We start from the raw sequence: 55550 nt of genomic DNA on the forward strand, positions 1-55550 counted from the left end.
ATAATTTCACCAACATTAAATACCAGCGGCGAAAATGCCATGCTTAACTTATAACGAAGCAAGGTAAAACCAAATGAACGGACATCGAGCACAAATTGGCGGGGTGGTTCGTTGATGAGCATTTTGTTTTTTGGAAGATTGGTATAACGCACCGGAAAGGAAAGTTCAACGTTGTACTCCTTTTCCAAGGCATTCAAAAGCCAAAAAACCGAAGCAATGCCGACACAAATCAAGAAGATGGCCAGCTTTCGCTCATTCTTGATTTGAAACTTCTTTAAAAAGTACTTTGCCTTATTGGTCCATTTATTTTTCACGAAATCAAAGATAAAAAAAAAGGGTTGACTTGTGGTCGACCCTTTTCGTCATTTGATCAATCTAATATTATTTTTGCGGAGTTACATCTGACATGTCCTTAACCACGGCGCTTTTGTCAACACGCAGTTTTACATTGTCGTCCACCTGGAGCAACAGGTAAGTTTCTTTTATTTCAACAACTTTACCGTAGATTCCGCCGGTTGTTACCACTTTGTCGCCTTTTGCAAGACTTTCACGAAATTTTTTCAATTCCTTCTGACGTTTTACCTGTGGTCTGATCATGAAAAAATAGAATACCACAATGATCAGAATCAAAGGTAAAAATGTAGTAATCGGATTTTGCTCGGCACCGGGTTGCGGGGCCATCAATAAGTAGTTCATCTTTTTATTCTTTAGTTTTTACTATATAAATTTATTAGCTCATTATTTACAGTCGCTACAATGGCAAGCTTGGCTGTTGGCGCTTGTGTATTGGCATAAACCATGATTTCCTTGTAAATCCGTCCGGTTTCTCCGGCACTGTTAAAAACCACTTCAATAAAATCCGATTCTCCCGGAGCAATCGGCTCTTCTGGGAAATGAATGGTTATACAACCACAGTCGGCTTCAACTTTTTCGATAATTAGAGTTCCATCGCCGGAGTTCGAAAATCCGAAGCTAAAGGAAACAACTTCGCCTGCCTGCAAGCTCCCAAAATTATAGAATTCTTCCTGAAACTCAAACTTTGGCGTACCTGTGTTTGTCGTTGTTTTGCTGTCCTTGTTTTGACAGCCCAAAAGGACAAGTAGCATGACAATGGCGGCCGTGTTTTTCATGACGGAGAGTTGTCGTCTTCGCCAATTAATCCGCGCCCGGCTTTCAGGATTTTATTTTCCGTTTTCAGCGCTTTCAATGCTTTGTCCAAAATTCCGTTGATAAAGTTCCGGCTTTTCTTGGTGCTGTAATATTTCGACAACTCGATGTATTCGTTTAGTGTCACCTTCGTCGGAATGGATGGGAAATACAGAAATTCGGCAATGGCCATTTCCAGAATCAACTCGTCAATAAAGGCAATTCGCTCGACATCCCAGTTGACGGTGTACTTGGTCACGATTCCTTTCAGCTCGTCGTGGTTAAGTACCACTTTGCGATAGAGGTCCTTGGAAAACTGACGATCTTCCTCATCTTTAAACATGGGCAGCAGTGTCTGGTTTTCGCGGGTATATTCCTTAAATTTCTTCAACGTTTTAAGAATCATGCTCACCACAAAATCCAAATCATCATTCCAATAAATACTCTGTTCTTCCAAAATGATTGCCAGGTCTTCCGACTGAAGAATGACTTCGGCCATCAGTTGCTCAACGAATTTCCGGTCATCCTGGTAGGTGTGTTGGGCCGCTTCCATGTAGCTTTTATAAAAATCGCTGGCTAGCACTTCGGTGTATAATTTCCGAATCAGCTCCGGTTCATTCACCCAGCTTAACTTCGATTGAGCCAGGTATTTAGTCAAACTTTCATTGGTTTGTAACTGGGCAATCAATTGGTTCCGAATAAATCGGGTGTTTGGATTCAGATCTTCTTCGGTTGGAAAATGTTTTTTCTTCCGGAGTTCGATGACTGATTCAGCATGTTTGCTAATTTCAATTACCAAATCCAACAAATAATGGTAGAGGTCGTATGTTTTCTGGATACTGAAGAAGAGTTCTTTCTCGGTATTGTTAATTGATTTGTCAGGAGTGGAATAAAAGGCGTACAAAACCTGCAAAACTTTAATGCGGATAATTCTTCTGCTAATCATTGTCTTAGAACTAGTTTTCTTTTGAGGGTGGCAAAGTTACACAAATTCTTTTCTGCTCTACAACATCTATTCGTTTTTTTCATCCTTTCTTTCGTAAGCTTCGGCGGTGTGCGTGCTTGTAAAAAATGTGGCATCTGCTTCATTGTCCTCATCCGGTTCATCTTCCCATTCAAAGTGTGGTCGTTTTGGTCCTTGATGGCGATAATAGATGCTGAGGAGTAGTCCGCTTGCGGCGCCCCACAAATGGCTTTCCCACGACACGTCGGGTTTGAGTGGGAAAATTCCCCAGAACATGCCGCCATAGAGAAAAACGACAATAATCGCGATGGTAAGCAGTTTTACATCGTTTCGAAAAATTCCGCTGAAAAACAGGAAAGAGGCCAATCCATAAACGACACCGCTTGCTCCAATATGCCAGGCTTCGCGCCCTCCAAGCCAAACACACAGGCCCGACAGAAAATACACCAGGATGAAGATTCGGTAGGCCAGTTTCCGGTAGAAATAGAAAAGAGCCAGCGAAAGCACAAAAAATGGGATGGAGTTGGCTGCCAGATGTTTGTATCCGCTGTGGATGAACGGTGAGAAAAGAATGCCTTTTAGTCCTTTCAGCTCAAGCGGATAAATGCCATAAACGGCGAAATTAACATTCAATGTAGATTCAACTAAAAATACCAGCCAAAAAGCCAGCAGGAAAAGGCTGGGAAATACCAAGCTGTGCCTGAAAATTTTCTTTTCAAGCTCCGGGTCGGTCAGTTCGTGTTTTGGTGGGTAGTAGTTGAATATGGGCATTTAAATTAGTTTGTCGATTAAGCGTACAAATCCGTAGATATCTTCTTCGGTCGTATCAAAAGAGGTCATCCAGCGTACTTCAGACGTGGACTCGTTCCATACATAGAAAAAGTACTTTTCCTGAAGTTTAGGAATCACTTCTTTCGGAAGTAGGGCAAACACGCCATTGGCTTCGGTTTTTTGCGTGAGTTTTACTTTGCCGGTTTTCAGCACTTCTTTTTCAAGTAGTTTGGCCATTTTGTTGGCATGCGATGCATTGGTTTTCCACAAGTCGTTTTTGAAATAAGCCAGAAACTGAGCTCCCACGAAGCGCATTTTCGAAAAAAGCTGCATACTTTGCTTGCGAATATATTTGGTATTGGCGGTGAGCCCGGGATTGAAAAATACAACAGCTTCGCCCATGAGCATGCCATTTTTTGTGCCGCCAAACGAAAGCAGATCCACGCCGGCATCTTTTGTGAAAGCCTTAAATGGAAGCCCCAGAGCCACCGCGGCATTGGCAATTCGAGCGCCGTCCATGTGCAGCAGCATGTTGTGGCGGTGGGCGAGCGCCGCGATTGCTTTAATTTCTTCAACCGAATAAACGGTGCCCAACTCCGTCACTTGCGAAATGGAAATAACCTTGGGTTGCGAGTGATGTTCAAAATCGAAACCGTGCAAGTATTTTTGAATACCAGCGGGTGTAATTTTGCCTTTTTCGCTGGGAACAGGCAACAGCTTGCAGCCGGTGAATTTTTCAGGGGCGCCACACTCGTCCACTTCAATGTGGGCGGTATCGGCACAAATGATGGAATGAAACGAGTGGGTGACCGTTGAAAGGGCCAGCACATTGGCGCCTGTTCCGTTAAAAACAAAATACACATCGGTTTCTGTTCCAAATTCTTTTTTAAACAGTCCAATCGCTTCCCGGGTCACCGGGTCGTCACCATAGCCAACCACATGCCCTGTGTTGGCTTGTTCTATTGATTTTAGAATCTCCGGATGTACTCCGGCATTATTATCGCTGGCAAAGCCTCTGCTCATGATCTGATTTTTTAATTGAGGGTTTAACAATTTAAAGGTACTCGTGTTTTAACTTTACAACAGCCAGCTCATTGGTTTTTTATTTGGAATACTTTTTCGCACTGGAGTTGTAAGGCAGCATAAAAGAAAAGAAAAATTTGAACCCAGCAAATTCGAATGAAAGAAAAAATTAACCTGTTTTGGTTTCGTCGCGACCTGAGAATTGCAGACAATCATGGCTTGTACAGCGCACTTACTTCGGGAAAACCGGTGTTGCCGGTGTTTATTTACGACACCAACATCTTGAATGATCTGAATGACGATGACAGTAGGGTGGAGTTTATTGCTGGGCAGGTAAACAGGTTGAAGGTGGAGTTTGAACGGCACAACAGCACGCTGTGGATTTTTCACGGAAAACCCTTGGCGGCCTTTAAACGTTTGTGGGTGGAATATGAAATTGACACAGTTTATACGAATGAGGATTACGAACCCTACGCCCGTGAGCGCGACGAACGGGTGCAATCGTTCTTGAGCTCTGGCGGCGTAAGCTTTCAGTCTTTGAAAGATCAGCTGATTTTTCACAAAGATGAAATTGTGAAACCCGATGGGAAGCCCTACACCGTTTTTACGCCGTACAGCAAAAAGTGGCTTCAAAAGCTAAACAATCGTCTGCCAGAAAGTTATCCTTCAGAAAAGCACCTGCGAAATTTATTGAAAACCGAACCCATGGATGAGGTGAGCTTACGCGACCTGGGTTTTCGAAAGGGGAAACTTGAGTTTCCGGAGAAGAAGATTGATGCAGGCTTACTGAATGAATATGCCGCCCGCCGCGACTTCCCGGCACAGGATGGTACTTCGCATTTGGGTATTCACCTGCGTTTCGGAACAATCAGTATCCGGCAGTTGACCCGAAAGGCGATGCAACATTCGGCTGTATTTTTAAATGAGCTGATTTGGCGAAACTTCTACATGGATATTCTTTGGCACTTTCCACATGTTGAAAAGCACGCTTTTAAACCGGCCTATGATTTTATTCCCTGGCTAAATTCAGAAAAGAATTTTGCGCGATGGAGCGAAGGAACAACTGGCTATCCGCTGGTCGATGCCGGCATGCGAGAATTAAACGAAACGGGCTACATGCATAACCGCATTCGCATGGTAACTGCCAGCTTTTTGTGCAAGCACCTGCTGATTGACTGGCGGTGGGGCGAAGCTTACTTTGCAGAAAAGCTGCTGGATTATGAGCTGGCTTCGAACAATGGCGGCTGGCAATGGGCCGCCGGAACAGGTTGCGATGCGGCGCCGTATTTCCGGGTGTTTAACCCCAGTTTGCAAGCTCAAAAGTTCGATCCCGACTTGAAATACATTCGTCGTTGGGTTCCTGAGTTTGAAAGTCCGAATTATCCGCGGCCAATCGTCGATCATGCCACGGCCCGGCAACGCGCCATTGATATCTACAAAAAAGCGCTGGCAGATGGACGAACCTAGTGACGCTTTCACAGCTTTTTCCGGTTCGTTCTTTTCATAGGCGAAAAGTCACGTGTGGTTTTCCTTAAAGTCACGTGTGACTTTAACCGGAATCACGTGTGATTTCATCCAAAGTCACGTGTGACTTTTAAAAGAGGCCTTTTGTTTCTGTGTTTTCTATGAATGATTTCTTTTTCGGCTTGTGCAGTTTAATGAAATTGGCCGGGCCCCACACTCCAGCAAAACATCATCGTTCCAGATAGTTTTAGGAGAGAATTGAAAATTTGACTAAGTTTGTGAAAAGGAAAATCAAATGATTGAATACAAAGCCATAATAAAGAGAAATCCTAACAAAAGATTTGGAAAACCTTGCGTTAGAGACACGAGGATTACCGTGTTTGATGTGCTGGGATGGTTGGCATCTGGAATGACTATTGATGAAATTATTGATGATTTTCCTGAATTGACCGTGGATGATATTAAAGCATGCTTGGCCTATGCTGCAGATCGGGAGCATAAAATTCAGCACGCATCATGAGACTGCTTTTTGATCAAAACATCTCCTTTCGGATTACAAAAAAGCTGACTGTTTTATTTCCTGAGTGTAGGCATGTTTCGGATTGCGGGTTAATGAACTGTGAAGACCATGAAATCTGGGAGTACGCACAAAAAAATGACTACTCAATTGTAACATTTGATTCCGATTTTTATGACATAAGTGTCATAGATGGCCATCCTCCAAAGATCATTTGGATCAGGATAGGTAATCTGACAACAAAGGACATTGTTCAGCTTTTGACAAAAAATAAAGCGGTGATTGATAAGTTTATTGATAGCGACGATTTTAAAGATATTTCTTGTCTAGAAATTGATTAAAATCACATGCCCTGGCGAGTTTCAAACGGTGCCTAACAAATCGTCTCAAATCTCGACAGATACCTAATCGCATAGCCTTTTATGAATCCCCTTTTACCCAATTCACGATTTTTGGGTCGTCGGGTTTGGTTCGTGGTTCCGCGTAGTCAACCAAGTGGCCTTCTGCGTCAATCATATATTTTTGAAAGTTCCAGCCCACTTCCGAATCCGAAACGCCGTTCTTTTCTTTCTGGGTCAGCCACTGGTATAGCGGGTGCATGTCATCGCCTTTCACCGAAATCTTTGACATCATGGGAAAAGTAACCCCGTAGTTGCGTTCGCAAAACTCAGCAATCTCGTCATTTGATCCGGGTTCCTGCTCGTTGAAATTGTTGGCCGGAAAACCGATAATGGTGAATTCATCTCCTCCATATTCGTCGTAAAGCTTCTGCAGTAGTTCATACTGTGGGGTGAGGCCACACTTTGAGGCGGTATTGACCACCAGTACTTTTTTCCCTTTTAACTGACTTAGGTCAAACTCGGCTCCTTCAATGTCCTGAACTTTGAAATCGTGGAAACTTGTTTGGCTAAATCCGATGGCGGATAAAAAAAGAAATGTGAATAAAAATGTCAATCGTTTCATGATCGAATGTTGTTTGGTTTAACTTCATCTAAAACAGTAAGAACCCGAAAAAGTTTGGTTTGCGCATAGGCTGGTCTTCTTAATTCTTGTTAATAAATTCCCCCTGAATTTCCTCTCAAAATGTTTATCTTTGGGCTTCATCAAATGAAATTATGGAGAATTTTATTGTTTCTGCCCGAAAATACAGGCCCGATACTTTTCAAACGGTTGTAGGCCAACTATCGATTACTTCGACCCTGAAAAATGCCATCAAAAACAACCAGCTGGCACATGCCTACTTGTTTTGTGGCCCGCGTGGTGTCGGAAAAACAACTTGCGCCCGTATTTTTGCTAAAACAATCAATTGTCAGAACCTTACGGCTGATACTGAACCCTGTAATCAGTGCGAATCGTGCCAGGCGTTTAATGGCAGCCGTTCATACAATATTCATGAGCTCGATGCGGCATCGAATAACTCGGTGGATGATATCCGGAATTTGACGGATCAGGTTCGCATTCCGCCCCAAATTGGCAAGTACAGCATCTACATTATCGATGAGGTTCACATGCTGTCGCAGGCCGCTTTCAATGCCTTTTTGAAAACATTGGAAGAGCCGCCCAAACATGCGATTTTTATTTTGGCAACCACCGAAAAGCACAAGATCATTCCAACCATTCTGTCGCGTTGTCAGATCTTCGATTTCAATCGCATTAAAATTGCTGATATTTCTGATCATTTGGGGTTTGTGTCCAAAAGTGAGCAGGTGGCCATTGAAGCTGAAGCCCTGAATGTGATTGCACACAAAGCCGATGGCGCCATGCGCGACGCGCTGTCAATCTTCGACCAGATTGTGAGTTTCTCGGGACGCGAAATCACTTATAAAGATGTGATTTCGAACCTGAACGTGCTGGATTACGATTATTATTTTCGCCTGATTGATTTACTCCTGAAAAACGACGTGCCCAATGCGCTCTTGCTTTTTAACGAGGTGCTGGATCACGGTTTCGACGGACATCATTTTATAAACGGGCTGAGCAGCCACATCCGCGACTTGATGGTTTGCAAAGACCCGGTAACGGTTCAACTGCTTGAAGTTGGCGGCGAAATCAGGGAGAAATACAAAGCCCAGGCAGGCATTTGCGATGCGGGGTTTTTGCTGGAGGCTCTGAAAATCAGTAACGAGTGCGACATGCAGTACAAGACCAGTCAGAACAAACGCTTGCTGGTTGAACTGAGCTTGATTAGAATGGCACAGCTCACCTTAAAAAAAAAATAGCTGACGATACCGATCAGCCCCAATTGGAACCCATTTTCTCCGGCGTTCAGGAGCCAGCCGTAACAAAGGCGAACCCGGCCGTGTCGAAAACCCAGCCCACCCAGCAAAAGGCCTCCAGCGAAGATGAAGTTTCTGCTAAGGTTCCTGTGAAAAGGATGATCAAAAAGCGGGGGAGCGGTTACACGCCCTCCATAAAAGACGCGCTTTCGGGTAAGCTTGCTGAAAAAGGCGAGGAAGACGCGCAGGAAAAGATGAAGTATTATGCCGGCGAACAGCTTACCGAAACTTTTACACAAGAACAGTTTGCTGAAAAATGGGCCGAATACCTGCAACGCTTGGAGGATCGGCCTAATTTAAAGGCTACTCTGGCGAGGACTCCACAATTGGCCGATAATTTCAAGCTGAATCTATCCATTGATAATTCGGTTCAGATGGAAGAAATCAGTAAAATTAAGCCCGATTTGGTGTCCTGGTTGCGGAAAGAATTGCGAAACACAAGCATCGAACTAATCGCAGATATTGTTGTTCAGGAATCTGAGTACAAGCCATATTCCGAAACCGAAAAACTGGCCGAGATGGTCAAGAAAAATCCGAATCTGGCTATGCTGAAACAGCGATTTAATCTGGATTTTGGCGAATAAACCCAGAAGCTCGGTTTTAAACCATTGTTAACCGTTTGTGAAATGAGTTCACAACATGAGCCAGTCAATTATTTTTTAGTATTTTTGAGTAAAACATAAAAAGGAGGTCACTATGCTTAAAGAAAAAGTTTTAAAAGCCCTGAACAATCAGATTAATGCAGAAATGCACTCAGCTTATCTTTATTTGTCTATGTCAGCTTATTTCGAAGATAAAGGATTGGCTGGTTTTGCGAATTGGATGAAAGTACAGTACAAAGAAGAGCTTTCGCACGCTTTGAAAATATTTGATTACGTGAACGAACGTAATGGCCGGGTCGTATTGGAACCGATTGCCGGAGTGCCCATTGATTTTGATGGAATTATTGATGTTTTTGAGAAAACATTGGAACATGAGCAAAAAGTAACGCAGATGATTGATGAGCTCATGGACGTGGCTGTTGGTGCCAGCGATCATGCAACGCAGAGTTTCTTGCAGTGGTTTGTTGATGAGCAGGTTGAAGAAGAAGCCAATGTCAATGAGTTACTCGATAATTTACGTTTGATCGACGGACAAGGAAATGGGGTTTTCATGCTTAACCGCGAATTGCAGGCCCGTACCTTTGTTGATGAAACGCAGGCAGAATAAGAACTTTATTGTTGAAGATTTTTGAAAGGCTGCCTGTTTTGGGTAGCCTTTTTTGTTTAAGCTAATGGTACGATTGATTCAGAAAATTCGGGTGCAATGAATAAACTGATTGAAAACGCTTGGTTGAATTTGAGGGAAACTTGCCAAAATTCCTCGTCCGTAGATGAATTGGATGAAATAGAAAAAGCTTTTGATTTTGCCTGGCAGTCGCTTGGCGAAAATACCTGGCCCAATGGCGATCTTATTTTGGTGCATTCGCTCGAAGTGGCCCAAGTGGTCGCTCAGGAAGTGGGACTTGGAGTGAGTTCCATTATAGCCGGAATGTTGCACAATGTGACCGACGAAAAACTCAGCGACCGGCCCGATTTTCAGACCATTGAAAAGCAGTTTGGCCCGGTGGTTTCCGGTATTCTGGAAGGCATGGCGAAGATCAACGCCCTGGGAACCGACACCGTTGATCTCCACTCGGAAAACTACCGCAAACTGATGCTGGCCTTGGCAGGCGATGTCCGGGTTATCTTGGTGAAGATCTCGGACCGGCTGCATGTGATGCGTCATTTGGACGACTATGCTGCCTCGGCTCAGCAGAAAATAGCCATGGAAACGGCCCACCTTTATGCGCCGCTGGCTCATCGCCTGGGCTTGTATTATATCAATTCCGAGATGCTGGATTTATGCCTAAAATATACCAATCCGGATGCCTATCAATATGTTGCCGACAGGCTAAAAGAAAGCAAGGAAGAACGCAAAAACTTTGTTGCGGCTTTCGTCAAACCAATTGAAGAAAAGTTAAAAGCCCGCGGCTTTCAGTTCGATATGAAAGCCCGCACGAAAGCCATCAATTCCATCTGGAAAAAAATGCAGAACAGTAAAGTGAGCTTCGATGAAGTTTATGATTTGTTTGCCATCCGGGTGATTTTGGACTCGGAACCGGGGCTCGAAAAATCGGATTGCTGGCAGGTTTATTCGATTGTTACCGACGAGTACCAATCAAACCCTGAGCGTATGCGTGATTGGATTACTGTACCGAAATCGAATGGTTACGAAAGCTTGCATGCCACGGTGTTGGGGCCACAAAAGAAATGGGTCGAAATTCAGATTCGGACCAAGCGAATGGACGAAATTGCGGAGAAGGGCCTCGCTGCACACTGGAAATACAAAGGCGGATCGGCCAGTGCCGAAATGGAAAGCTGGCTGGCCAATGTTCGCGAAATCCTGGAAAATCCGGATTTGAACATTGTCGATTTTATCGATGATTTTAATACAAATATTTACAATGACGAAATTTTTGTGTTTACACCCAAGGGCGATTTGAAGCGCTTGCCGGCCGGAGCCACCTTGCTCGACTTTGCTTATGAAATTCATTCTGAAGTGGGCGATCATTGTGTTGGCGGCATGTTGGATGGCCGAAAAGTGACCCTGCGCTATAAGCTTAAGAATGGTGATCAGGTGTCGGTTGATACGTCATCAAAGCAGCAGCCCAAACTCGACTGGCTTGACTTTGTGATTACCACCAAGGCCAAATCGCGGATCAAGGCTAGTGTGAACGAAGAGCGTAAAAATGAAGCAGAGAACGGAAAAGAGATTTTACTTCGGAAGTTGAAAAACTGGAAAATTGACTACAATGATGAGCTGATCCGCATGCTTTTAAAGCATTACAATCTGAAATTGGCGCAGGATTTATATTATAATATTTCGGTCGGAAAGATAGAGCCATTGGCAATTAAAGAGTTGGTTGGTGAAAAGGAAAGCGAAGCAACAGCCAGGCAAAAAGCCGAAGAGATACTTTCGCTGGACCAGTTGAAAGATCTGGATTTTTCCAGTGGGAACGACTATTTGGTGATTGACAACAACATTAAAAACGTCAATCATAAGTTGGCACCCTGTTGTAACCCAATTTTTGGTGACCCGATTTTTGGTTTCGTCACCATCAGCGATGGGATCAAAATTCACCGCCGTACCTGTCCAAACGCCAAGCAACTGTTTGAGCGGTATCCTTACCGGGTGATTCCGGCGCGGTGGCGCGACTCAAAAAAGCGGAGTTCGTTTCAGGCAACCATTCGCTTGTCGGGTACCGACGAAACAGGCATTGTGGCCAATATTTCGCATGTTATTGCCAAAGATATTGGAGTGCAAATGCGTTCGATCAATATTGATTCGGTAAATGGTGAGTTTGAAGGTACCTTGCGTGTTTTTGTCAATAATCTGGAGCACCTGGACTTTTTAATTCACAAACTGCAAAATATCAAAGGCGTGCTTAATGTATCGAGAGCGGATACTTAGCTGAATTGGGTTTGTGCTGGGGTGCGGCGGATTCCGATCCGCCGGCAGTGCCTTTTGAAAGACACTTTGAGATATTCAACGATAAATTGTGGATCGGAATCCGCAACACCCTTTGCTGGGTAGAGATGTAAAGAAATAAACAGCTCGGATGAGGCTAAGCCATCCGAGCTGTTTTTAATGTACTTGTTTTAAGTTGGATTCAAGCCAGGAGAACCACTCGAGTTCTCACGGTTGTTTCCCATCAGCGTAGGAATTAAACGATATACTCAGGTATTTTCTAACCTATCTTTTTACCGGCCATAGGGCCTGGTTTCAGGCTATGAATTTCATCAATATGTACCAAAATAACCGCTTTGGGCTTTGGCATGCCCGCTTTTACTGACATGGCGGCTGATTGGTCATAAATGTCACCATCCGTTAGTACTTCCGGTGTACCAATAAATCGGAAACCATCAACTTTCTCGCGGTCAACCACGGCTACAACGACTTTTGAACCATCAAGTATGTTCTGGTAGGTTTTGCCTCCTGTTCCTTCTGAGAAAATCAAGGTCTCATCGTTGAATACTCTCGTCGAGCGTTTTGGGGCATTATTGGGTAATCCTTCCTTGCTAACTGTGGCGTGGAAACATTGTTGAGACCCAATCATTTCTTTCATTTCTTTTGTGAGTTTCGACATCGCTTTAAGTTTTTAAGTTATTCTAAATCAAGTAATATATTGTTCTCTATTTTGATAAGTATATCCGTTAATTGCTTTTGTTCTGATTGCGTTACTCCTTTAAGTGCTACATCCGATGCTTCTTTCCAGCAATTTTGAATGTCGTTTTTAATGGCCTCTACTTTAGGTTGAAGGAATACATTACACACCCGGCTATCCTTTTCACTCTTCTTTTTGGTTACATAATCCATTTTGACCAACTTCTCAACGATTCGGGTTACGTTTGCAAAATCCTTTTTCGCTCTTTTGGCCAGCTCCCCAATCGACAAGCCATTTTCCTGCCATAAAAAATACAATACTACCCATTGGTCTGGGGTGATTTTCAGTTCTTTTCTTGCAATTATATTAAATACCTGTCGCTTCATTAAAACGGCAAGGGTTGAGATTCGGTGATTAACTATATTTTCCAGGTTATGATCCATCGGATATTTATTTAATGTTGAAGCAAATCTACAAACATTATTTGTCACGACAAATAAAAAATATATATTTGTCATGACAAGCGATTGATGTTGATTTTAAAAATTGATACTTATGAAATGTTTTGTAACAGGAGGTTCCGGATTTGTCGGAAGCAATTTGATCACCATGCTCCTTGATGAGGGAATGGAAGTTTTGGCGATGGCACGGTCTGAAAAATCAGCCCAAACAATAAGAAATCTCGGAGCAAAACCAGTCTCGGTCGATATGGCAGAGCCGGAGCATTTGGCAAAAGAACTTGAAGGTTGTTCGGTGATTTTTCATTTGGCTTCAGCAACTGACTTTACGAAAGGCTATGATTATGCTTATGAAATCAATGTTGCAGGCACTGAGAAATTGGTTGAAGCCGCTAAAAAAGCAAAAGTTCCGAGGTTTGTCTATATCAGTACTGCAGCAATTATTCTGCGGGGAAAACCTGTGTACAATGCCGATGAAAACCTGACCTATTCGGAATTACCCAAAGGTAATTACTGTAAAACCAAATCGTTGGCAGAAGAGATTGTTTTGAGGAATAACTCACCGGAATTTGAAGTGATCATTGTTCGACCTCCTTTGGTTTGGGGCAATGGCAGTGCGGTGAAGTATATGGTGGAGGCTTGTAAAGAGAATAAACTGTCGTGGTTTAATCAGGGAAATTATAAAGTTCCTGTCAGTCACGTTAAAAACCTTTGTCATGGTATTCTCTTAGCATTTAAGAATGGAAAAGCCGGTGAAATGTACTACATCGCTGACAAGGAACATGTTGTTTTTAGAGATTTCCTAACCGATGTACTCGCTACGCAGGATCTTGAACCACCTAAGAAAAACATGAACAGAGGTTTGGCTTTGCTGATTGCGCATTCAATTTCAGCATTTTGGAAATTGTCGGGCAAAAAAGGAGCTCCGGCATTTAGTGCCGAAATTATTCATATGCAAGGAACCGAGTACACAATCTCCGATCGAAAGGCTCGGAAGGAATTGGGATACGAAGATATTCTGTCTTATCAGGAGGGCTTGGAAGAGCTAAAAGTCGGCATCTAAAGATTCAAAAGACAAGGCCCTGGTAAAGAAAATACAGAACTGCTGTTCTGGTATTACACCTTTAATTTAAGTTTAGAGAATGACAGACCGGATGACTCAAAGTTGTCCGGTCTGTATTATTGTACAGGGTTGTAAATCCGATATCGTCTGGATGGATAGCGAACGCCAGAAGAACAATTTGGCGACTTAGCTGTCTGGAAAAACGAAGATAAAAGGATGAAACAGCAATAACAGTAATAGATGACAGCTCATTTTTATGGTTTTAAAGCGCGGTCGCTGCAAGGCGGGGAGATCGATTTTTCGGCTTACCAAGGGCAGGTGGTGGTGGTTGTGAACACCGCTAGCAAGTGTGGTTTCACTCCACAATACGAAGGACTTGAAAAATTGTATGCACAATACAAGGAACGTGGACTGGTGATTTTGGGTTTTCCGTGTAATCAGTTTGGCAATCAGGAACCGGGTTCGGAAGGAGAAATTCAGGAAGGTTGTCTGGTGAATTATGGGGTTACCTTCCCGATGTTTGGAAAGGTTGACGTGAATGGAAGCGATGCGCATCCTGTGTTTCAATTTCTGAAAAAGAAACTACCTGGCCTGTTGGGTGGTAAAATCAAATGGAACTTCACCAAGTTTTTGATTGACAGGGATGGGAATCCGGTCAAGCGTTTTGCGCCGGTGACCAAGCCTGCGAAAATGGAAAAGGAGATTCTGAAATGGCTTTGAGTCGGTGGCTGAACAGCATTTCGCCGGTTACTGGACAGAAATTACACTTAATAAGTGACGGTCCTAAACGTAATACAATTGGTCACTCCCGGATCCACTCCGTTTTGTCGCTGGCCGCAATCCTGGTTCGTTTTGGGCGTTGAAACGACTCGTCCGGTTCACCCAAAATGAAAAATCCGATGGGTGTGTCTTCGTCTTCCAACTTCAAAAAATCACGCATCTGATTGGAGTAACAAAGATCGCCGGTACTCAAATAGCCTCCAATTCCGAAGGCTTTCAGACTGAGGTAAATATTTTCAACAGCACAAGCCACCGACACAATGTCTTCTTGCTTTGGAAAACGTTTGTGCGGATCGCGTTTCGCAATGACAGCGATGACGTGCGAGACACGCTTCCATTTGTCGCTGTATGCCTGGTATTTAAAGTCGAAAAATTTGTCTGGAGGCGTGATCTGCTTATAGATTTCCTGTTGGGTGCTGAAAAATCGTTTAACTCCATCGCCTGCAAATACCTTAAAATGCCAGGCTTGCACCAGGCCGTGCGAAGGAGCCCAACTGGCGTTTTCCAGCAGTTTTTCGATCACGGAGTCATCAATCTGACTTCCTTCTTTCAACCCATTAACAAAAGTCGATTCACGGCTTTTAAGCCATTCTGAAATATCATGTATTGTTTTTTCCATTTTTCAATTTTGATGTACGTTGTTTGAATTAAACACCAAAGTGGCCCGGAGGTTTAGCGGACTTGAAGCAACATTTTGTGGGATTCCTCAAGTGTTAATGATTGTTATAATTTGCGTCAGCGGAGTCTGTCAGGATAATAAATGGTGTGATTTGGTGTTTAATTGTCGTGATCATTGCTGCGAGATGTTTGAATGGTTGTCGACTACCTGCCTTATGTCCTGTATGTTGGTGAAAGAAGAGCGTTTGATTTTACGACCAATAAAATCTTAGCTGATTTAGTTTTGAATGATCACCACGAAGTGAGTTGTGGTGGAATTTCGCGATGCAAGCACGTTTGCATCATGCGAAGTTCTGCTTGTTTTAAAGAATGAAAACCCAAAGATTTGAAAGCATGAGATTAATTGCATCAGCACATATTTTGACTTTTTTAGTGTTCTTTTTGGCCTGTCAGTCGGATCCCTCAGAGATTTCTGAAGACATTAAAAAGGCACAGTTTGCCAATATCGATGAAAACCTGGTCATCAGGCCTTACATCGAAAATCCTCGCTATTGGCAGTACCAAGGTGAACCTGTTTTGTTGTTGGGGGCGACCAACAATGATAACTTATTTCAGTCTGCCGATATGAAAGAGCAACTGGATGTACTCGCGAGCATAGGCGGAAATTATATTCGAAACACCATGAGTTCGCGCGACGAAGGCGATATCTGGCCTTTTCATAAGCAAGCCGATGGCCTTTATGATTTGGAAAAGTGGAATGACCAATACTGGAAACAATTTGAAGAACTTCTGAAACTCACCGCTGAGCGAAATATTATTGTTCAGATTGAAGTGTGGGATCGCTTCGATTTTTCTCAGGATTTTTGGCAGACCAATCCGTTCAATCCGAAAAATAACATCAACTATTCAGTTTCCTCAGGGGGAATGGCCGATGAATATCCGCATCATCCGGGCGGCGACTTGCAGACTTTCTTTCATAGTTTGGAAGGTATGCCGCGCTACAAGCCTGAGCTGGACAGGATCAGAGCATACCAGGAAAAGTTTGTAAAAAAGATGTTGTCCTATTCATTGAACTACGGGCATGTTCTGTATTGCATCAATAATGAAACCAACACACCTGTGGAGTGGGGAAAATATTGGATTAATTTCATAAAAAATGAAGCCGGGAGAGGCCTGATCTATGCAACGGACATGTTCGACCGGTTTCTGGAGTCGCAATCCTGCGAGTCGTGCCAGGAAGCTTTACTCAGTCCTGATGAATATGCTTTTGTTGACGCCTCGCAGCTGAACTGGAATGTGGGGCAGGAACATTGGGATAATTTGCGTTGGGTGATGGGGCAAAGAGAAAAAATGAGCCTACGACCTGTAAACAGTGTTAAAGTGTATGGAAAAGCTGCTTCTCCAGGTTCAAACGGCGGTGTTCAGCGCTTTAGCCGCGATGTTATGGGAGGATTTGCTGCGGTTAGGTTTCATCGTCCCAATACAGGAAATGGCTTGAATGAATCGGCTATTGCAGCCATAAAAGCAGTGCGCAAAATTGAGACCGTCAGCCATTTTTGGAGCATGGAGCCAAAACAGGAATTGTTGCGTGAACGTGAATCGAATGAAGCGTATTTGACAGCGAAAGAAGGCGAAACTTATGTGTTGTTGTTTCCCGGCGGTGGCTCCGTGCAATTGGATTTGAGTAGTCATCCCAAAACATTTTATGGCCGATGGATTAGCATAGCCACCGGCGAATGGGGCGGCGAGTTCGAATTGCAGGGTGGCCAATCGCAGCAGATTTCAACCTCGGACTCAAAAGGATGGTTTGCTGTTATTTCAGATCGTGATTCTTTTGAATAAGCTTTGTAAATTTGTCTTTCCTTTGAAGAGTTGAAAAGAAAAGAGACACATGACGGAAGAATTGAACGATATCAAAAAGCAGGTGCAGGCCAATCAGTTGCAAGAAGCGGCGCAACAGATTGACCACTTACTTCAACAACAGCCAGATTTTGCGGAACTGCATTTTATTCAGGGACAGATTTTTTTCAAGCAGCAACAGTGGGGACGGGCCATTAACGCATACAACCGGGTGCTGGAACTTGAGCCCAACCATCCCAATGCCCAGTCGCAAATTGATATGGCCAATAGTATTTTAGGCTATTTTACGCCCGATATGTTTAATCCTTAGTTGTTGTCTGGTCAGAATTTGCAGGTGCAACGCCAGTGGAGCTATCTGAAAAAACTAAAATGGACACTTCCATAATGACGACTTTCCTGAAACTCTTTCATTTCGGAGAAATCAAAATATTTGGAGTGCTCGAGGATGAACAGTCCGTTTTCATTTAGCAATTCATTGTTGAAGATCAGTGCCGGAACCTCCTTGAATCGGGGGTGGTCATATGGAGGATCGGCAAAAATAACATCAAATTTTTCAGTGGTCTGTTCACAATAGGAAAAGGCATTGCCTTTTATTGCTCGAATTTCCTTGGTGGCATTCAGCTTTTGAACTACGGAGCGGATGAACTGGTGGTGTTGGTAATTGAACTCAATTGTAGTAATATCGGTACATCCTCTCGACAAAAATTCAAAAGAAATACTCCCGGTTCCTGCAAAAAGGTCCAATATTTTAATCTCTTCAAAATCAACCTGATTGGTTAGAATATTAAAAAGGCTCTCTTTGGCCATGTCGGTTGTGGGTCTGGCCTTGAAATTTTTTCCCGGGCTAAATTGCCTTCCCCGGTGAATTCCGCCTACAATTCTCATGTTTATTCATTTAAAAGATTTACAAACCGCGCATCCGGAAGCTGGTCAAACAGGTAACTGTAGTACACGTCGCTATTTAGCTGGATGATTGTTACATTCTTAAAATATTGCCGAAGCTGGTGATAGATCGGATACCGCTTGTTTACCCGGCCACTCAATTGAATAGCAGGCCCGTCAATCTGCTCGGATTGCAGGACATTCAGAATGTAGTAAAGCAAATCATTGTCGTTGCGGTATTTAAATGAATTGCAGAAACGAATTGCCCTTTGGTCGAGCAAGGTTAATGTGAGTTGATTTCGATACAAATGGGCATTCAATACCGGTTGCGTACTTGTTTGCCTTACGCTTTTGTTCAATAGTAATTCAAGTTCATTCTGAATAAGGATTCCGGGGTGTTTGTCGTTTAGGAATCGCTTCACTTTTCGCGGAACCGCTGTCAGCAAAACCTGATCGTAGGCGGCGACCGGAAGAAAACTAAGCTCTTCGTCATCGGCCAGGTCGAGGTTGAGCTGATAGATGGCCTGCCCGGCTTGCTCTTCCGCGAAAGATTTGGGCAGAAGCATCATTTTGCCCGGTGACGAATAAATGATCCTAGTGGTTTTGAAATCGGCATCGAGGATGTCGAATTCGGAATAAATATCCTTTAGCTTGCGATGAAGGAACTTGGGATTGCCGGAAAACTCCTTGTGAAACAAGTATATATATTTGTTTTGGAGTCCATCCCGGATACAAAAAGAAAATCCATCCAGACTGAACTGGATGGATAAATGATATTCTTGTGTAAAATTTAAATCAAAGGTTTCGTCAACAAGCAATAAGTGTTGCATACCAACTTTTTACTCCCAGTTACCGGCATTGTTTGTAGTTTCAGTCAATGAACCGACTTTCAATCCCGGATATTTTCCGTTGGTACGCCTTTGGTCATTCAGATTAATGACCATTTGGCGATCCAGGTTTTTCAAAATGGTGTTGTTGTGCGCTTTTGCTTCGAATACAGGAACTTGAATACCAGATCCGGTGGTAATGATATTGGTTCCCAGGTGGAATTCTGCAACGGTATCTTTAACAGGTACCATTTTTATCTTTTCAGCTTGGTATGAAGGTCCAAACAAGCTATCCAAGACGCTCATTTTAAGTGTATCTCTGATGATCAGCCCTTTCTTGATCGCTGTTTCTTCAGTTAATCCAGCTTCGATCATACTATCGCTTAGCATTCCAATTTTTCGAACTAAAGGAAGCGAATCCGTTTTTATAAAAGTGATCAAGCTATCCCAGTCAGCAGTAAAGTGTCCATGCACATCTTTAAACGCCAGTTGCGCTTTTCTGATATCCTTTAAGCGTTCAACAGTAGCTTTATATCTGGCATCTTTGGCTTTTTCAAACTCAATAGGCCTTTCAATACTCTGGTAGATAAAGTATGCAAGGATGATTGCAGCGACTATTAGTACGATCTGAATAACTGTCTTCATCTGTAATTTTTTAAGATTAGTTTATGTTTGCATGCAAATTTATAAAAAAAATCAAATTAGTATCCGTGGAATAGTTTTAATTTCGCAGGAATGTTGAAAAAACACTTGAAAGAACATATTTGTCAGAATCTGGGTTTTGAACCAACAACCGGGCAAAATCTCCTGTCCGAAAAGCTGGCTGATTTTATAGCCAATGGCGATCCGGATGAGCTGTTTTTACTGAAAGGCTATGCCGGAACGGGTAAGACCAGCATGCTCAATGCGTTGGTAAAAACACTGCGTGCCTTTAGGTTCCAGACGGTTCTTTTGGCGCCAACCGGACGGGCTGCCAAAGTGCTTGCATCCTACACCGGACAGAGTGCTTTCACCATTCATAAAAAAATCTACCGACAGCAATCCACTACCGATGGATTTGGGAAATTCATGCTGGATAAGAACTTGGCAAAAAACTGTTTTTTCATTGTTGATGAAGCATCCATGATTTCTAATTCATCGGCCGAAAGCTCGGTGTTTGGATCAGGGCGATTGCTTGACGATTTGTATGAATATGTACACACCGGCGCAAATTGCAAATTGGTGTTGGTTGGCGACACCGCCCAGCTTCCACCGGTTGGAATGGAGATGAGCCCGGCCCTGGATGTGTCGGAGCTGGAGATGTATGGCAGCAAGGTGATGCATCACGAATTGGTCGATGTGGTCAGGCAGGCGCTCGATTCAGGCATCTTGTACAATGCCACGCAACTGCGGTCGCTGATCAATGAGCCTTATTTTCAACCGGCTTATTTCCCCATTGAGCTTTCTGGTTTTAACGATATCCAGCGGATTGGCGGAGCGGAGTTGATCGATAAAATATCGGACTGTTACGACAAGTATGGCGAACAGCAAACCATGGTGATTACCCGTTCAAACAAACGGGCGAACAGATTTAACGAAGGGATTCGATCCACCATTCTTTACAAGGAAGCCGATATTACAATTGGCGATTTGCTGATGGTGGTTAAAAATAACTACTTCTGGCTGGGCGATGACAAGCGGCTCGATTTTATTGCCAATGGCGATATTGTCGAAATTCAGTCGATCTACAACTACGAAGAGTTGTATGGTTTTCGGTTTGCCAATGTGTGCCTGAAGTTTATTGATTACGACGATTTGGAAATAGACTGCAAAATCATTCTCGAAACCCTCAATATTGAAACCGCTTCGCTTGGCTACGAGCAAAGTCAGCGCTTGTTCCAAGCGGTGGCCGAGGATTACGCTGATATCAGAAGTAAGAAAAAACGTTGGGAAAAAATCAAGGAGAACGAGTATTTCAATGCTTTGCAGGTCAAGTTTGCCTATGCGGTCACTTGTCATAAAGCGCAAGGCGGCCAATGGGACGCTGTTTTTGTTGACCAGGGCTACCTGGTGGAAGATCGGCTGGATGTGGAATACCTGCGTTGGTTGTACACGGCATTTACCCGCCCGGTGAAGGAGTTGTTTCTGGTCAATTTCAACAAAGAATTTTTTGAAACAAAAGTGGATTGAACGGATGGAAAGGGCAATTATTAATTGCTGAAATAAAAATTAGCGGACGACAACATAAACCTGGTCTTCTTCAACGGCATAAGTTTCTGGAAAAATCGCTGTTGCTTCATTTAAAATTACCTCCGGATCTTTGTAGCGGGCCGAGAAGTGGCCTAGCAATAGTTTACCAACCTGCGCTTTTTGGGCAATCAAAGCGGCTTCTTTTCCGGTAGAATGAAAGGTGGTTTTGGCCATTGCTTTTTCCGATTCAGCAAATGTGGCTTCATGATAAAGCAAATCAGCACCCTGAATGACAGGAATTATTTTTTCGTGGTAAGCCGTATCGGAACAAAAAGCAAAAGAACGGGGCTTGGCGGGTGGAATAACCAATTCGTGGTTTGGGATTATGGCTCCTTCTTCCGTCAAGAAATCGGCTCCGGCCTTGATGTTTTTTATTTCCCTGATTGGAATTCTGTAGCTTTTAAGCGCCTCTTTTTTGATGTTGGGTTCTTTTTCTTTTTCGCGAAACAAAAAACCGCAACATGAAATACGGTGTTTTAATGGAAATGAAGTGATGGTGAGCTTTTCATCATCGAAAATAACCTGGGCTTTTTTAAAGTTGAGCGGATGAAAAACCAGGCGGAAGCCCAGTTCGCCCATCGTTAAAAAGTCGAGTTGAAATTGGGTGTAACGTTGCAACTCGGAGTGGGCGTAAATATGCAGGTCCTTTGTTCTGCCGAGTAAAACCTGGGTTGAAATAAACCCGATTAAGCCAAAAAAATGGTCGCCGTGGAGGTGTGAAATGAAAATGTGGTCGAGCCTGCCAAACCCGATCTTGTTCTTCCGAATCTGGTGTTGCGTGCCTTCGCCGCAGTCAATCAAAAAAAACCGCCCAAGCACGTTGAGCACTTGAGCGGTTGGGTATCTTTTGGAAGTAGGCATTGCTGAACTACTTCCCAGAATTGTCAGTTGAAAAGGCATTTGCATACAGGAAATCCTGTTATAAGTTGCCCTTTTCTACCAGTAGTTTCTCTGCTTCGTCCACGTTTTTTGTAATTAACAAAACGGTATGAAGCATTGAAATGCGTATCAGATGTTCAACATCAGGTTGAAGGCCACAGAGAATAAATGTTCCGATTGAGTCTTCGCAAAGCCGGTTGGCCACTAAGATGGCACTCAAACCGGATGAGTCAACATAACTGCATTGACTCACATCCAGAATGATGTTTTTTACGTCATCATTTCCTAGTACGACCAACTCTGATTTCAACTCTGGAGCATTATTGGTATCAAGTTTCTTCGAGAGTATCTTGATAACAACGTGATCTTCTTTTTTTGTAATTTCAAATTCCATGGAACGAAATTTACGAATTTATGTTGAAACGATTGATAAGGATCGGTCTATTTTTCTTTGTTCTCTTCCGCTTCCATTTGAGATTTCAAAGCAGCCAGCTCGCTGATGTCGCCCAGGGTTGTTTTTTCCTGGTTGTTTTCTTTTACTGCTTTCATCGCTTTTGCTGTTTGCTTGGTTTGAGCTTTCTTTTTGGCGGTATCTTCACCTTTTTTCTCATCTTCGAATACACGTGAGTGAGAAAGAATGATGCGTTTTGCGCCTTTTGAGAACTCAATGACTTTGAAATCCAATTTTTCTTCCAAGCTGGCTTTTGAACCATCTTCTTTTACCAGGTGGCGTGGAGTAGCAAATCCTTCAACACCGTATGGCAGAGCGATGGTCGCGCCTTTGTCGAACAACTCAACAATAGTTCCTTCGTGGATTGAATCAACAGAGAAAATGGTTTCGAACACATCCCATGGGTTTTCTTCCAGTTGTTTGTGTCCCAGGCTCAAACGACGGTTGTCTTTGTCGATGTCCAGAACAACCACTTCAATGTCAGCACCAATAGACGTAAATTCAGATGGATGCTTGATCTTCTTGGTCCAGCTCAGGTCCGAAATGTGGATTAAGCCGTCAACACCTTCTTCAATTTCAACAAAAACACCAAAGTTGGTGAAGTTCCGAACGGTGGCATTGTGTTGTGTTCCGATACCAAATTTGGTGTCGATTTCTTGCCATGGGTCATTTTTTAGTTGTTTGATACCCAGTGACATTTTCCGTTCTTCGCGGTCCAGGGTCAGGATTTGAGCTTCTACTTCGTCGCCAACTTTCAGGAAGTCCTGGGCGCTGCGCAAGTGTTGTGACCAGCTCATTTCCGATACGTGAATCAAACCTTCAACTCCGGGAGCGATTTCAACAAACGCACCGTAGTCAGCCATAACCACTACTTTTCCTTTTACGCTGTCGCCAACTTTCAACTCGGCATCCACGTTGTCCCATGGGTGAGGAGTCAGCTGTTTCAAGCCAAGGGCAATTCGTTTTTTGTCATCATCGAAGTCAAGGATAACAACGTTCAGTTTTTGATCCAATTCAACGATTTCGTTCGGATGAGAAATACGTCCCCAGCTCAGGTCGGTGATGTGAATCAGTCCGTCAACGCCGCCCAGGTCGATGAATACACCGTACGAAGTCACGTTTTTAACAGTTCCTTCCAGTACCTGGCCTTTTTCGAGTTTCGAGATGATTTCTTTTTTCTGCTGTTCGAGTTCAGCTTCAATCAATGCTTTGTGCGAAACAACCACGTTCCGGAATTCCTGGTTGATTTTAACCACTTTGAATTCCATGTTTTTGCCTACGTACATGTCGTAGTCGCGAATTGGTTTCACGTCGATTTGAGAACCTGGCAAGAAAGCTTCAATGCCGAATACATCGACAATCATACCACCTTTGGTGCGGCACTTGATGTATCCTTTGATAATTTCATCTTTGTCCAGCGCGTCATTCACACGGTCCCAAGAGCGGACGGCGCGTGCTTTTTTGTGCGACAGGATCATTTGTCCTTTTTTGTCTTCCAGACTTTCAACATAAACTTCAACCGGATCGCCAACTTTCAACTCTGGGTTGTAGCGGAATTCGTTTAAGCTTACAATGCCGTCTGATTTGTAACCGATATCAACAACTACTTCGCGCTTGTTCATCGAAATAACTGTACCTTCCAGTACTTCTTTTTCCTGAACTGTATTCAGTGTGTTGTCGTAAAGGTCAACCAGTTCTTTTTTCTTTTTGCCTGCAAAGCCTTCGTCATCGGCTTCCAGTGCATCCCAGTCAAATTCTTCTGATTCGGCAGCAGGCGCTGCTTTTTCTTCTTCAACCGCTGGTGCAGCTTCTTCAGCTTCAACAGCCGGTTCAGCTTCTGCTTTTACTTCTTCAGTTTCCTCAACAGCGGCTGTAGTCTCCGCTTGTTGTGTTTCTTCTGCAACATTTTGTTGTTCGAGTTCTTCCTTTTGCTCAAGGTTCTCTTTTTTTTCTTCTGTCATGTAATAATCAATTAATTAATAAGTTAGACATTATATTTGTTAAATGCGCGGCAAATTTAGGATTTATATGCTTTAATTCAAAGGTTTTCAGTGCTTTTTTAGGTATTTAAAGTTGAATTTGAGCGATGTTCGATTTATTTCGAATTATCTGGTCTTTTTTCGTAAAACAATCCGACGAACTGCGTAGTTTTGCAGCCTGATTTTTATTGTTAAAGTTGATTTATTTTTTACTTTTGATTGGCTGTCGGGCAATCAGTTTTGAAGATAATCGATCGGGTCCTTCCCAAAGTTGATTGTTTGGGATCCACAAAATAAAATATAGATGGACGCAAGGAAAAAGCGGATTTTGGTAACAGGCGGCGCTGGTTTTATTGGTTCGCACCTGTGCGAACAGTTGCTGGCGGAAGGCAATGAGGTGATTTGCCTGGATAATTTTTTCACGGGGGCAAAGCAAAAAGTGGTTCACCTGCTCAGTAATCCATATTTCGAGTTGGTGAGACACGATGTGACGATGCCATTTTATATTGAAGTGGATGAAATTTACAACTTGGCCTGTCCTGCCTCTCCGGTTCATTACCAGTTCAATGCCATTAAAACCATCAAGACCTCGGTCATGGGCTCCATCAACATGCTGGGACTGGCCAAACGGGTGAAAGCGAAGATTTTGCAAGCGTCAACCAGCGAAGTGTATGGCGATCCGGAACTTCATCCGCAGCCGGAATCTTATTGGGGTAACGTTAATCCGATTGGCGTGCGGTCGTGTTACGACGAAGGAAAACGGTGTGCGGAATCGTTGTTCGTTAATTACCACCAGCAAAACCAGGTGGTCATTAAAATTGCCAGGATATTTAATACCTACGGGCCCAAAATGGAGCCGGACGACGGACGTGTGGTTTCCAATTTCATTGTTCAGGCGCTGCAAAACAAAGACATCACCATTTTTGGCGATGGCCTGCAAAGCCGGAGTTTTCAATATGTAGATGATTTGGTGGATGGCTTGCGACGCCTGATGCAAACACCCGACGATTTCTTGGGGCCGGTCAATATTGGCAATCCGCATGAGTTTACCATGCTCGAATTGGCCGAAAAGATCATTGCTCTTACGGGCAGTCGCTCAAAAATTACCTATTTGCCATTGCCCGAAGATGACCCGATTCAGCGTCAGCCCGATATTTCGTTGGCCAAAGAAAAACTCAATGGCTGGGAACCTAAAGTCCAGTTGGAAGAGGGCCTGACGAAAACAATTGCGTATTTTGATGAATTATTAAAAACAACTTAATTATGAAGGGAATTATTTTGGCTGGAGGTTCCGGCACACGCTTATATCCAATCACCAAGTCGATTTCAAAACAAATTATTCCGGTGTATGACAAGCCGATGATTTATTACCCCTTGTCGGTGCTGATGCTGGCCGGAATCCGTGAGGTTCTGATCATCTCAACCCCCAAGGACATTTCGCTTTACGAAGATTTGCTGGGCGATGGCTCCCAATTCGGCATTCAGCTGGAATATGCCATCCAGCCTTCGCCCGATGGTTTGGCCCAGGCCTTTTTAATTGGTGAAGAATTTATTGGCGACGATCAGGTGTGTTTGATTTTGGGTGACAATATTTTCTACGGATACAATTTCAGCCAAATATTGAAAGAAGCTGGAACACTCGACGATGGCGCTTTGGTTTTTGGTTACTATGTGAACGATCCGGAGCGTTATGGTGTGGTTGATTTTGACGACGATGGCAAAGTGTTGTCGATTGAAGAAAAGCCGGAGGAACCGAAATCAAACTATGCCGTGACCGGCTTGTATTTTTATTCGAATGATGTGGTTGCAAAGGCCAAATCGTTAAAACCATCGCCGCGTGGCGAATTGGAAATTACGGACCTGAACCGGCTTTATCTCGAAGAGCAGCGCCTGAAAGTTCAGCTGCTGGGGCGCGGTTTTGCCTGGCTCGACACGGGAACGCACGATAGCTTGTTGCAAGCTTCAAACTTTATTGCGACCATTGAACAGCGCCAGGGACTGAAAGTGTCGTGCCTGGAAGAAATTGCTTTCAAGAAAGGCTACATCTCGAAAGAACAGTTGTTGGATCTGGCAAAACCTTTGATGAAAAATCAGTATGGCCAATACTTATACAATTTGGCCAATAAAAAAATTACTTCATTCTAATTCGAATTTGAGTTCATGGAAATTACGACTACGCCGATCGCCGGACTATTGGTCTTGACACCTCGCGTTTTTAAAGACGAGCGGGGTTATTTTTTAGAATCATTTAACGCTAAAAATCTGGCTGAAGCCGGAATCACCACTTCCTTTGTGCAGGATAACGAGTCCAAATCTACGCGGGGAGTCATTCGTGGATTGCATTATCAGCTGAATCCAAATGCCCAGGCCAAGTTAGTCCGGGTCATTGAAGGTACCGTGTTTGACGCGGCCGTTGATTTACGAAAGGATTCGCCAACTTTTGGCCAGTGGTACGGCCTGGAGTTGAGTGGCGAAAATAAGAAGCAGTTGTATATTCCGCGCGGTTTTGCCCACGGGTTTTCCGTGTTGAGCGAAACAGCTGTTTTTGCATACAAATGCGATGCTTATTACGATCCGAAATCGGAACGCGGCATTGCTTACAATGATTCGGAATTAAATATCGATTGGAGAGTGGACGAAAAGGACGCTCGAATTTCAGAAAAAGATCAGGCGAATCCACGGTTTAAGGAAGCCGAATACAATTTTTAAGCTATGGTAAAAATTCTTGTTACAGGAGCAGATGGACAGTTGGGGTCAGAAATCCGGCGATTGGCCAATCGTTTTCAGGATTTCCATTTTTTGTTTACAGACATCAACGAGTTGGACTTAACCGATCAAGCCGCAGTTTCTCAGTTTGTTGGGCAGGAAGCTCCGGATTATATCATCAACTGTGCGGCGTACACCGCTGTTGATATTGCCGAAGAAGATACCGAACTGGCCGCTTTGATCAATACCAAGGTTCCGGCGCTGCTCGGAAAACTGGCGCAAGCAAACAATATCAAAGTGATCCATATTTCAACCGATTATGTATTTGACGGCACTTCGTTTTTGCCTTATACGGAAAACGATTTGGTCAACCCCGAGTCGATTTATGGAAAGAGCAAGCTCAATGGCGAGATCGCTTTGCTGAAAGAAGCGCCGTCGGCGATGGTAATCCGAACATCGTGGTTGTATTCGAGCCATGGTAAAAACTTTGTGAAAACCATGGTGAAGCTGGGCGAAGACCGCGACGAGCTGCGTGTTGTGGCCGACCAGGTAGGAACACCAACCTTCGCGGGCGATTTGGCCGAAGCAATTTTAACAATTATTTCAAAAACCAAAAATAACGTCTGCGAATGGAAGCCGGGCATTTACCACTATTCCAACGAAGGAGTTTGCAGTTGGTACGATTTTGCCAAAGCCATTCATGAACTTTACGGAATCAACTGCCTGGTTCATCCAATTCCTACCGAAGAATACCCTACGGCAGCTGCCCGTCCGCCCTACAGCGTGCTGAATAAATCCAAAATTAAGCGTATTTTTGGTGTTCAGATTCCTTATTGGCGCGACAGCCTGAAAAAATGTATTACCGAATTAAAAAAATGAAAAAATATGGCAGCAAATAGCGAAGTTTTAGAAGCAGTGATCGAAAAAGCGAAAACATGGTTAAGTGACGTTTACGACCAGGAAACCCGCAACGAAGTCAAACGCTTGCTGGAGCAGGAGGACAAAACGGAACTGATCGATTCTTTTTATCGTGATCTGGAATTTGGAACCGGTGGTTTACGTGGAATTATGGGCGTAGGCTCCAACAGAATGAATATTTACACGGTGGGTGCTGCAACCCAGGGATTGAGCAACTATCTGAAAAAAGTGTTTGCTGATCTGGATCAGATAAAAGTTGCCATTGCCTACGATTGCCGGAACAATAGCCGCCTGTTCTCGGAGAAAAGTGCTGAGATTTTCGCTGCCAATGGCATCAAAGTTTATTTGTTTGAAGACTTGCGCCCAACACCCGAAATGTCATTTGTTATTCGCGAGCTGGCTTGCCAAAGCGGCATTATTCTGACCGCATCACACAACCCCAAAGAGTACAATGGCTACAAAGCCTATTGGGAAGACGGGTCGCAAATTGTGGGGCCTCATGATGTGAACATCATTGAAGAGGTTCAAAAAGTAAAAGCCGAGGACATCAAATTTGAAGGCAACAGGGAATTGATTGAAATGGTTGGTGAGGAGATTGATCAGAAATTCATTGAAAAAGTAAAAACCGTATCCATTTCTCCCGATGTAGTGGCTCGTCACAAAGACCTGAAAATAGTTTACACCCCGATTCACGGAACTGGCGTGAAAATGATTCCGGCAGCCTTACGGGCTTTTGGTTTCAACAATATTTTCAATGTGCCGGAGCAGGATGTGGTGAGCGGTGATTTTCCAACAGTTATTTCGCCTAATCCGGAAGAGCCGGCTGCCATGGAAATGGCAATGAAAAAAGGCGATGAAGTAGATGCCGACGTGGTGTTGGCTTCCGACCCGGATGCTGACCGCATTGGTGTAGCCGTGAGAAACGATGCCGGCGAGTTTTTCATCATCAACGGAAATCAAACGGCCTTGCTGTTCATCTATTATATCGTGACCAAAATGAAGGAGAACGGTCAGTTGAAAGGCAATGAATTCATTGTGAAAACCATCGTATCGACTGAGAAAATAGCAGAGATTGCCGAAAAGAATGGCATTGAATATTTCGACGTTTACACTGGTTTCAAATACATTGCCGAAGTGATTCGTGACCATGAAGGAACCAAAAAATACATTGGCGGCGGCGAAGAAAGTTTTGGATTTATGCCGGCCGATTTTGTTCGCGACAAAGATGCGGTATCGTCCTGTGCCTTAATGGCCGAAATTACAGCCTGGGCCAAAGATCAGGGCAAGACCTTGTTCGAACTGCTCAAGGATATTTATATGGAATCTGGATATTCGAAAGAAAAAATGAAATATATCGTTCGGCCCGGGAAAACCGGTGCTGATGAAATTCAGCAAATGATGGTCACTTTTCGGACCAACCCTCCCAAAACATTGGGCGGTAGCCTGCTGAAAGTGGTGAAGGATTACGCCGATTTGACTGAGAAAAACTTACTGAGTGGTGAAAGCAAGAAGATCAATCAGAAAATCACATCCAATGTGCTTCAGTTTTTTACCGAAGATGGAACCAAAATTTCGGTTCGCCCGTCAGGAACCGAGCCAAAAATCAAGTTTTATTTCGAAGTAGCCGGACAACTGAACTCGCCAGGAGAGTTCGACGAAGTGGAACGCCAGGCGGAACAAAAGATCGACGCCATCATGCAAGAACTTAACCTATAATTATCAAATTAAATTGAATTGAACCATGAGAAAATTAGTATCGCTGTTTTTTATTGTTTTGTGTGTGACAGCCTTTGCCCAGGAACGCCCCAATATGGTGCCTGAAATGACTGAGATCTGGGATCCAGAAGTCAGTGTTGTCGATCCGGGCGAAACCCCGATGGATGCACCGTCCGATGCCATCGTTTTGTTGGGTGCCGACAAGGCCTTTGACAATGAATGGACCAATGGCAATGGGGGAGAGCCGGGCTGGAACTTCGACAATGGTGTAGCTACCGTAAAAAGTGGAACCGGAACCATTAAAACCAAGCGCGAGTTTAAAGACTTTCAGTTGCACGTGGAATGGCGCTCGCCCGAAGAAGTTGTTGGCGAAAGCCAGGGACGTGGCAATAGCGGTATCTTTTTGCAGGGAATTTACGAAGTGCAGGTGTTGGACAACTACAACAACCGCACCTACCGTAACGGACAAGCCGGAAGCGTGTACAAGCAACATGCTCCGCTGGTGAACGCCTGCAAAGCTCCGGGCGTGTGGCAAACCTACGATATCATTTATACCGCTCCACGTTTCAAGGCCGATGGCACTTACTTCACCCATCCTCGTGTAACGGTGATTCACAATGGGGTATTGGTGCAAAACAATGTTGAAGTGCGGGGACCAACCGAATACATCGGTATTCCTGAATACTCGGTCAAGCCACATGGCGACGGCCCGCTCATTCTTCAGGATCATGGAAACCCGGTAAGCTTCCGGAACATCTGGATTCGCGAATTATAGAATAAATAGAACGATCAATTGAAGAGGGAGTATGGCAACATGCTCCTTTTTTTGTGCTTTATTGATCGGATGACTTCAAGTCACCCGATCAGTAGCCGGCAGGCTCTGAAGATCGGGCGTTGCAAACCGGCCGGGTTTGTCTATTTGTAGAAATCAGGCATGCTCCCCAATGTACGACCTCAGCCGAGGTCGAATGGCGTCCACCCGTTTGGCAGGCTATAAACATCCGATACCTCCGGCATCACAAATTTGCCATCGCTACAGCCATGCTAAAGCGGAGGCCGGTGGTGTAGTGAGGGTTTCCCCCGAAGCCTCGGGGCGAGTGAAGCCCTCACTGGCAAGCCATGGATATGCTTTCACGGCTTGCGTGAATTTGTTCGCCAGCCGGTAGATGCTATTTTTAGCTTTTCAACGCTTTCGGGTGGATACCTATTACAAATTGGCGCGGGCGATGGTGTAATTCTTTTGCTCTTGAAATGCCCTCATTATTGCATCTTTTAATTCACTATATTGTTTTGGACTAGTCAGCTTTCTTAGTGAATTGATCGTTATTGAAGTCTGGCTCCTTGTGTAATTATCAAGTTGATAAGTTGACAGCACATAGAAGTCCCATTGCTCCATTTTCAACGGATCAATCGTTTTCTTATCTCGATGTTTTAAGTGGCAGAATACATAAACGTCAGCAGGTCTTATTGGCTCCGTATGTCTCATATTCGTTTCCGCATCCCAATATCTTGCGGGTTTAATTGAAAATGAAATGGTCGAAAAATTTTTCTGACTCCAACTTTGGATGTATGCTGAAGATTTGACCTCGATTTTTACTCCGTCATCGGTTTTTAAATCAAATGCGTCCCATTCATCTCGTAAATTGTCAGGATTAAGACCAATTGCAGTACCGACAATAAATTCTGCAAATCGCCCGCGAGTTGCATTACTCAATATATCAGATACACTCCAGCGCCAAAAATCGAGAAGTGTATAATTTGTCTTGGCACCATGATCGGTGAGTGATTCAGATCCATTCTTTGGTTTTGCTATGATTTGTTTTAATTCATCCATTTTCTAAGTCCATGTAAAACCTGTAAAGTCGATATTGTTGGCACTCATAAAATCTCCAAATCTGGAATAGGCACTGTTTCCTCCGAATCGTTTTTTTATTTCAAGTAATAGCGCGTGTTTGTTAAAATTCGGAACTTCCAGCAAGGCAAATAGTTTTTGAACCTCGTTGGGCTCTATCGTATAAGTATATTCATAGTCAGAATCTCCCCAGCAGTCTTCAACCCGTTTCCCAATATCATAGCCGTCAAATATCAATTGATCTTGCTCATTAAAATAGATCTCCATAGATATTTTTATGTCGGGATTATCCATTTTGAATAATGTTACTCGTTCCATATATTGGTTTTTTGACATGATAACTTCTGGGTCTATCCATTGTCCAAATAAACTCCTGTTAAATTTAAATATAAAATTTGAATGATCCGTGAGTGGCGAAGCGGGAAGTTGAAAAGTGACAATTCCCTCAAGCACCCCGCATTTCACCAAACCTGCCATGCGGATGCCCTCCAACTTTCCGCATTTTACCATTCATGCCCTGAACGATGGCCTCCGGCGCCTCCGATGTCATCATTCATGCCATGAATACACCCTCCGGCGCCTCCGATCTGAGCATTCATGCCATGAACGCAGTGTCCGGGGCCTCCGATGTGACCATTCATGCCATGAATGCAGCCTCCAGCACCTCCGATGTCATCATTCATGGCATGAATGATGGTTTCCGACACCTCAAAGGTCATCATTCACGCCATGAATGCCCTTTCCAACACCCCAAAGGTCATCATTCATGGCCTGAATGCACGGTCTGGCATCCCCGATTGGATCATTCATGGTATGAATAGTGGTTTCCGACACGGCGGAATGGCCGTTCATGCTGTGCTTACCTTGTTTTTGCCGGCCGGAAGCGGGTGTCATGAGTAAAATGGCTCTATTTTTTGGTTGGCATCATCCTATCACGACAAAATCATCTTAAAAATATGTTGATGAACATACTTTCGGTATTGATTTTTGTTTTTCAATGCTCTAATTTGCATAACTATTACAAATTAACTAATCTAAAATTTTACACATGACTAGAATTGACCCAATCAGCCTGCAAAGTTTGCGTAACAATGAACACTTTCAGTTTATGACCGAAGTGGACCAGCTTGTGACGGCTGTTCCCGCAGGTTCGTTGCCTGTGGATGAAGTATATCCAATATTTAAAGAAGCCCTGACTGCCGAAGATGAAGCTTTGCGCGTAGCACAGGGAAGTTTGAAAACCAAGCTCCTGGACGAGATCGATGCCCGGCGCGACTCGATTTGGAGTGCCTGCCGGGGACGGGTGGAGGCTACGCTGTTGAGCCCCATGCCCGAAGAAGCAGAGAGTGCCCAGGTGCTGATGCGTCTATTTGATTTGTATGGCAACGTTCGGCAAATGGGCAAAGCCGAAGAAACATCGGTCCTGACCAACCTGGTTGGCGATTTGCTGCTGCCAGCCAACGAAGTACATCTGAACCGGTTGGGTATTCAGAGCTGGGTGGGGGTTTTGAAAGATGAGAATGATCAGTTTCAGTCTATTGTACAAGAGCGGGTCACGGAGTTTGCAGGGCGCGAGAGTGCCGATGTGCGGGCCAAGAGGTTGAATGTAGATCCAAGCTACCAGGAGTTGGTTGACATGGTGAATGCCGCGGTTATATTGAAACAGGCCACACCCGAAGCCCAGGATTTTGTATCGAAGCTCAACGTGGTCATTAAGTCGTACAATACGCTGCTGGCCGCACGCAGGGGCCGTAACAATAAGGAGTGAATCGTAGAAAAAGCTTGAAACAACCTGTTTTTGGGAAGAAACAGTTAATCGATCGGTGATTAGAAGTTTGTTGATTTTTTGGTTTTTACCTGCAGAAATTAAATTTCTGCAGGTTTTTTTTGTCAACGGCTGGGAGATTTGATCACAAGCCTTTCCGTTTTTTCATGCGCATTAAAGCTTCCACATAGTAGTAGTCGGCATAGCTCAGCGGAACGTCAACTTCGGTGCCATTGGGCATATGGCCAACACTGTGTTTCAGGATGAAGTTGCCGTTTTTTCCAGGCTTGGCCAGGTATTCGGGCGAGCTTAAGGTGCGGAGCTGTTTTTCGGCAACGGCCAGGTAGTCTGCCGATTTCTGACCAGACACATAGTCGCTCAATTCAATTAAAGCCGAACAAATGATGGCTCCGGCCGATGCATCACGCAGCGCATCCGGAATGTCGGGCGCGTCGAAGTCCCAGTACGGAATTTTATCGTCCGGTAAATTTGGATGATTCAAAATGAAGTCGGCAATACGAACGGCTTGCTTCAGGTAATCCTGGTTTCCCCACTCGCGGTACATCATCACATAGCCATACAAACCCCAGGCTTGGCCCCGTGCCCAGGCTGATTCGTGCGAATAGCCCTGCGAGGTATGTTTGGCTTCAGGCTCACCCGTCAGCGTGTCGTACGAGACAACATGGTAACTGCTGAAATCTTCCCTGAAATGATGTTTCATGGTGGTGTTGGCATGCGCTTCGGCAACCTTGGTAAACTCGGGATTGTCGAAGGTCTTCCCGGCCCACATCAACATTTCCAGGTTCATCATGTTGTCAATAATCACCGGAAATTCCCATTGCTTGCTCCAGGGCGCTTCGTCCCACGAGCGGATGCAGCCCACTGTTGGATTGAAGCGGGTAATCAGCGACTGCGATGCGGTTTCGATCACGTCCCGGTAGGCTTCGTTATTGGTGAGGCGGTAGGCATGTCCAAAGCTGCAAAAGATCATGAAACCCACGTCGTGGTTGTCGGTGGTGTATTGCTGATCTTCTACTCGCAGCGTGTAGTTGGTGGCCCATGCTTTCAGCTTTTCGTCGTTGGAGTTTTCATACAAATACCAAAGCACGCCGGGAAAAAATCCGCTGACCCACCATTCGGAGCCACAGGTTTCCAGTTCGCCCTGTTGGTTGATTGTTTTGGGCAAACGGCTGGGTTGATCTTCGAGCGATTGCGCCATCAGCAAGCTTTGCTGTTGGGCAAAGGCAAGCGATTGGTTGATGACTTCGGAAAGGGGTTTCTCTGGTTTTTCCTGTGGGGCACAGCCTATGACGAAAGCCAGGACGAGGATGCTGATGGTTATTTTGAAATGCTTCATAATTATAAGGCTTTATCGGCTTTTAGTTGTTCGCCATTCCAAATTTTTGCTGAAGTCCAGGGAGAATCTTCACCGGCCCAAAACGCATGTTCAGGTGCCAATCCCAGGGGAAGCAAGGCCGTCGAGCAGAGGTACAGGCTGCCGGTGGAAATGTAATGTTCGCCTAAGGCATTTTGATGGCCGACCAGCCCGATTTTCAGCCAACCATTTTTGTCGTAGGTGCCCGGTGCTTCCATCAGCCGTTTCATCAAGGCCGAAAGGGCACAACGCACTTGCGCCGGTTGAACGTCGGTTGGCAGTCGTTCCTGCCATGCGGCTTGTGCCAAATGCTGGAAAGCGCCCATCCGGTAAGCAATCGAACGTCCGATGGGTGGGAAAGTTCCCTCGGGCGAAATGAGCCGTTCCTGGATGGCTGCGTAGCGGGTGAACCGTCGGGCAATTGGATCCACTTCGTTTGCATTGATTTTCTTCTTGTCAGCCATCACGGTCACAATGTCCATCAACATGGGCTGAATGACATAGCTGTTGTAATAGTCCCAGTGAAAATCGGGACCATCGCCATACAGTCCGTCACCCAAGTACCATTCCTGGTGTTTTTTCACCGGAAGGTCCAGTCGCATAATATCAAAAGGCAGGTCGTTGTCCAGGAAAAAAGCCTCGATCATGGCACTAAACAGCAGCCAGTTGGAATAATACGGTTTGACCTCGCGGGTGGCTGTAAAGGCAGTGATCACCTGTTGTTGCGTTTTGCTGTCGAGTGCCTGCCAAAGCTGTTTTGGCGCACGTAAAAAAGCGTGGGCTAAAAAGGCGGCATCGACCAACATCTGGGGTTCCATGTGGTCGAACAGGTAATCCGGCGATTTTGGATCAACAATGCCCGAAACTGTTTCAAGGGCTTGCTTGCGGAAGGTTTTACGAAGTTTTGTTTCGTTTGAATTGCCGGCTTCCAACTCCAGCCAGGGAGCCATGCCAGCCAAAAGCCGGCCAACACCTTCGAGATAGGTCGATGGCTTTTCCTTCGCTCCGGTTGTGGTTTCGACTGGCATGTCGGTTTTTAACTTGCGTTTGCTTCCGGCTTTTAGCAGCGGTCCGGCCAGCTGATCCATGATGTCGACCCAGTATTCGCGGTGATGCTTGATTGCAGCTCTTTTTTCGCTGCCTGATACACCTGTGCTTAGCAGGGCACCGGCTCCAATTAAGGGTACCGTTTGTAAAAAGTTTCTTCGTTTCATCGTGAGTAGTTGTAGTTATTGCCAATCATGACTTGGCATGAAATTTAATCAATGAAACAACAAAAATAAGGATTTGAGCTGCGTTTCAAAGTGCTAATGGAATTTGTGTGCCGGTAGTTTTCCAGCTTTCAAAAAATAAAGAGATTATTTCTGTTAAATGATTGTGCAATTTCTAACCAGAAGACTTATTTTTGATATTAAAAATTTTCCTTAAACAAAAAAGAGCCAAAAAACTTGTAATAAACACGCAATCAAATCAACCTATTTAAAAATTAAATTTTAGTCGGATGAAACAACAAATAATCCTGTTTTTTTTGCTGTTTGCGCTGGGAACGTCTGCGCAAACTGGTTTTGAACTGAATAGCCTGGTTCCGGAAGAGCCAGCCGTACGAAAAGGTGTACTGGATAACGGTTTGACGTATTATATCAGGCATAACGAAGAGCCCAAAAACCGGGCGAGTTTTTACATCATTCAAAATGTTGGCGCCCTGCTCGAAGAAGACAACCAAAACGGACTGGCCCATTTTCTGGAGCACATGGCTTTTAACGGCACCGAGCATTTTGAAGGCAAAGGTATTTTAAATACCCTCGAAAAGCACGGTGTTGCCTTTGGGCGAAACATCAATGCCTACACGGCTTTTAACGAAACGGTTTACAACCTGAGCGAAGTACCCACCACACATGAAGGGCTGGTTGATACTTGCTTGTTGATTTTGCACGACTGGTCCGACTTTCTGTTGTTGCAGGAAGATGAGATTGACCTGGAGCGTGGGGTTATCAGCGAAGAGTGGAGAACCCGTCGCAATGCCAATTTTAGGATGTTGCGGCAATGGCTTCCGGTGGTTTTAAAAGATTCGAAGTGGGCCGAGCGTGACATCATCGGGGACACAACCGTCATTAAATACCACGACCCGGCGACCCTGCGTCAGTTTTATCACGACTGGTACCGCACCGATTTGCAAGCGATTGCCATTGTTGGTGATGTGGATGTGGATGAAGTGGAGCAAAAAGTGAAGACGCTGTTTTCAACCATCAAACCAATTGAAAACCCGAAAGAACGCCCGACGTTTAAAGTTCCGGATCACGAAGAAACCTATTATGTACTGGCCACTGATGATGAAGCGACCCAGTCGCAGATCAATATCTATATTCTTGATGAAAATAAAGATGGACAGGAGAAAAACTACGCTGATCTGAGAGATTCGTACATGACATCATTGTACAATTCCATGGCGGGAATGCGCATCCAAGAGTTGCTGCAAAAAGGAACGCCTCCTTTTGTGTCAGGTCGTACCGGACGAGGTGGACTGGTTCGTGGTTATGATGCTTACAGTATCAGTGTGACAGCGAATACCAACGAAGAAGCGAAGGCACTTGAGGCCATCATGATTGAGACTGAACGAATTAAGCGATATGGTTTTGGTGAAGGCGAATTGGAACGGGCCAAAACCAATTTCCTCACCGGTTTGGAAAGTCGATACAAAGAACGCGACAAGATATCGAACGACCGCTATGCCCGGGAATATGCGCAAAATTACCTGGTTAAAGAACCGGTTCCGGGCATTGAAGCGGAGTACCAATTCGCCAACGAGGTGATTCCGACCATTACGGTTGAAGAAATTTCGGCAAAAGCCAAAGAATGGATTAAGCAGGAAAACAGGACAATTGTGATTACTGGTCCGACTGACGCCGAGCACCTTTCCGAAGAAGAAGCAAAAAGTATTATCGCCAGAGTGGAGACCATGGCCATTGATCCCTACGAAGATTCGCTTGCCGGTGAGTCCTTGATCAGTGAGGAATTGGAGGGAGCAGAAATCGTCAGTACAAAAAAGCTGGAAGACTTTGATGCGGTTGAGTGGACTTTGGCGAACAATGTAAAAGTGGTTTACCGCCATGCCGATTACGAAAAAGACAACGTGGCCCTGTTGGCTTATAGTGAAGGTGGGGCTTCGCTTTGGGCTGATGAGTTTGTTCCGTCGACCGACATGACGTCGACCTTTGTGAATGCCTATGGTGTGGGTGATTTTGATGCGATCAGTTTGCAGAAAATGCTGACAGGCAAAAAAGTTTCTCTGTCCCCAACAATCGGCTCGCTCACCGAAGGTTTCAACGGATCGACAACACCGAAGGATTTTGAAACCATGATGCAATTGACTTATCTCTATTTTGAGCAACCCCGTTTTGACGAAGAAGCACACCATGCGCTCATGTCGCGTTATATGGCTTTTGTTGCCAACATGGAAAAAGATCCGGCCAAAATTATGCAGGATTCCTTGTCGTTCATTATGGCCAATTACCATCCTCGCGTGAGGACCATGAACACGGAATACCTTCAGGATGTCAAATTTGATGAAATTCAAAAGATTTACAAGGACCGGATTCAGGATGCTGGTGACTTTACCTTCTTTATTGTCGGAAATATTGATGAGGAAACAGCCAAAACCATGGCTAAAAAATATCTGGGTTCGCTCACCGATTCGGAGCGGGAGGAAGACTGGAAAGACCACGGCATTCGCTCGCCCGAGGGAAAAACACAAAAGGTGATTCCGGTTCCGCTTACCACACCGAAAGCCAATGTCAATGTACGCTTTGAGAATGAACTGGATTATACCCAGGAAAATATTCTGGCACTTCAGGTGTTGGAAGGAATTTTGGACTTGCGTTTTACTGAAACCGTCCGCGAAGATGAAGGCGGAACTTATGGCGTAGGAATTGGTAGTGGCGTGGGGCATTATCCGGTTAGCAAGGGTAGTATGCGCATCTTGTTTGACTGCGATCCGGCGCGGGCTGATCAGTTGAAATCGATTATTTATCGGGAGATTGATAAGGTTGTTGCCGAAGGACCAACCACGGTTGATTTTGACAAGACCATCAAAAACCTGCTGAAAGACCGCGAACAGTCGCGCGAGCACAACAGTTTTTGGTTGAGTTCATTGTACAATTACTACTACAATGGCATTAACTCGGCTGATCCGGCCAACTTTGAGGAGATACTAAATAAGATGACTGGTGAGGATATTCAGAAATTTGCCGCCGACTTTTTCGATGATGCGAATTTAATTGATGTGGTTTTTGTTCCATCGAACTAAACGATCAATTTCAGTGTGAAAAAAACGAAGCATTTCAGGGAGATGCTTCGTTTTTTTGCGTCTGGTTTTTGATTTAAGAATCTTGTGTCGAATCGTTATCCAGGCTTTTGGTTAGCTGTTCTGCTTCGGGCATCTGCTCGAATTTTCCCAGGTCCATCCAAACTGATTTTTCATCCACAAAACCCTTAACGACCTCGGTTTTGGCCAACCGTAAATACAGATCAATGATCGAAAATTTGCCTTGTTCTTCGATCATCTCCAGCAGTTCGGCTTCAATGATATGAATGCCGCTAAAAGCGTACGGAGTGGATTGGCTGAAGTCCTCAGGCCGGGATATTTTGTTGGCGCCGGTTTCTGTGTTTTGCCAGCCGGTTAGTTGCTGTTTGGCATTGAACAGGAGGTAGCGCGAGGTATCCCGGCGTCGCACGACCAGGGTTGCCAGGGCTTTTTCCTGCTGGTGAAAACGGAGTACTTCTTGAAATGAGAGGTTTGTGAGCACATCCACATTGACGATCAATATGGGGTCGCCGGGTTTAAACAACGGTTTGGCTTTTAAAACGCCACCGCCGGTGTCCAGCAGTCCGTCGCTTTCATCCGAAATGTGAATGTTCATCCCAAAATATTTGTGCCGAATCAAAAAATCGATGAGCAGATCCGAAAAATGATGCACATTGATGACGACCTCGGAAATGCCCTGTGCCTTCATATTTTCGAGACTTCGCTGCAATAAAGTCTTCCCGTTGATTTCGACCAGCGCTTTGGGCTTGTGGTTTGTGAGCGGTTGAAGCCGCGTGCCGAGCCCGGCGGCAAATAGCATTGCTTGCATGGATTCACATTTTTTGTAAAAATAATGCATTGTTTCAGTAAAGAAAATTGATTGGGATTAAACGAAACGGATATATTGAAGTCAATAGGTTGATCGTCAAAAAATAACCGACGAACCGAGCTTCAAAAATTCTTTTATAAGAGAATTAATTGAACCGGCAGGGTTCGTTAAATTCAAATAAACTAAAGTGAAATAAGATGAAAAAGTTGTATGTATTGTTTGTTGTGCTGATGGCCACAGTTGGCATGAGTTACGCGCAGCCCGGTGGCCAGGGCCAGCGTTGGAGTCAGGAAGAAAGAGACAAAAGGTTGATTGAAACCCTTGGTCTGGATGAAGCTCAGCAAGAAAAGCTGACGGCTATCAATAAAAAATATGAAAAGTCGTTCACGGAGCTTCGCGAGCAAATGCAAAGTGCTACCGATGAAAAACGACGCGAGTTGTTTCCGAAGATGCGGGAGCAAATGGAAGCAAGAAACAAGGATATTCGCGCGATGCTGACCAAAGAACAAGCTGAAAAGTTCGATGAAATGCAGAAAGCCCGTCAGGACCGAATGAACAACAGACGTGCTCCCGGGGAGCGCGGAGGAGATCAAAGACCAGGACGATAGATCAGAGAATTGGTGGTTTTAAGTTTAATTAGTTAGATAGCAACAAAGGGGATCTGGTAAGTCCCCTTTGTTCGTTTTTTACATTTGTGTGTCGAAACGGATCACTGCATGCCTTTTTGCAGGGCAACCATTTTAATGGCGGTTACTGCGGCTTCATCGCCTTTGTTTCCGAGGTTGCCGCCCGCTCGATCCAGGGCCTGTTGCTCGTTGTTGGTTGTCAACACCCCAAAAATAAAGGGTTTGTTGTATTTCAGGTTCAGTTCGGTTGTTCCTTGGGTCACTCCATTGCAAATAAAATCGAAGTGGCGGGTGTCGCCCTGAATGACACAGCCAATCAGAATGACGGCATCCACGTCGCTGTATTCCGCAAAAAACTGCCCGCCCAAAGGCAGTTCAAAGGTTCCTGGAACATGTTTTATTTGAATGTCGTCATCCTGTACGTCGTGTTTTTTTAGCGTATCAATTGCTCCCTGTGCCAGCGCGCCGGTAATTTCGTAATTCCATTCGGCCACCACAATTCCAAATTTGTATCCTTTAGCCGAAGGGACTGATTCCAGATTGTAGGCTGATAAATTTTTCGTTGCCATAAGCTTAAATTCTGTGCATGATTGCATGCGTTTCTAGATTGTATTCTTTTTCTAATCGCTGCGGCTAAACACGCCTTCGGGCTGCGCAACGACGATAAAACTTCGATAAAAATAAAAAATCCCCTGCGATGAGGGGATTTTTCTCCAGACTATTTTCTTTTTTTAATCTTTATTTGTTCTGCTTAATTTCAACGCGGGCGATGTATTTTTCAACGTTGCGTCCCTCGTTAGTCGCGGGGTATTCTTCTTTGATTCTCTTGTATAAAGCCATGGCTTCATTCAGTTTTCCTTCCGATTCCATCAGGTTTGCGGCCTTCATCATGTAGATGGGGGTGGTAAATTCATTTGCGCTTTCCGCGTAAGCTTTTTTGTAGGCCGCAAGTGCTTTTTCCGTTTCGCCCAGCTCCTGATAGGCATCGCCTTTCGCTCCTTCAGCAACTGGCAACAAAAGCAAGTCATCCGTGTCAAAATCATTCAGGTACTCAATAGCCGTTTCGAATTCGCCCAGTTTCAGGTAGGAAATCCCGGTGTAATAGTTGGCCAGGTTGGCGGCATTGGTCATCCCGTAATCTTCAATAATGTCCAAAAATCCGAGGTAGTTTCCATCACCATTGATGGCCAGGTTGAAAGAATCTTTTTCAAAATACTGTTCGGCCATAAACATTTGTTCCTGTGCATCCACTTCGCGGGGTTGGATGTACATTCTTGTAAAACCAAGATATGCAACTACAATCAGAACAATAACGCCGATGACTGTGGTCAGCATTTTCTGATTATCTTCAATTAACTGTTCCGTTCTGGTTAAGGTGCTTTCAACTTCCGAAAAGCTGTCTTCTCTTTTGTCTTTATTCTTTGCCATCTCTAAAATAGGTTATTCCAAATTTGTGACGCAAAAATATGTTTTTTTATAAAATAAAGAGCAGGAAAGGTTTATAAAATTTAATATTAATCAACATGTTGGTGTTATTATCACTTTTACTGAAGGAAACAGCTTCATGTCTATTTTTTTATGGTCGGAAATTGAGAATTAATTCCGGTTCAATCGCGAATTGCTTCTGCCTTCATTCTTTATTTTCTTAGTTTTGCTATCCAAAACAGACATTCACGCATGCATATTCAGAATTTATCGCTGGTTAATTTTAAGAACTTCGAAGAGGCGGGCTTAAGCTTCTCGTCGAACCTGAATTGTTTCATTGGTAACAACGGAGCCGGGAAAACCAATTTGATGGATGCCATTTATTACCTGTCGTTCTGTAAGAGTTTTTCCAATTCGGTTGATGGATTAAATATCAGGCATGATCAGGATTTTTTTGTGATTCAGGGGAAATACCAGCGGCTGGAGCAGGAGGAAAATATTTATTGTGGATTGAAGCGCGGTCAGAAGAAACACTTCAAACGAAATAAAAAAGACTACAAAAAGCTTTCGGAGCACATCGGCCTGTTGCCGTTGATTTTGATTACTCCGTCGGATAATGATCTGATTATGGGTGGCAGCGATGAGCGCCGGCGTTTTCTCGACTCGCTGATTTCGCAATACGACCAGCTTTATCTGGATCATCTGATTCGTTACAACCGGGCGTTGCTGCAACGAAACAAGCTGTTGAAACATTTTGCCAGCGAGCGCTTTTTCAATGAGGAAAGTCTTGGTGTGTGGAGCGACCAGTTGGTTCATTACGGAAAGTTGATTCATGAAAAAAGGGTAGAATACCTGGAAAAGCTTCAGCCCATTTTTCAGCAGTATTACGAGCTGATTTCGTCGGGAAAGGAGCGTATTGAAATGATGCACGAATCGAGCCTGTACGAAAACGATTTTGAGCAGCAGCTGGAACAAACGGTTGGCAAAGACCGCATGCTGCAATATACGTCGGTTGGGATTCACAAAGATGATATTCTTTTCAAACTGGGCGATTACCCGATTAAGAAAATTGGTTCGCAGGGACAAAAGAAAACATACCTGGTAGCGCTGAAGCTGGCCCAGTTCGATTTTATTAAGGAGTTGGCTGAAATGACGCCAATTTTGCTGTTGGACGATATTTTCGACAAGCTGGATAAACATCGCGTGGAGCAAATCGTAAAACTCGTGGCTGACGACCATTTTGGCCAGATTTTCATTACCGATACCAATCGCGAGCATTTAGACCAGATGATTGCCGAAGTAGATGCTGATTTTAAAATTTTCCAGGTGGTGGACGGAACCGTAAACGAAGTGAAAAAATGAGACGAAGCAACACACAAAAGTTAAGCGAGGTCCTCAAAGATTATATTGAGGAAAATAAATTGCACAAAAAACTGACCGAAGTTGACTTGATTGCTTCGTGGGAAAAAGTGGTGGGGCGAACCATTGCACGCTACACCGAGTCACTTAGGATAAACAACGGTACTTTGTTTGTGAAAACCCGTTCGCCGGCTTTGCGCAGCGAGTTGGTGATGATGAAGGAGCAACTGAAAAATCGCCTCAACGAACAAGCCGGAGAGGCGATTGTCAAAGAGATTGTGTTTCGTTAGTGCCGCTCAAGTTTCGAGAAAAAGAAATCGCTTTCGATTTTTGCGTTTTCATCGCTGTCTGAACCATGCACCGCATTGTGCGACTTCGATTCAGCAAACAACTTGCGTATGGTTCCTTCTTCAGCATCAGCCGGATCCGTGGCGCCAATCAATTTTCTGAAATCATCAACGGCATTTTCTTTTTCAAGAATGATTGCCACAATGGGGCCCGAACTCATAAAAGTTGTTAAATCTTCATAAAAGGGTTTGTCCTGGTGTACGGCGTAAAACTCACCGGCCTGATCTTTAGTGAGCTGGGTCATTTTCATGGCACAGATTTTAAAGCCTGAATCGGTAATTTTTTGAATAATGGGTCCAGTAAAGTTGCGTGCAACGGCAACAGGTTTTATCATTGTAAGTGTTTGGTTTCCATTCATTTTAATTCGTTTTTAAGAAGTGAAACATGGCAAACGAATTTAGAAAATAAATTAACTAAAAGTGAATGCAGGGTGCATTATTTTTATATTTGTACTCGAATTGAAAAAAAGCTAGTCTTGAAAGAACTTGATATAGAAATAATTAAATCTTTTAGAGCGCTGATTTCCAAGCCAAATCAGAAGGTTCTTATTTTACCACATGTCAATCCGGATGGCGACGCTGTAGGATCGGCTTTGGGGCTTGCCCGCGTGTTGCAAAACTCAGGTCTCTTGGTTGAAGTCATTTCAGTGAATGATTATCCTGAATACTACTATTGGATGAGCGGACATGATCAAGTGACGTTTTATTCAAAAAAGCCCAAGAGAGTCCGGCAGCTTTTTCAAGAATCTGATTTGCTGATTTGCCTCGATTTCAATAACTTATCGCGCACCGGCGATTTAAAATCGGTGGTTGAAAATTACGATAAACCAACCGTTTTGATCGATCATCATCCTTACCCACAGGACTTTCCGGATGTGTTGATTTCGCACCCCGAGTGTTCATCGACTGCCGAATTGGTTTATCACGTGCTAAAAGCGATGGACTATGACAAATACGTGGATCGCGAAGCAGCCGAGGCTTTATTTTGTGGTATCATGACCGATACCGGCTCGTTCGATTACAGTGTTTCCGACCCGCAGACGTTTCAAACAGTCAGCGAATTGTTGAAATTTGGCATTGATCAGGATTACATTCACGCACAGGTTTTCGATAACTATTCGGCCGACCGCATGCGCTTGCTGGGCTACTGCCTGAACGAGTGCATGGAAGTATTTCCGGAATATCATGCGGCGGTGATGTATTTGTCAAAAGAAACACAGAAAAAATTTAACTTTGTGCCCGGCGATAGCGAAGGCTTCGTCAATTACCCTTTGTCAATCAAAGGAATTCACTTTAGTACCTTGTTTACAGAGCGTGACGACATGGTGAAAGCGTCATTCCGGTCAAAAGGTGAGTTCCCGGCCAATATGTTTGCCTCCGAAAATTTTAATGGTGGCGGACATTGCAACGCAGCCGGAGGCGAGGTTTATGCATCATTAACGGAAACCCTTGATAAATACCGCAAGTTGTTGCCGGTTTATCAGGAATTGTTGATTAAAACGAAATGAAAAGGATGAAACAAATGAAGAAAATGAAGTTTTTACTGATAGCGATTGTGTTAATCGGCGCCTATTCCTGCTTCGACGATCCTGTGGAGCAGGAACGCATTGATTATACGCCGGCTCGCGAGGCGGCACTTCTGGCCGAGTACATTGATACTTTGGAGGACCGCGGCTTTGATGTGGATACCGCTGCCGCCGGAATATACTACGTTGTGACGAAACCCAGCGATGGAGCGTACATCCAGGCGGGCGATTCGATAGGTCTGGAGTATATAGGATTTATTCCTGAGAATGGGTTTGTATTCGATAAGTCGGCCAACCATTACACCAACGGGCTGTGGAAGTTTAAGTACATGCCGGGAGACAATCTAATCCCCGGGTTTCATGCAGCTATATCTTTATTGACAGAAGGTTCTGAAGGCTGGTTCATTATTCCTTCCAGCTTGGCTTATGGATCAACCGGATCAGGCGCTATTCCTCCATATACCACCATTGCTTTTGAGTTGAAGCTGAAAGATATTTACGAATAAAACGAAAGCGCAGAAATAGGAAACAAACATGAATCTTTGGCTTCAATTTCACAACTGAGAATTAAATTCATTGAGAGTTCCATCGAATGCAAATGAAGTAAATAATTTTAATGAGATGAAAAAAACAATATTCTTTTTGACAGCCATTGCGGCGGTGGTCTTTCTGACGGTTTCGTGTGGAAATGATGGCCTTGACCTGGAAAAGTTACGTGCCGAGGAACTCGAAAAGCTGGATGCCTTTATCGAGGCTAATGGGATTACCGTTGAGCCGACCGCTTCGGGAATGTATTATATTGAGGAACTTAAAGGTACCGGTGACACCATTAAACCTGGTGATCGGGTGAAGATATTTTATACCGGCATGTTTATCGACAGCACCTTGTTTGATTTTACCTCAGATTATGAGCCTTTCGAATTTGTTGTCGGCAGCACCGATGTCATTACCGGCATGAGTGAGGGGCTCACGTACATGACCCAAGGAGGCAAAGGCACGCTGATTATTCCGTCGAACCTGGCTTATGGCGCGACGAACAATACTACGCTTGGTATTCCGCGATTTTCGACCCTGATCTTTGATGTGGAGGTGTACAAACATTACAAGTTGTCGGATACACAAAATGAGTCACAAGACGAATAGCACAAAAGCCCGCGATTGCGGGTTTTGTTTTTACTGATGCACAGCCAACGAGTACAACTTCTGAAAAAGCTATTGCCCGGGTTCATCCCGCTTTTTGTTTTTATTGCGGTTGATGAAATTTGGGGGATCAAAGCCGGATTGATTGCCGCCCTGGCAATCGGTTCCGTTGAACTGGCCTGGATCGGAATTCGGGAGAAACGCTTCGACCGCTTTGTGTTGTTCGATACCTTACTTCTTCTGGCTTTGGGCGGTGTTTCCATTTTGTTGGATAACGACATCTTCTTTAAATTGAAGCCGGCCCTGGCCGAATTAATTCTCTGCGCCATTTTGGCTTTTTCGGCTTTCTCCAGAGTGAATATCGTTGCCCTGATGAGCAAGCGATACCTCAAAGAGCTACATATCCAGGAAGAACAGATGAATCGGCTGCGAGGCAGCTTACGACTGATGTTTTTTATCTTTTCGGCTCACACCATGCTGGTGTTTTATGCTGCTTTTTATTTATCCAACGAGGCTTGGGCATTGATCAGCGGGGGCTTGTTTTACGTGCTGTTTGGACTTGTTTTTGGTATTGAATTTTTGAGACAGAAGCAGGCGAAATCCAAACTGCAAACCGCGCATGATGACGAAGAGCTGCTTCCGCTGGTCGACGAGCAAGGTCAAGTGATTGGCAAGGCGCCGCGGTCGGTTTGCCACAACGGACAAAAGCTGTTGCATCCGGTGGTTCACCTGCACGTGTTGAACCGGCAAGGTGCCATTTATCTGCAAAAGCGTCCGGCAAACAAATTGGTGCAACCCGGAAAGTGGGACACTGCAGTCGGCGGACACATCGCTTTTGGCGAAGATGTCCAGCTTAGTTTAAAACGCGAAGCCTGGGAAGAAATCGGACTTCGGGATTTCTCCGCAAAATTAGTCAAACAGTACGTTTGGGAAAGTGATCTGGAACGTGAACTGGTCTTTGTTTTTGTGACCCGCGATTTTCAGGGAATTCAGCTCCATTCGGAAGAAGTGGAAGAGGGCCGCTTCTGGACCAAAAGTCAAATTTCTAAAAGCTTGGGCGAAGGTGTTTTTACACCCAATTTCGAGCACGAGTTTGGCATGTTGTTCAAATAATTCGTTATCTGGATTTCAAATTTTTGTCTCATTTTTTTGTGCAAATTCACTTCATTGAAAAAATAAAAGGGCTGTTTTGAATCAGCGGTTTTCCACAGTTTAAAACCGACTTTTATTCGCACGGCATAAGGGAAGCCGGTCAAAAACCCTTATCTTCGTTTCCCAAATTTTTAACCCGATGAACACAAAACTCATACAGCGCATCGCTGATCAACTCAACTTACCATTTATTCAGGTTCAAAATACCATCAACTTGCTGGATGAAGGTGCTACGGTGCCTTTTATATCGCGCTACCGGAAAGAAATGACTGGCAGTTTGGATGAAGTCCAGGTCGGAAATATAAAAGATGAGCAAGCCCGGTTGGAAGAGTTGGTCAAACGGAAAGAGACCATCTTAAAAACCATTGATGAACAGGAACTGCTGACCGGTGAGTTGAAGGCCCGGATTGATGAGTGTTTTGATGCCACGGAGCTGGAAGATATTTACCTGCCTTATAAGCCCAAGCGAAAAACCAAAGCGTCGGTAGCCCGCGAAAGAGGACTCGAGCCTTTGGCAAAGATCCTGATGAAACAGCAGGAACGCGAGGTGGAAAGCCGGGCAATGGCTTTTGTAACGGGTGAGGTGGAATCGGTAGAGGAGGCGTTGGCCGGAGCCCGCGACATCATTGCCGAATGGATCAGCGAAAATGAAAAAGCCCGGAACATGGTGCGTCGGGCTTTTGGTGCCGGAGCCACAATCAAAAGTAAAGTGGCCAAAGGAAAAGAGGAAGCGGGCGAAAAATACCGCGATTATTTTGAGTGGGAAGAACCGCTAAAACGTTGCCCCTCTCACCGTTTGCTGGCTATGCGAAGGGGAGAAAACGAAGGGATATTGCGTATTTCAATTGCGCCTGATGAAACAGATATTCTGGAGCGCCTGAATCGGTTTTTTGTCCGATCCGAAAATGCTTGTGGAGAACAAGTTAAGCTAGCAGTGAAAGACAGTTACAAGCGCCTGCTTTCATCGGCCATTGAAACTGAATTTGCACAGGCTTCAAAGCTGAAAGCTGACCAGGAAGCCATCCAGGTGTTTGCCGAAAACTTGCGACAATTGTTGCTGGCAGCTCCTCTCGGACAAAAACGGGTGTTGGCCATCGACCCCGGTTACCGCACGGGCTGCAAACTGGTTTGTTTGGATGAGCAGGGCAATTTATTGCATAACGAAACCATTTATCCCAACAAGCCGCAGGAAGAAACCAAGCAGTCGGCCCGCAAAATAACCTCGCTGGTTGGTGCTTACCATATTGATGCCATTGCCATTGGAAATGGAACGGCCAGCCGCGAAACCGAGCACTTCATTAAAAAGCTGCGCTACGATCGTGATATCAAAGTGTTTGTGGTTTCTGAAGATGGTGCCTCCATTTATTCGGCCTCGAAAGTGGCGCGCGAAGAATTCCCCAGTTATGATGTGACCGTGAGGGGAGCGGTTTCCATTGGTCGCCGGCTGATGGATCCGCTGGCCGAGCTCGTTAAAATTGATCCGAAATCAATCGGGGTGGGGCAGTACCAGCACGATGTCGATCAGAAATTGCTGAAAAACAGCTTGGATTCCGTTGTTGAGCTGGCAGTGAATAAAGTGGGTGTCAATGTCAATACCGCATCAAAACATTTGCTGACCTATATCTCGGGACTTGGGCCACAACTGGCGCAAAATATCGTGGACTACCGCAAGGAAAGCGGCGCCTTTGGTTCGCGGAAAGAACTGCTCAAAGTCCCCCGTATGGGAGCCAAAGCCTTTGAACAAGCGGCGGGTTTCCTTCGGATTCCTGATGCGAAAAATCCACTCGACAATTCGGCCGTGCATCCTGAATCCTACCACATTGCAGAGCAAATGGCCAAAGATCTCGGCTGTAGTATCAACGATTTGATGAAATCAGAAGACTTGCAGCAGAAAATCAATCTCGAGAAATACCGGACCGAGTTTGTTGGGCTTCCTACATTAAAAGATATCCTGGCCGAGCTGGCCAAGCCCGGGCGCGATCCAAGAAAGAACATCAAAGTTTTTGAATTTGCTGAGGGAATTTTTCGGATGGAAGACCTGCACGAAGGCATGGTGTTGCCGGGCATCGTGACCAATATTACCAAGTTCGGTGCCTTTGTCGATGTCGGTGTCAAGCAGGATGGCCTGGTGCATATTTCGCAACTGGCCAACCGGTTTGTGAGCGACCCCAACGAGGTGGTTAAACTTCACGAACATGTGAAGGTGAAAGTCACCGATGTGGACATCTCCCGAAAGCGAATCCAGCTCAGTTTAAAGGATGTGGAGCAGGCTTAGGCTTGCTTCGGAATAAAAATCCAGCAAATCAGGTAAATCAAAAGCCCCGGAAATCCGACACTTAAGATTGACACCACCACATAAATCACCCGCAGCAAAGAGGGATCGATATCAAAATATTCGGCAAAGCCGGCTACAACCCCGGCAATCATCTTGTTGTTCGACCGGGTCAAGCGTTTTTTAGGGGCACCAATTGTTTCCATCGCGCTTAGTCTTCGTCATCAAATAAATTTTCCTGACTCTCAAATTCAGCCTCCAGGTACTCTTCGGCTTCTTCCAATAGTTGTCTTACAAGTTCTTTTGAGTCAGGTTCTTCGCTTAGCCAGTGGATTTCCTGGTTCGACCAGAAATCTTCGATGTCGCTTTCAACAATGAATTTAGGTTCTTCGGTGTGAACCACGAAAATGGTGTCGGGTGTTTCCTGAGAATTGTCTGCAAGTAGGAATTTTGGTAACATAGCTTTTTCTTTATTATTTGTAAGCAAATTTATGGAAAAAACTGATGTATGTTCAGCTTTGGTGCGAGTTTTTTTAAATTAAATATTGATGGGAATTACGCGTCCAAAGTTATAAAATGAAAGAAAATCAAGCGAATTTGCTATTTTATTTTAACAGAAGAAAACGATGTGTTATTTTAGCTTCCGGATTTAAGCGGGCATTATGAATAAATTGAATGAGATTCTCTCTCTGGTTGATGGATACATCGGTGGCAGTCAGTGGTTTGTTTTTTTATTGTTGGGCACCGGCCTGTTTTTTACCTTCTATCTGCGATTTCCTCAGTTTCGATACCTGGGGCCTGCTTTTCGAATTGTGAGAGGGAAATTCGATCGTCAAGGCGATGAGGGCGACACCTCACACTTTCAGGCTTTAACCACCGCGCTTTCCGGAACGGTGGGGACGGGCAACATTGCCGGAGTTGCCCTGGCCATTCATCTGGGTGGGCCGGCTGCACTTTTCTGGATGTTTGCAACCGCACTGGTCGGCATGACGACGAAATTTGTTGAAGTCACCCTGTCGCATAAATACCGGGAAAAGACGGCTGATGGTACGATGGCTGGCGGGCCGATGTATTACATGAAAAACCGGTTGAACATGAAATGGCTGGCAGTGATTTTTGCTGTGGCCACCATCTTTTCTTCATTTGGAACTGGCAATTTACCCCAAATCAACTCAATCGCTAATTCGATGCACGCCACTTTTGGGATCGATAAAATTATTACCGGCGGGGTTTTGGCCGTTTTGCTCGGATTTGTAATTATTGGCGGAATTAAACGAATTGCTCAGGTCACTTCGCGGCTGGTTCCCATTATGGCTGTCATTTATTTTGTTGGAGCAGTAGCTGTCATCCTTTTTAACTACCAAAATATTGTGCCGTCGATCATCTCTGTGTTCAGCGATGTGTTTACCGGAACGTCGGCTGCCGGTGGATTTTTGGGGGCCAGCTTTGCCTTTGCTTTTAACCGCGGCGTCAATCGCGGGCTGTTTTCCAATGAGGCCGGGCAGGGCTCAGCACCCATTGCTCACGCCGCAGCCCGAGCACACGAGCCGGTATCAGAGGGAATGGTGGCGTTGCTCGAACCTTTCATTGATACCATTATCATTTGTATGCTCACGGGTCTGGTCATTCTGTCGTCGGGCGTGTGGAGCGAAAAATTGGACAACCAGTTTCAATCGGCTGATATTGAAGTGCTGGCGGGCCGGTATGTGGAAAGCCATGAAGCCGATCGGGAACAACTGGCCGACTTTCTTCTGGGAAGAACTGACCTGGCGCGATACACCGGTGGTTTGCAGGTGACTGAGGGCCGCATTGCCGGCGACGTCACCATCCTGCATGCCCGTTCGTTAGCCGGGGAAATTGTCGTCAGCAAAGACGGAAAGCCTTTTACCGGCATGCTCCATGTTGTCAACGGCCATTTGCCGGTCGACGATGGAACCCGACTCCACGGGAAATCGCTCATTCACAGCGCCCCACTCACCACCGAGGCTTTTACAAAAAGCTGGTTTGGAGCGTCCGGGCGTTATATTGTAGCCATCGGCCTGTTGTTGTTTGCTTTCTCTACAGCCATTTCCTGGTCGTATTACGGCGGGCGGGCTGTCACTTTTCTCTTCGGAATCAAAGGAGAAATTTATTACCGTATAGTTTATGTTATCGGTTTCTTTTTCGCTTCATTTACAGATACAACCATCGTTTGGACATTTTCAGGAATCACCATTGCCATGATGACCATACCGAACCTGATCGGTATTTTGATGTTGCGTAAGGAGATGAAATCGGAAGTGAAGGCATTTTGGAAAGAATACTCCGATTTTTTCGGGAATCAAAAAACTTAACCAATTTTAATTTATTTTTGTCTCATTCTTTTTGACAAATATGAAAAACGACCTAACAAAATTATCCCTTCTTGTTGTGGACGACAGTTCAATTAACCAGCGAGTTGTCGCCATGTCTTTAAGAAATGCCATGGGCCGGATTGATACAGCCAGCAACGGTATGGATGCCTACAACATGTATCGCGAAAACCAGTATGATATTATCTTGATGGATGGCCGCATGCCGGTGATGGATGGTTTTGAAGCCACGCAAAAGATTCGCGATTTTGAAAAGGAAAAGGCGCTGGAAAATCCGGCCGTTATTATCGCCTTAACCGGAAGCGACACGGAACATGAAATGAGAGCCTGCATCAACTCCGGAATGGATGCTTGTATGGTGAAACCTTTTCGGATTCAGGAATTTCTGGAAATCGTAAAAGATTTTAACTAAGATTCTGTTATTACACCCACATCTTTCTATTTTTGCCGAACAATTGCTTTAGTACGAAAATTGGCATGGCAAAAATATACCCACAAAATTTTGAATCAAAAATTGGTTTCGATCGCATTCGGAGCTTATTGAAAGGAAATTGCCTGGGCACGCTCGGCAAAGACCGGGTGGACGAAATTTCCTTTTTATCCGAATTTGACACCATTCAGCTGGAATTGGCCTATGCCGATGAGTTTTCACGCCTGATGGTTGAAAGTGACAATTTTCCTACAAACTATTACTTCGACTTGCGTCCGTCGCTCTCCAAAATTCAAACCGAAGGACGTTTTTTGGAAGTGAATGAATTGTTTGACCTGAAACGTTCGCTCGAAACGGTCACCGCGATCATTCGTTTTTTGGGAAACCAGAAAGAAGAGATTTATCCAAACTTGTGCGCTTTGGTTCAGCCCATCCAGGTTTTTCCCTACATCAAGGAACGCATTGATCAAATCATTAGCCAACACGGAAAAATTAAAGACAATGCCTCGCCCGAGCTGGGACAGATACGTCGTGAGTTGCTCAGCAAACAAAGCAATGTGTCGAAACGTTTGCACAGCATTTTGCGGCAGGCGCAGCGCGATGGGCTGGTGGACGAAGATACCTCGGTCTCCATTCGCGACGGGCGTCCGGTAATTCCGGTTTCGTCGGCCATGAAACGACGGCTGAACGGAATTGTACACGACGAATCGGCCACTGGCAAAACCGCATACATTGAACCCGCCGAAGTGGTGGAAATCAACAACGAAATACGTGAGCTGGAATATGCAGAGAAGCGCGAGATTGTTCGTATTCTGATTGAATTTTCGAACGATGTAAGGCCGTATTTGCAAGACCTTTTTTACCTGTACGATTTCTTGGGAACCATTGATTTTATCCGGGCCAAAGCACGCCTGGCTATTCAAATGGACGCCATCAAACCAGCCATGGAAGCCAAGCCCCAACTGTTTTGGGAGAAAGCGGTTCACCCCTTGTTGCGCCTGGCGTTGGAGCGCGAAAAACGGAAAGTTATTCCACTGGATATTGAATTGAGCCCGGAAAAGCACTTGCTGCTGATTTCGGGACCCAACGCCGGAGGAAAGTCCGTTTGCCTGAAAACGGTGGGTCTGCTGCAATACATGTTGCAGTGCGGTTTGCTGATTCCGGTGGATGAAAAAAGCCGGGCCGGAATTTTTGATCAATTGTTTATCGATATTGGCGATGAGCAATCCCTGGAAAATGATTTGAGTACCTACAGTTCGCATCTGATGAACATGAAGCATTTTCTGAAGTTTACGAACAACCGGACCTTAATTTTAATTGATGAATTTGGAACGGGTACTGAACCGATGATTGGTGGCGCCATTGCCGAAGCCATTCTTGATCAGTTGAACAAGGAAGGTACCTTTGGCGTGATTACCACACACTACACCAACTTGAAGCACTTTGCCTCGTCGGTTGACGGCATTGAGAATGGCGCCATGTTGTATGATAATCACCAGATGGAACCGCTCTTTCAGTTGCAGATTGGCAAGCCGGGCAGTTCATTTGCTTTTGAAATTGCCCGCAAAATTGGCATGCCCGAAACCATTTTACAGGAAGCCACCGAAAAGGTGGGTGCCGACCACATCAACTTCGACAAGCACTTGCGCGATATTGTACGCGACAAACGGTACTGGGAATCGAAACGCCAACGGATCCGGAAAGTGGAGCGCAGCCTGGATGAGATGGCTGAGAAATACGAGTTCGACTTGAGCGAGATGGCCAAGCAACGCAAACAGATTGTTGCCGAAGCGAAAGAAGAAGCCGCCCGCGTGTTGGCCGAGGCCAATAAAATGGTGGAAAAAACCATTCGCGAAATTCGCGAAAGTCAGGCGGAAAAAGAGAAAACAAAGGCCATTCGTAAACAGTTAACCGTCTTTAAAGAAAAAATTGAGGTTCCTGAAGAAGAAAACGACGAATGGATCAATAAGAAAATTCAGAAGCTGAAAGAAAAGGAAAAACGCCGGAATGAACGGCGGCCCGAAAAGCCCGGGAAGGTAAAAGTTTCAGTGTCGAAAAAGCAGAAGGCTGAATTGGAACCCGGCGACAAAGTGCGGATGGAAGGCCAAAACAGCATTGGCGAAGTGCTCGAAGTTGGCGACAAAAACGTGGTGGTGGCATTTGGTCAGCTGCGTACCTCGGTGAACCGGAAAAAATTGCAAAAGGTGAGCAACAACGAGGCCAAGAAAGAAATGCGCGGAACAAACAAGACCTTGCCCAATGTGCATCGCAAACTGTCGGAAAAGCGTAATACCTTCAAGCCCGAAATTGATGTTCGCGGACAGCGGGCCGACGAAGCCATTTCAAATATTCAGGCTTTTTTAGACGAAGCCATCATGCTGGATGTTTCCGAATTGCGCATTCTGCATGGCAAAGGAAACGGCATTTTGCGCGAAATGATCCGCAGCTTCCTGGGGGCCGATCCGATTGTTCGTTCCTATCGCGACGAGCATGTGCAGTTTGGCGGCGCCGGAATCACCATTGTAGAGTTGAGTTGATAATCTTATCGCTTTTCAGGAATCATCAAAATCCCCGCATTCACCACAAAAGCTGAAACGATCATCCAGTTTCCAACATCGCTTCCATAATAAGCGGCCGTAATTTTTCCGCCCAAAGCGATGATTCCGCCGGCGACCATGGCCAAAATGCTCAGGCGTTTATTCACTTTCCAATTGGTGAGTGCAGCCACCAAGGGAACCAGGAAGGCCCCGGAATAAAAAGCTAAGGCCAGCAACAGTGTCCCGATGATGGAGGTGACTTTTAGCGCGATCACCATGCTGATGATTCCGCTCAGCACAATAAAATACCGCGTTTGCTTCAACGATTTGAGGTTGTTAATGTCCGGATTGAGCAATTCGCTTAAAATCATCGAAGAGGTGAGCAGCGTGGTGTCGGCTGAAGATAAAACCGCCGAAAGCAAGGCAGCAGCCATCAGCCCCGCAATCCATTCGGGCAGGTAAAAACCGATCACTTCAATGAGTGCCGCTGAACCTTCCAGGTTTTCCCCGGGCAGGTGACTGAATGCGAAGACCCCGACATACGCCAAAAT

General features: G+C 44.8%; 60 protein-coding genes (2 of these 60 cut by a window edge). 31 read left to right on the plus strand and 29 right to left on the minus strand.

Going from position 1 to position 55550, the window contains the following annotated elements:
- From NC99_RS09175 to NC99_RS09200, 6 genes are all read right to left on the minus strand, one after another.
- Positions 1-314, minus strand: the 5' end (the start) of a protein-coding gene (locus NC99_RS09175) for a CdaR family protein (RefSeq protein ID WP_053182681.1). It extends 682 nt beyond the left edge of the window; only the first 314 of its 996 coding nucleotides appear in the window; it begins with the start codon at positions 312-314; its stop codon lies beyond the left edge, outside the window.
- A gap of 67 nt (positions 315-381) precedes the next feature.
- The gene (gene yajC / locus NC99_RS09180; protein WP_053182684.1) at positions 382-696 is read right to left on the minus strand and encodes a preprotein translocase subunit YajC; all 315 of its coding nucleotides are present in this window, start codon (positions 694-696) and stop codon (positions 382-384) included.
- 11 nt (positions 697-707) lie between these two features.
- The gene (locus NC99_RS09185; RefSeq protein WP_053182687.1) at positions 708-1130 is read right to left on the minus strand and encodes a DUF1573 domain-containing protein; all 423 of its coding nucleotides are present in this window, start codon (positions 1128-1130) and stop codon (positions 708-710) included.
- On the minus strand, positions 1127-2092 hold the full coding sequence (gene nusB, locus NC99_RS09190) for a transcription antitermination factor NusB (RefSeq protein WP_053182690.1): 966 nt from the start codon (positions 2090-2092) through the stop codon (positions 1127-1129). Before nusB ends, NC99_RS09185 begins: the two co-directional genes overlap by 4 nt.
- Positions 2093-2158: 66 nt before the next feature.
- A complete protein-coding gene (locus NC99_RS09195; RefSeq protein WP_053182693.1) occupies positions 2159-2881 on the minus strand; it encodes a rhomboid family intramembrane serine protease in 723 nt (240 codons plus the stop codon).
- Positions 2882-3904: a threonine aldolase family protein gene (locus NC99_RS09200; RefSeq protein ID WP_053182696.1), complete on the minus strand. Its 1023-nt coding sequence runs from the start codon at positions 3902-3904 to the stop codon at positions 2882-2884.
- Positions 3905-4060: 156 nt separating this feature from the next.
- On the opposite strand from NC99_RS09200, the gene NC99_RS09205 reads away from it, so the two are divergent.
- From NC99_RS09205 to NC99_RS09215, 3 genes are all read left to right on the plus strand, one after another.
- Positions 4061-5371 (plus strand): cryptochrome/photolyase family protein, encoded by a 1311-nt coding sequence (locus NC99_RS09205; RefSeq protein WP_053182699.1) that lies wholly within the window; start codon positions 4061-4063, stop codon positions 5369-5371.
- 292 nt (positions 5372-5663) lie between these two features.
- Positions 5664-5888, plus strand: coding sequence for a DUF433 domain-containing protein (locus tag NC99_RS09210; protein ID WP_204374956.1), 225 nt, complete (start codon positions 5664-5666; stop codon positions 5886-5888).
- Complete coding sequence (locus NC99_RS09215; RefSeq protein ID WP_053182705.1) at positions 5885-6226, plus strand: DUF5615 family PIN-like protein; 342 nt, start codon at positions 5885-5887, stop codon at positions 6224-6226. The genes NC99_RS09210 and NC99_RS09215 overlap by 4 nt, the downstream gene beginning before the upstream one ends.
- Before the next feature lie 79 nt (positions 6227-6305).
- On the opposite strand, the gene NC99_RS09220 is transcribed toward NC99_RS09215, so the two are convergent.
- Entirely contained in the window at positions 6306-6848 is a 543-nt protein-coding gene (locus NC99_RS09220; RefSeq protein ID WP_053182707.1) for a glutathione peroxidase, read from the minus strand.
- Positions 6849-7000: 152 nt separating this feature from the next.
- Between NC99_RS09220 and NC99_RS21865 the strand changes: the two genes are divergently transcribed.
- From NC99_RS21865 to NC99_RS09235, 4 genes are all read left to right on the plus strand, one after another.
- Positions 7001-8104, plus strand: coding sequence for a DNA polymerase III subunit gamma/tau (locus NC99_RS21865; protein WP_157624732.1), 1104 nt, complete (start codon positions 7001-7003; stop codon positions 8102-8104).
- Between the two features lie 23 nt (positions 8105-8127).
- Complete coding sequence (locus tag NC99_RS21870) at positions 8128-8745, plus strand: hypothetical protein (RefSeq protein ID WP_157624734.1); 618 nt, start codon at positions 8128-8130, stop codon at positions 8743-8745.
- 112 nt (positions 8746-8857) lie between these two features.
- Complete coding sequence (locus NC99_RS09230) at positions 8858-9370, plus strand: ferritin (protein ID WP_053182714.1); 513 nt, start codon at positions 8858-8860, stop codon at positions 9368-9370.
- 96 nt (positions 9371-9466) lie between these two features.
- On the plus strand, positions 9467-11653 hold the full coding sequence (locus NC99_RS09235) for a RelA/SpoT family protein (protein WP_053182717.1): 2187 nt from the start codon (positions 9467-9469) through the stop codon (positions 11651-11653).
- A gap of 277 nt (positions 11654-11930) precedes the next feature.
- Here the strand turns inward: NC99_RS09235 and NC99_RS09240 are convergent, their stop codons facing one another.
- On the minus strand, positions 11931-12329 hold the full coding sequence (locus tag NC99_RS09240) for a pyridoxamine 5'-phosphate oxidase family protein (protein WP_053182720.1): 399 nt from the start codon (positions 12327-12329) through the stop codon (positions 11931-11933).
- Between the two features lie 17 nt (positions 12330-12346).
- Positions 12347-12865, minus strand: a complete 519-nt coding sequence (locus tag NC99_RS09245) for a MarR family winged helix-turn-helix transcriptional regulator (protein WP_053182723.1) — start codon at positions 12863-12865, stop codon at positions 12347-12349.
- Positions 12866-12902: 37 nt separating this feature from the next.
- Here NC99_RS09245 and NC99_RS09250 point away from each other — a divergent pair, with 37 nt between their 5' ends.
- Both NC99_RS09250 and NC99_RS09255 read left to right on the plus strand, forming a co-directional pair.
- A complete protein-coding gene (locus NC99_RS09250; protein WP_053182725.1) occupies positions 12903-13868 on the plus strand; it encodes an NAD-dependent epimerase/dehydratase family protein in 966 nt (321 codons plus the stop codon).
- Between the two features lie 240 nt (positions 13869-14108).
- Positions 14109-14588 carry a glutathione peroxidase gene (locus NC99_RS09255; RefSeq protein WP_053182728.1) on the plus strand — a complete coding sequence of 160 codons (480 nt, stop codon included), beginning with the start codon at positions 14109-14111 and terminating at the stop codon, positions 14586-14588.
- Positions 14589-14670: 82 nt separating this feature from the next.
- Here NC99_RS09255 and NC99_RS09260 read toward each other — a convergent pair whose 3' ends face one another.
- Complete coding sequence (locus NC99_RS09260) at positions 14671-15267, minus strand: nitroreductase family protein (RefSeq protein ID WP_053182731.1); 597 nt, start codon at positions 15265-15267, stop codon at positions 14671-14673.
- A gap of 392 nt (positions 15268-15659) precedes the next feature.
- On the opposite strand from NC99_RS09260, the gene NC99_RS09265 reads away from it, so the two are divergent.
- Positions 15660-17108 carry a hypothetical protein gene (locus NC99_RS09265; RefSeq protein WP_157624735.1) on the plus strand — a complete coding sequence of 483 codons (1449 nt, stop codon included), beginning with the start codon at positions 15660-15662 and terminating at the stop codon, positions 17106-17108.
- Between the two features lie 49 nt (positions 17109-17157).
- Positions 17158-17436, plus strand: a complete 279-nt coding sequence (locus tag NC99_RS09270; RefSeq protein WP_053182738.1) for a tetratricopeptide repeat protein — start codon at positions 17158-17160, stop codon at positions 17434-17436.
- 41 nt (positions 17437-17477) lie between these two features.
- On the opposite strand, the gene NC99_RS09275 is transcribed toward NC99_RS09270, so the two are convergent.
- Genes NC99_RS09275 through NC99_RS09285 form a run of 3 tightly spaced genes read right to left on the minus strand, consistent with a single transcriptional unit; the run spans position 17478 to position 19480 of the window.
- A complete protein-coding gene (locus NC99_RS09275; RefSeq protein WP_053182742.1) occupies positions 17478-18011 on the minus strand; it encodes an RsmD family RNA methyltransferase in 534 nt (177 codons plus the stop codon).
- A gap of 2 nt (positions 18012-18013) precedes the next feature.
- Positions 18014-18838, minus strand: coding sequence for a DUF3822 family protein (locus NC99_RS09280; protein ID WP_053182745.1), 825 nt, complete (start codon positions 18836-18838; stop codon positions 18014-18016).
- A gap of 9 nt (positions 18839-18847) precedes the next feature.
- The gene (locus tag NC99_RS09285; protein WP_053182746.1) at positions 18848-19480 is read right to left on the minus strand and encodes a hypothetical protein; all 633 of its coding nucleotides are present in this window, start codon (positions 19478-19480) and stop codon (positions 18848-18850) included.
- 90 nt (positions 19481-19570) lie between these two features.
- Here NC99_RS09285 and NC99_RS09290 point away from each other — a divergent pair, with 90 nt between their 5' ends.
- Complete coding sequence (locus tag NC99_RS09290; RefSeq protein ID WP_053182749.1) at positions 19571-21004, plus strand: ATP-dependent DNA helicase; 1434 nt, start codon at positions 19571-19573, stop codon at positions 21002-21004.
- A gap of 39 nt (positions 21005-21043) precedes the next feature.
- Here the strand turns inward: NC99_RS09290 and NC99_RS09295 are convergent, their stop codons facing one another.
- From NC99_RS09295 to rpsA, 3 genes are read right to left on the minus strand one after another with little or no spacing between them, the layout of a single operon-like run.
- On the minus strand, positions 21044-21970 hold the full coding sequence (locus tag NC99_RS09295; RefSeq protein ID WP_316930792.1) for a ribonuclease Z: 927 nt from the start codon (positions 21968-21970) through the stop codon (positions 21044-21046).
- Positions 21971-21983: 13 nt separating this feature from the next.
- Complete coding sequence (locus NC99_RS09300; RefSeq protein ID WP_053182752.1) at positions 21984-22337, minus strand: STAS domain-containing protein; 354 nt, start codon at positions 22335-22337, stop codon at positions 21984-21986.
- Positions 22338-22384: 47 nt separating this feature from the next.
- The gene (gene rpsA, locus NC99_RS09305) at positions 22385-24355 is read right to left on the minus strand and encodes a 30S ribosomal protein S1 (protein WP_053182755.1); all 1971 of its coding nucleotides are present in this window, start codon (positions 24353-24355) and stop codon (positions 22385-22387) included.
- Positions 24356-24677: 322 nt separating this feature from the next.
- On the opposite strand from rpsA, the gene NC99_RS09310 reads away from it, so the two are divergent.
- From NC99_RS09310 to NC99_RS09335, 6 genes are read left to right on the plus strand one after another with little or no spacing between them, the layout of a single operon-like run.
- Positions 24678-25634, plus strand: a complete 957-nt coding sequence (locus tag NC99_RS09310) for a UDP-glucuronic acid decarboxylase family protein (protein WP_053182758.1) — start codon at positions 24678-24680, stop codon at positions 25632-25634.
- A 2-nt stretch (positions 25635-25636) separates the two neighbouring features.
- Positions 25637-26518, plus strand: a complete 882-nt coding sequence (gene rfbA / locus NC99_RS09315; protein ID WP_053182760.1) for a glucose-1-phosphate thymidylyltransferase RfbA — start codon at positions 25637-25639, stop codon at positions 26516-26518.
- Positions 26519-26533: 15 nt separating this feature from the next.
- On the plus strand, positions 26534-27082 hold the full coding sequence (rfbC, locus tag NC99_RS09320; RefSeq protein ID WP_053182762.1) for a dTDP-4-dehydrorhamnose 3,5-epimerase: 549 nt from the start codon (positions 26534-26536) through the stop codon (positions 27080-27082).
- A 3-nt stretch (positions 27083-27085) separates the two neighbouring features.
- Complete coding sequence (gene rfbD / locus NC99_RS09325) at positions 27086-27958, plus strand: dTDP-4-dehydrorhamnose reductase (RefSeq protein WP_053182764.1); 873 nt, start codon at positions 27086-27088, stop codon at positions 27956-27958.
- 6 nt (positions 27959-27964) lie between these two features.
- Positions 27965-29713 carry a phospho-sugar mutase gene (locus tag NC99_RS09330; RefSeq protein ID WP_053182766.1) on the plus strand — a complete coding sequence of 583 codons (1749 nt, stop codon included), beginning with the start codon at positions 27965-27967 and terminating at the stop codon, positions 29711-29713.
- Between the two features lie 25 nt (positions 29714-29738).
- Positions 29739-30488 carry a 3-keto-disaccharide hydrolase gene (locus tag NC99_RS09335; protein WP_053182768.1) on the plus strand — a complete coding sequence of 250 codons (750 nt, stop codon included), beginning with the start codon at positions 29739-29741 and terminating at the stop codon, positions 30486-30488.
- Positions 30489-30920: 432 nt separating this feature from the next.
- Here the strand turns inward: NC99_RS09335 and NC99_RS09340 are convergent, their stop codons facing one another.
- The 4 genes from NC99_RS09340 to NC99_RS09355 are packed head-to-tail and all read right to left on the minus strand — an operon-like array spanning position 30921 to position 32417.
- A complete protein-coding gene (locus NC99_RS09340; protein WP_053182771.1) occupies positions 30921-31547 on the minus strand; it encodes a hypothetical protein in 627 nt (208 codons plus the stop codon).
- Between the two features lie 3 nt (positions 31548-31550).
- Positions 31551-32057: a hypothetical protein gene (locus NC99_RS09345; RefSeq protein ID WP_157624737.1), complete on the minus strand. Its 507-nt coding sequence runs from the start codon at positions 32055-32057 to the stop codon at positions 31551-31553.
- Between the two features lie 11 nt (positions 32058-32068).
- Positions 32069-32287, minus strand: a complete 219-nt coding sequence (locus NC99_RS09350; RefSeq protein ID WP_157624739.1) for a hypothetical protein — start codon at positions 32285-32287, stop codon at positions 32069-32071.
- The gene (locus NC99_RS09355) at positions 32274-32417 is read right to left on the minus strand and encodes a hypothetical protein (RefSeq protein WP_157624741.1); all 144 of its coding nucleotides are present in this window, start codon (positions 32415-32417) and stop codon (positions 32274-32276) included. The genes NC99_RS09350 and NC99_RS09355 overlap by 14 nt, the downstream gene beginning before the upstream one ends.
- A 196-nt stretch (positions 32418-32613) precedes the next feature.
- Between NC99_RS09355 and NC99_RS09360 the strand changes: the two genes are divergently transcribed.
- A complete protein-coding gene (locus NC99_RS09360; RefSeq protein WP_053182782.1) occupies positions 32614-33333 on the plus strand; it encodes a DUF6261 family protein in 720 nt (239 codons plus the stop codon).
- 142 nt (positions 33334-33475) lie between these two features.
- Here NC99_RS09360 and NC99_RS09365 read toward each other — a convergent pair whose 3' ends face one another.
- On the minus strand, positions 33476-34687 hold the full coding sequence (locus NC99_RS09365; RefSeq protein WP_053182785.1) for a glycoside hydrolase family 88 protein: 1212 nt from the start codon (positions 34685-34687) through the stop codon (positions 33476-33478).
- Between the two features lie 2 nt (positions 34688-34689).
- A complete protein-coding gene (locus NC99_RS09370) occupies positions 34690-35919 on the minus strand; it encodes a DUF2264 domain-containing protein (protein WP_082326395.1) in 1230 nt (409 codons plus the stop codon).
- A 287-nt stretch (positions 35920-36206) separates the two neighbouring features.
- On the opposite strand from NC99_RS09370, the gene NC99_RS09375 reads away from it, so the two are divergent.
- A complete protein-coding gene (locus NC99_RS09375) occupies positions 36207-39008 on the plus strand; it encodes a M16 family metallopeptidase (protein ID WP_053182787.1) in 2802 nt (933 codons plus the stop codon).
- Positions 39009-39081: 73 nt separating this feature from the next.
- Here the strand turns inward: NC99_RS09375 and NC99_RS09380 are convergent, their stop codons facing one another.
- A complete protein-coding gene (locus NC99_RS09380; protein ID WP_162231187.1) occupies positions 39082-39834 on the minus strand; it encodes a nucleotidyltransferase family protein in 753 nt (250 codons plus the stop codon).
- A gap of 197 nt (positions 39835-40031) precedes the next feature.
- Here NC99_RS09380 and NC99_RS09385 point away from each other — a divergent pair, with 197 nt between their 5' ends.
- Complete coding sequence (locus NC99_RS09385) at positions 40032-40442, plus strand: Spy/CpxP family protein refolding chaperone (protein WP_053182793.1); 411 nt, start codon at positions 40032-40034, stop codon at positions 40440-40442.
- Positions 40443-40543: 101 nt separating this feature from the next.
- Here NC99_RS09385 and ribH read toward each other — a convergent pair whose 3' ends face one another.
- On the minus strand, positions 40544-41029 hold the full coding sequence (gene ribH, locus NC99_RS09390; RefSeq protein ID WP_053182796.1) for a 6,7-dimethyl-8-ribityllumazine synthase: 486 nt from the start codon (positions 41027-41029) through the stop codon (positions 40544-40546).
- Positions 41030-41198: 169 nt separating this feature from the next.
- Positions 41199-41888: a tetratricopeptide repeat protein gene (locus NC99_RS09395; RefSeq protein ID WP_053182797.1), complete on the minus strand. Its 690-nt coding sequence runs from the start codon at positions 41886-41888 to the stop codon at positions 41199-41201.
- Between the two features lie 249 nt (positions 41889-42137).
- Here NC99_RS09395 and recF point away from each other — a divergent pair, with 249 nt between their 5' ends.
- Both recF and NC99_RS09405 read left to right on the plus strand, forming a co-directional pair.
- The gene (gene recF, locus NC99_RS09400; protein ID WP_053182800.1) at positions 42138-43247 is read left to right on the plus strand and encodes a DNA replication/repair protein RecF; all 1110 of its coding nucleotides are present in this window, start codon (positions 42138-42140) and stop codon (positions 43245-43247) included.
- The gene (locus tag NC99_RS09405; RefSeq protein WP_053182804.1) at positions 43244-43534 is read left to right on the plus strand and encodes a DUF721 domain-containing protein; all 291 of its coding nucleotides are present in this window, start codon (positions 43244-43246) and stop codon (positions 43532-43534) included. Before recF ends, NC99_RS09405 begins: the two co-directional genes overlap by 4 nt.
- Here the strand turns inward: NC99_RS09405 and ndk are convergent.
- A complete protein-coding gene (ndk, locus tag NC99_RS09410) occupies positions 43531-43950 on the minus strand; it encodes a nucleoside-diphosphate kinase (protein ID WP_053182807.1) in 420 nt (139 codons plus the stop codon). The genes NC99_RS09405 and ndk overlap by 4 nt on opposite strands.
- Before the next feature lie 117 nt (positions 43951-44067).
- Between ndk and NC99_RS09415 the strand changes: the two genes are divergently transcribed.
- The 5 genes from NC99_RS09415 (at position 44068) to NC99_RS09435 (ending at position 49684) form a co-directional block, all read left to right on the plus strand.
- Positions 44068-45099: a DHH family phosphoesterase gene (locus NC99_RS09415; RefSeq protein WP_053182810.1), complete on the plus strand. Its 1032-nt coding sequence runs from the start codon at positions 44068-44070 to the stop codon at positions 45097-45099.
- A 5-nt stretch (positions 45100-45104) separates the two neighbouring features.
- Positions 45105-45623, plus strand: a complete 519-nt coding sequence (locus NC99_RS09420; RefSeq protein ID WP_162231188.1) for an FKBP-type peptidyl-prolyl cis-trans isomerase — start codon at positions 45105-45107, stop codon at positions 45621-45623.
- A 115-nt stretch (positions 45624-45738) separates the two neighbouring features.
- The gene (locus tag NC99_RS09425) at positions 45739-46260 is read left to right on the plus strand and encodes an FKBP-type peptidyl-prolyl cis-trans isomerase (protein ID WP_053182819.1); all 522 of its coding nucleotides are present in this window, start codon (positions 45739-45741) and stop codon (positions 46258-46260) included.
- 36 nt (positions 46261-46296) lie between these two features.
- A complete protein-coding gene (locus NC99_RS22330; protein ID WP_082326397.1) occupies positions 46297-47370 on the plus strand; it encodes a septation protein IspZ in 1074 nt (357 codons plus the stop codon).
- A 178-nt stretch (positions 47371-47548) separates the two neighbouring features.
- Positions 47549-49684 (plus strand): Tex family protein, encoded by a 2136-nt coding sequence (locus tag NC99_RS09435; protein WP_053182822.1) that lies wholly within the window; start codon positions 47549-47551, stop codon positions 49682-49684.
- Here NC99_RS09435 and NC99_RS09440 read toward each other — a convergent pair.
- Positions 49681-49887, minus strand: coding sequence for a PspC domain-containing protein (locus tag NC99_RS09440; RefSeq protein ID WP_053182825.1), 207 nt, complete (start codon positions 49885-49887; stop codon positions 49681-49683). The genes NC99_RS09435 and NC99_RS09440 overlap by 4 nt on opposite strands.
- 5 nt (positions 49888-49892) lie before the next feature.
- Complete coding sequence (locus NC99_RS09445) at positions 49893-50141, minus strand: hypothetical protein (protein ID WP_053182826.1); 249 nt, start codon at positions 50139-50141, stop codon at positions 49893-49895.
- A gap of 202 nt (positions 50142-50343) precedes the next feature.
- Between NC99_RS09445 and NC99_RS09450 the strand changes: the two genes are divergently transcribed.
- The 3 genes from NC99_RS09450 to NC99_RS09460 all read left to right on the plus strand — a co-directional run bounded on the left by NC99_RS09450 (position 50344) and on the right by NC99_RS09460 (position 54999).
- A complete protein-coding gene (locus NC99_RS09450; RefSeq protein WP_053182828.1) occupies positions 50344-52014 on the plus strand; it encodes an alanine/glycine:cation symporter family protein in 1671 nt (556 codons plus the stop codon).
- 40 nt (positions 52015-52054) lie between these two features.
- Entirely contained in the window at positions 52055-52444 is a 390-nt protein-coding gene (locus NC99_RS09455) for a response regulator (protein WP_053182832.1), read from the plus strand.
- A 65-nt stretch (positions 52445-52509) separates the two neighbouring features.
- Positions 52510-54999, plus strand: coding sequence for an endonuclease MutS2 (locus NC99_RS09460; protein WP_053182835.1), 2490 nt, complete (start codon positions 52510-52512; stop codon positions 54997-54999).
- A 5-nt stretch (positions 55000-55004) separates the two neighbouring features.
- On the opposite strand, the gene NC99_RS09465 is transcribed toward NC99_RS09460, so the two are convergent.
- A protein-coding gene (locus tag NC99_RS09465) for a sodium:solute symporter family protein (RefSeq protein ID WP_053182838.1) crosses the window boundary here: on the minus strand, positions 55005-55550 show its 3' end. The gene runs 786 nt beyond the window's last position; the window shows 546 of its 1332 coding nt (coding positions 787-1332); its start codon lies off the right edge, out of view; it ends in the stop codon at positions 55005-55007.

The organism is Sunxiuqinia dokdonensis, from assembly GCF_001270965.1.
GTDB lineage: Bacteria > Bacteroidota > Bacteroidia > Bacteroidales > Prolixibacteraceae > Sunxiuqinia > Sunxiuqinia dokdonensis.

What these genes read in the sequence shown, in the direction of transcription:
- yajC (WP_053182684.1), bottom strand. Translation starts at nt 696, where the DNA reads ATGAACTACTTATTGATGGCCCCGCAACCCGGTGCCGAGCAAAATCCG.
- NC99_RS09185 (WP_053182687.1), bottom strand. Translation starts at nt 1,130, where the DNA reads ATGAAAAACACGGCCGCCATTGTCATGCTACTTGTCCTTTTGGGCTGT.
- nusB (WP_053182690.1), bottom strand. Translation starts at nt 2,092, where the DNA reads ATGATTAGCAGAAGAATTATCCGCATTAAAGTTTTGCAGGTTTTGTAC.
- NC99_RS09195 (WP_053182693.1), bottom strand. Translation starts at nt 2,881, where the DNA reads ATGCCCATATTCAACTACTACCCACCAAAACACGAACTGACCGACCCG.
- NC99_RS09200 (WP_053182696.1), bottom strand. Translation starts at nt 3,904, where the DNA reads ATGAGCAGAGGCTTTGCCAGCGATAATAATGCCGGAGTACATCCGGAG.
- NC99_RS09205 (WP_053182699.1), top strand. Translation starts at nt 4,061, where the DNA reads ATGAAAGAAAAAATTAACCTGTTTTGGTTTCGTCGCGACCTGAGAATT.
- NC99_RS09210 (WP_204374956.1), top strand. Translation starts at nt 5,664, where the DNA reads ATGATTGAATACAAAGCCATAATAAAGAGAAATCCTAACAAAAGATTT.
- NC99_RS09215 (WP_053182705.1), top strand. Translation starts at nt 5,885, where the DNA reads ATGAGACTGCTTTTTGATCAAAACATCTCCTTTCGGATTACAAAAAAG.
- NC99_RS09220 (WP_053182707.1), bottom strand. Translation starts at nt 6,848, where the DNA reads ATGAAACGATTGACATTTTTATTCACATTTCTTTTTTTATCCGCCATC.
- NC99_RS21865 (WP_157624732.1), top strand. Translation starts at nt 7,001, where the DNA reads ATGGAGAATTTTATTGTTTCTGCCCGAAAATACAGGCCCGATACTTTT.
- NC99_RS09230 (WP_053182714.1), top strand. Translation starts at nt 8,858, where the DNA reads ATGCTTAAAGAAAAAGTTTTAAAAGCCCTGAACAATCAGATTAATGCA.
- NC99_RS09235 (WP_053182717.1), top strand. Translation starts at nt 9,467, where the DNA reads ATGAATAAACTGATTGAAAACGCTTGGTTGAATTTGAGGGAAACTTGC.
- NC99_RS09240 (WP_053182720.1), bottom strand. Translation starts at nt 12,329, where the DNA reads ATGTCGAAACTCACAAAAGAAATGAAAGAAATGATTGGGTCTCAACAA.
- NC99_RS09245 (WP_053182723.1), bottom strand. Translation starts at nt 12,865, where the DNA reads ATGACAAATATATATTTTTTATTTGTCGTGACAAATAATGTTTGTAGA.
- NC99_RS09250 (WP_053182725.1), top strand. Translation starts at nt 12,903, where the DNA reads ATGAAATGTTTTGTAACAGGAGGTTCCGGATTTGTCGGAAGCAATTTG.
- NC99_RS09255 (WP_053182728.1), top strand. Translation starts at nt 14,109, where the DNA reads ATGACAGCTCATTTTTATGGTTTTAAAGCGCGGTCGCTGCAAGGCGGG.
- NC99_RS09260 (WP_053182731.1), bottom strand. Translation starts at nt 15,267, where the DNA reads ATGGAAAAAACAATACATGATATTTCAGAATGGCTTAAAAGCCGTGAA.
- NC99_RS09265 (WP_157624735.1), top strand. Translation starts at nt 15,660, where the DNA reads ATGAGATTAATTGCATCAGCACATATTTTGACTTTTTTAGTGTTCTTT.
- NC99_RS09270 (WP_053182738.1), top strand. Translation starts at nt 17,158, where the DNA reads ATGACGGAAGAATTGAACGATATCAAAAAGCAGGTGCAGGCCAATCAG.
- NC99_RS09275 (WP_053182742.1), bottom strand. Translation starts at nt 18,011, where the DNA reads ATGAGAATTGTAGGCGGAATTCACCGGGGAAGGCAATTTAGCCCGGGA.
- NC99_RS09280 (WP_053182745.1), bottom strand. Translation starts at nt 18,838, where the DNA reads ATGCAACACTTATTGCTTGTTGACGAAACCTTTGATTTAAATTTTACA.
- NC99_RS09285 (WP_053182746.1), bottom strand. Translation starts at nt 19,480, where the DNA reads ATGAAGACAGTTATTCAGATCGTACTAATAGTCGCTGCAATCATCCTT.
- NC99_RS09290 (WP_053182749.1), top strand. Translation starts at nt 19,571, where the DNA reads ATGTTGAAAAAACACTTGAAAGAACATATTTGTCAGAATCTGGGTTTT.
- NC99_RS09295 (WP_316930792.1), bottom strand. Translation starts at nt 21,970, where the DNA reads ATGCAAATGCCTTTTCAACTGACAATTCTGGGAAGTAGTTCAGCAATG.
- NC99_RS09300 (WP_053182752.1), bottom strand. Translation starts at nt 22,337, where the DNA reads ATGGAATTTGAAATTACAAAAAAAGAAGATCACGTTGTTATCAAGATA.
- rpsA (WP_053182755.1), bottom strand. Translation starts at nt 24,355, where the DNA reads ATGACAGAAGAAAAAAAAGAGAACCTTGAGCAAAAGGAAGAACTCGAA.
- NC99_RS09310 (WP_053182758.1), top strand. Translation starts at nt 24,678, where the DNA reads ATGGACGCAAGGAAAAAGCGGATTTTGGTAACAGGCGGCGCTGGTTTT.
- rfbA (WP_053182760.1), top strand. Translation starts at nt 25,637, where the DNA reads ATGAAGGGAATTATTTTGGCTGGAGGTTCCGGCACACGCTTATATCCA.
- rfbC (WP_053182762.1), top strand. Translation starts at nt 26,534, where the DNA reads ATGGAAATTACGACTACGCCGATCGCCGGACTATTGGTCTTGACACCT.
- rfbD (WP_053182764.1), top strand. Translation starts at nt 27,086, where the DNA reads ATGGTAAAAATTCTTGTTACAGGAGCAGATGGACAGTTGGGGTCAGAA.
- NC99_RS09330 (WP_053182766.1), top strand. Translation starts at nt 27,965, where the DNA reads ATGGCAGCAAATAGCGAAGTTTTAGAAGCAGTGATCGAAAAAGCGAAA.
- NC99_RS09335 (WP_053182768.1), top strand. Translation starts at nt 29,739, where the DNA reads ATGAGAAAATTAGTATCGCTGTTTTTTATTGTTTTGTGTGTGACAGCC.
- NC99_RS09340 (WP_053182771.1), bottom strand. Translation starts at nt 31,547, where the DNA reads ATGGATGAATTAAAACAAATCATAGCAAAACCAAAGAATGGATCTGAA.
- NC99_RS09350 (WP_157624739.1), bottom strand. Translation starts at nt 32,287, where the DNA reads ATGATGACCTTTGAGGTGTCGGAAACCATCATTCATGCCATGAATGAT.
- NC99_RS09355 (WP_157624741.1), bottom strand. Translation starts at nt 32,417, where the DNA reads ATGAACGGCCATTCCGCCGTGTCGGAAACCACTATTCATACCATGAAT.
- NC99_RS09360 (WP_053182782.1), top strand. Translation starts at nt 32,614, where the DNA reads ATGACTAGAATTGACCCAATCAGCCTGCAAAGTTTGCGTAACAATGAA.
- NC99_RS09365 (WP_053182785.1), bottom strand. Translation starts at nt 34,687, where the DNA reads ATGAAGCATTTCAAAATAACCATCAGCATCCTCGTCCTGGCTTTCGTC.
- NC99_RS09370 (WP_082326395.1), bottom strand. Translation starts at nt 35,919, where the DNA reads ATGAAACGAAGAAACTTTTTACAAACGGTACCCTTAATTGGAGCCGGT.
- NC99_RS09375 (WP_053182787.1), top strand. Translation starts at nt 36,207, where the DNA reads ATGAAACAACAAATAATCCTGTTTTTTTTGCTGTTTGCGCTGGGAACG.
- NC99_RS09380 (WP_162231187.1), bottom strand. Translation starts at nt 39,834, where the DNA reads ATGCAAGCAATGCTATTTGCCGCCGGGCTCGGCACGCGGCTTCAACCG.
- NC99_RS09385 (WP_053182793.1), top strand. Translation starts at nt 40,032, where the DNA reads ATGAAAAAGTTGTATGTATTGTTTGTTGTGCTGATGGCCACAGTTGGC.
- ribH (WP_053182796.1), bottom strand. Translation starts at nt 41,029, where the DNA reads ATGGCAACGAAAAATTTATCAGCCTACAATCTGGAATCAGTCCCTTCG.
- NC99_RS09395 (WP_053182797.1), bottom strand. Translation starts at nt 41,888, where the DNA reads ATGGCAAAGAATAAAGACAAAAGAGAAGACAGCTTTTCGGAAGTTGAA.
- recF (WP_053182800.1), top strand. Translation starts at nt 42,138, where the DNA reads ATGCATATTCAGAATTTATCGCTGGTTAATTTTAAGAACTTCGAAGAG.
- NC99_RS09405 (WP_053182804.1), top strand. Translation starts at nt 43,244, where the DNA reads ATGAGACGAAGCAACACACAAAAGTTAAGCGAGGTCCTCAAAGATTAT.
- ndk (WP_053182807.1), bottom strand. Translation starts at nt 43,950, where the DNA reads ATGAATGGAAACCAAACACTTACAATGATAAAACCTGTTGCCGTTGCA.
- NC99_RS09420 (WP_162231188.1), top strand. Translation starts at nt 45,105, where the DNA reads ATGAAACAAATGAAGAAAATGAAGTTTTTACTGATAGCGATTGTGTTA.
- NC99_RS09425 (WP_053182819.1), top strand. Translation starts at nt 45,739, where the DNA reads ATGAAAAAAACAATATTCTTTTTGACAGCCATTGCGGCGGTGGTCTTT.
- NC99_RS22330 (WP_082326397.1), top strand. Translation starts at nt 46,297, where the DNA reads ATGCACAGCCAACGAGTACAACTTCTGAAAAAGCTATTGCCCGGGTTC.
- NC99_RS09435 (WP_053182822.1), top strand. Translation starts at nt 47,549, where the DNA reads ATGAACACAAAACTCATACAGCGCATCGCTGATCAACTCAACTTACCA.
- NC99_RS09440 (WP_053182825.1), bottom strand. Translation starts at nt 49,887, where the DNA reads ATGGAAACAATTGGTGCCCCTAAAAAACGCTTGACCCGGTCGAACAAC.
- NC99_RS09445 (WP_053182826.1), bottom strand. Translation starts at nt 50,141, where the DNA reads ATGTTACCAAAATTCCTACTTGCAGACAATTCTCAGGAAACACCCGAC.
- NC99_RS09450 (WP_053182828.1), top strand. Translation starts at nt 50,344, where the DNA reads ATGAATAAATTGAATGAGATTCTCTCTCTGGTTGATGGATACATCGGT.
- NC99_RS09455 (WP_053182832.1), top strand. Translation starts at nt 52,055, where the DNA reads ATGAAAAACGACCTAACAAAATTATCCCTTCTTGTTGTGGACGACAGT.
- NC99_RS09460 (WP_053182835.1), top strand. Translation starts at nt 52,510, where the DNA reads ATGGCAAAAATATACCCACAAAATTTTGAATCAAAAATTGGTTTCGAT.